Genomic DNA, 56,262 nt, shown 5'->3' with positions numbered 1-56,262 from the left:
TACCGCACCGTCATCCCGCGCAACGTCCGCGTCTCGGAGGCGCCGAGCCACGGCAAACCGGTTTTGCTCTATGATCTGAACTGCGCTGGCGCCCAGGCTTACGTTCATCTCGCTGGAGAGATTCTGCGCCGCGAAGAGGGCGAAGAGGCAACAACCGCGCTGGCGTCCTGAGAGATAGCATCCCAAGACGTGATGCTCCGACGAACGGCGCCCCAGGGATTGGCACGAAGACACAGGATTTAGGGAGAGCGCTATGAGCGACACCCCGCCGGGGCCTCCAAGTTCCGACAAACGCACGAATCTCGGCCGAGGCCTCGCGGCTTTGCTTGGAGAGGAAGGCGACGACTACGATAGCCTCGACCGGCATCGCTCCAGCAAACAAGTCCCGATCGAACGTCTCCACCCCAGCCGGGTGCAGCCTCGCACGCGCTTCGATGAAGAGCCGCTCGACTCCCTGACCGCTTCGATCCGGGAACAGGGAATCCTGCAGCCGATCCTGGTTCGCCGCCATCCCGACAGGCCCAGCGACTTCGAGATCGTCGCCGGCGAGCGCCGCTGGCGCGCCGCTCAGCGCGCGCAGCTCCATGAGGTTCCGGTCGTCATCCGCGAGCTGGATGATTCGACCGCCCTGGAACTGGCGATCGTCGAAAACGTCCAACGCCAAGACCTCAATCCCTTGGAAGAGGCCGAAGGCTACAAGCGCCTGATGGAGGAATTCGACCATAGCCAAGAGGATTTGGGGCGTCTGATCGGCAAGTCCCGGCCGCACATCGCCAATACGCTGCGCCTGCTTAATCTGCCGGACGAGGTCCGCGGTTACCTCGAGGACGGGCGCCTGTCAGCCGGTCACGGGCGGGCTCTCCTGGGCACCGCCGATCCCGGAAGCCTCGCCGCGAAAGTCGCCGAAAAAGGCCTGTCGGTGCGCGAAACCGAGCGTCTTGCGGGCGAGACCAAGGGCACAAGCAGCAAACCCCGCACGCCGACCGCTAGCAAGGTTCAGGAAAAAGACGCCGACACCCTGGCGTTGGAGCGGGATCTCTCCGCCATGTTGGGTCTCAAGGTGACGATCGATCTGCGCGGCGAAGGTGGCACCCTGGGGATCCACTACAAGACCCTCGAGCAACTCGACGACGTGCTTCACCGGCTCAGTCAATCGGACCCGTCCCCCGGCGGAGGCTAGAGGAGCCCAAGGATCGCTTCCGGCTTCGGTCTCGAGGTCTAACGCGGGAAGCAGCGGGTTTACTCAGCCAGAACGACCAAATCGAGCGGCTCCACGACTCCTTCCACAACCTCGGCAGCAAGATCCCTCACGGGCGTGACGCCGGCATAACCCTGAGCCTGCGCCCGGGCGAAAGCTTCCGTGGTGGCGAGAGCCCGGGTACCGCTGATCTTGTTATGCTTCTCGAGCTTGGCCGAAAGATTTACGGGGTCGCCGATTACGGTGATTTCCAATCGGCTCTCATCGCCGACAGCCCCGAAGAGGACCGTGCCCGTCGTTACGGCTCCGTTGACCCTGGGCGCCGGGCGACCCGCCGCCGCTCGCTCGGCTTGCCAAACCTCGGCTTCCGCCAACACATCCTGCAGCGCCCCGAGAGCATCTGCGGCATAGGTCGCGCTGGGTTCCGCAGCCCCGAAACTCGCCATGATCCCATCGCCCAGGAACTTGTCGATCGAGCCTCCATGCCGCTGCAGGATCGGGATGATGCGTGCCTGATAGTCTGACAGCAAGGCCATGACTCCCGCCGGCGCCTCTTGCTCGACCAGAGACGTGAACCCGCGCAGATCGAGAAAAACCACCGCCGCCTCGCGAAGCTGACCCTCGCCAGCCGAAATGGTTTTCTTCGCACCCTTGATGTGCTGGGCCACTTCGGGCGCGAAGAAGCGAGACAGCTCCTTGGCGGCGATTCCCTCGGCGACCGACCGCACCAACAGCTCGCGCCCGCGACCCAGTGCCACGGAGAGGATCAGCGTAACCATCAAGATCGAGATGATCTTGTCGAACTCTGCGCCCAACAAAATGGCGTTCGCCGTCATGTATTCCACATAGTCCCGGGTGATCATCATTTCGCCACCCTCGGACGCGACGACGATGACGATCATCCCGCCCCAGCCGACAGCCGCCATCACACCGGTGATCAGCACGAAGCGCGGATCGAAACGCAACGCACGAAGACCGATGAAAATGAAGACGTAGAGCAGGGTGGGAGCCTTCAGATAGAAGGAGGGGGGCTGATCGTACTGAAGGTGGAACGACCAGATCAGCAACATCAGAAGACCGATGTCGAAAAGCGCCGAGAAGGCCAGCGACCAGTCGGGCAAGCGCGCGCGGTAGGACCAGGCGATGCGGATCAAGGTCAGCGCCAGGTAAGTGCCGAGGATGTAGGGAACCGGGCGAAACGGCGCGTCGGGACCGCTGGTCGTCGGGGTCACAAGATACAGCAGGCCAAAAGTCACGACGATCGCCAGTTGGATCCAGCCGATCAGCCGCTCTGAACGATCCTCCTGCTGAGCTATGGCCTCACGCACCCTCGGCGGCAGAAGAAGTTCCTGAGCAGGCCGAAGCGACGGCATACCGAAGCGGCGCGAGGCCGGCTCCACCGCTACGCGCAAGCCGCCAGCATGACTTTCCCGAGTCACAGACATAGTGCCTCTCTCCTCGTCAGCGCTGGCATATGGGGCGTCTTATTATACACAGTCGACGCACAAGCACGTGACCGGCGCGCGAGGTCTTGAGAACGCCGGGCGTCAGCTAGAGCGAACTGCGGTCGGATACACTGGCAGAGAGGGACGGCCGTTCGCTATCCGGTCTGATCCGCGTGTCCGAATTTTTCCAACCACAGGCTCGACTCGAATGCGCCTGTCCGTAGCGGCAGACGTGCGGCGACGCTCTGCGCCAGGCGGCTCGTGAGGCGGGTCGAGGCCCAGTGGCTCGACCAGAGCGGACGGAAGGCCTTGAGCGCCAGAAGCGGCGCCCAGGCCTGCTGTTCGTTGTATCCACGCCACTCCCAGACGGCCGGATAGAAATCCGGCAGGAAGATATCGTGGACGTGCAGCAACATACCGTCCGGCAAGCGCGGCAGGATCTGGCCCAGAAACAAGTCCACGTCGGTGCCAGGCATCAGGATATGGCTGGAATCGATGGAAACGATGTCTCCGGCGGCCAGTTCGTCGAACAGCGACAGGTCTACCCGCTGCAAAGTCGTGCGGTGTAACGTGACCGGCAAGCCGGCCAGATCAGCCCGAGGCGCAGGATCGATGGCGTCGATCCGTGTGGCAAGGCCAGCGTCCGCGACCGCCCGCGCGAAGAAGCGCGTCGAGTGACCGGATCCGATCTCGACGATCCGCCGGGGCGTTCGATCGCGCACGAAGACATAGGCAACTCCGGCATCCAGCCGCGGGAACCAGTCCTGGTCCCAACGCGGGTTGGGGGGCTGTGCCTCCACGCCGATGGATTGCAGAGCGTCGCTGTAGCTGTCCAGCCGATCGAACAGCGTCAGAAAGTCCGATTTGGCGGCTTCGAAAATCGCCGCTACGGCTGCGTAGGGCGGGCGTTCAGACCGCCGAGGCAGTCGATCCGCATAGCGGTAGGGAATGAAAAAACCCTGCGTTGGTCCACCGCCGATCAAGGTCTGAAGACCCATCAGGCGCAAACGCTGTGCCGCGCGCTCGGCACCCCGCTTACTCACGGCGTCAGCACCATGCCCTCGCGCGCCACCACGGTTCCGGGGCGGGCAGCCTGCGCCTCCGCCATGATGCGATTCATGAAATCATCGTCGTGACTGGGGTCGTGATGAAAGATTGCGAGGCGCCCAGCCTCGGCCGACTCACAGAGACGGATCCCCTCTTGCCAGGTCGAATGGCCCCAGCCCTTGTACTTCGCCGCATATTCTTCGTCGGTATAGCTGCAGTCGTAGATGACCAGATCGGCGCCGCGGATGAGTTCGACGATATTCGAATCGCGCTGACCCGCCACATGCTCCGTGTCGGTCACGTAGCAGATGCTTCGGTCGCCGTAGTCGATCCTATAGCCGGTCGCACGGTTCGGATGGTTGAGCGGCGCCGTGCGCAGCTTGACACCGGGGTAGGGGGATAGAGTCTCCCCAGCTTCGAAATCCTGATAGGCGACGTCGGCACCGAAAATCGCCGGCGGCACGGGAAACAACGGCGCAGCCATGAACTTGCATAAGACCGTATGCAGGCTGGACTCCGGCTTGAGATGACCGGCCCAGAACCGGATCCGACTCTTGCCGCAGAAGGCCGGTGCGAAGAAGGGGATACCGGCAATGTGATCGTGGTGGGTATGGGTCAGGAAGATATCGATCTCACTGCCCTCGGAGGCCGCGCCGCCGTTCTGCATCAGATGCAAACCAAGCGGTCGAAGACCCGTGCCGCCGTCGAAAATCAAGACATGCGGACCACAGCGCACCTCCAGGCAGGAGGTATTGCCGCCATAGGTCTGGTATTCGGCACCCGGACAGGCGATGGACCCGCGCACACCCCAGAAGCGCACACTGAAATCGGCTCCGTTCGACGCGCCGTTTTCCGCTCGATCGGCAACTGCGACCACTGACTTACCCCATAGGTCAGTTTGCATACAGTAAACCTATGCGCTGCGCCTTAACCATCAAAGAAGAAAGCGGGAAATCTGGATCGGCCTTGTGATGTTCGTCACACTTACGGGAAATGCCGCGCCGCTGTCCGGCCGTTAGAAAAAGTTCACCGGGATTTATCCCGCCCACCGTTCACGGACATCGCAATGACCGACGCCACGCCGGCGGACCGCCGCACGACGGGATCCCTCGGCCGCGATGGCTGGATCGGGCTGCTGCCACTGCTGCTATCGGCCGGCATCCTTCTGGCCGGCAACGGACTTTTGGTAACGCTGGTGGCCGTGCGCGCCAATCTCGAGGGCTTCTCCCCGCAAACCGTGGGTCTGCTGGGCACGGTCTATTTCGCCGGCTTCATCGGCGCCTGCCTGATCACTCCGCGTTTGATTCTGCGCGCCGGGCATATTCGCGTCTTCGCCGCCCTGGCATCGCTCGGCGCCGTGGCGGCCCTCGTACTTGTCCTGGCGATCGACCCCCTGGTGTGGTTGGCCAGCCGGGCCCTGACCGGTTTCGCTTTCGCCGGCCTCGCCACCGTGGTGGAGTCCTGGCTCAACAGCCGGGCCGGCGCGAGCGAGCGCGGTCGCGTGCTCTCCGTCTATCGCATCGTCGATCTCAGCTGCGTCACCGGCGGGCAGTTTCTTCTTCCGGCCATCGGAGCCGAGACCTTCGCGATCTTCGCCGTCGTCGCGATCCTGTTCTGCCTCGCGCTCTTACCGATCAGTCTGTCCCGCCAGACCAGTCCAGCGCCGCCGACCAGTCCACGGCTCGATGTAGCGAGAATCTGGAAACTCTCCCCCGTGGCCTGTATCGGCTGCATCACCATCGGCTTGACCAACGGCGCCTTTCGCACGGTTGGACCGGTCTATGCCCAGGAAACGGCATTGGATCTGGAGCAGCTCGCGCTCTTCATGTCGCTGGCGATCGCCGGAGGCGCACTCAGTCAGTATCCGCTCGGCTGGCTGTCCGACCGCCTCGACCGACGCTGGGTCTTGATTCTGGCATCTGTCGGCGCCGCAGCGGCAGGGGTTTGGCTGACAGTCTCGGGAGGGATTTCCGCCAACGTGGTCCTGGCAGGCGGCTTCCTCTTCGGTGCCTTCGCCATTCCGCTTTATTCACTCTCGATCGCCCATGGGAACGATCACGCCGGCGATGCCGACCGGGTCGAGCTGTCAGCGACGCTGATCCTGATGTACGCCTTGGGCGCGACGGTCGGTCCGCTGGCAGCGTCTCAGATCATGGGCTGGTTCGGGGCGCCGGCCTTCTTCGCCTACACGTCCATCCTGCACGGCCTCTTCTTGATCTTCCTGCTCTATCGCATGACCCGGCGCGCTGCCGTGCCACGCACCCGCCGCGGCCGTTTCGTCGCTTTGCTGCGGACCTCGCCTGCCTTCTATCAGCTGGCTCGTCGAGTCAGCGGGAAAGAGAAGTAAAGTATTGTTTTATTTATTTAATTTGCGGTTTCTGGCGAGTTTAAAGCGATCCCGACCTGGAAAAGCGAGTCGCGGCAAGCTGCACAGCTTGCTCGAAGGCCGCCCGCGCCGCCAAAGGCTCGGCGGCATCTGGTTCCGGAACCGCAACGATGTGCCAGCCTTGCTCCGCCACAGCGGCGTCAAGCATGAGATTGTCGTGCATCTGATGACGTTCGATCGCGTAAGCATCGGGAGTCACCCGTGCAGTGTAGGGTCTCGTGTCGCTGCTATAGGCGAAGACGGGCTTGCCGGCTGAAACCAGCCAGCCAAGTTCGAAGACCGTGCCGGCGTCTGCGCTGGGTCCCCGGAAGGGTGTCAGATTCACGAAGGCCAGATCGCAGGCGGCCATGATCTGAAGATTGGCCCGGTAGATGGCCAAGCCCTGATCGTAGAGAGTCGGCTCATCCGGCCGGAGGCTGCCATCGAGAGGGAAATGCCCGTCAAAACCATAAGCACGGCATAGCGCAACTTTATCGGCACCGACTTCGGATGCGGTTGGCAGGAAAACGTCCGGGCCGGCGAGATAGGCGCGCATCCCCGTTCGCCGCAGTGGTCTACTGGTTCATCGAGTCGAAGAAGTCACTGTTGTTCTTGGTCTCTTTCAACTTCTTCACGAGGAAATCCATGGAGTCGGTCACGCCCATCGGCATGAGGATACGACGCAGGACCCACATCTTGCTGAGAATGCCCTTGTCGACCAGCAGCTCTTCCTTACGGGTCCCCGACTTTCCGATGTCGATCGCCGGGAAGGTACGCTTGTCCGCCAGTTTGCGATCCAGCACGATCTCGGAGTTGCCGGTGCCCTTGAACTCTTCGAAAATCACCTCGTCCATACGGCTGCCGGTGTCGATCAGTGCCGTTCCGATGATGGTGAGGCTGCCGCCTTCCTCGATGTTGCGCGCCGCGCCGAAGAAACGTTTGGGCCGCTGCAGCGCATTAGCATCGACACCACCGGTCAGGACCTTGCCGGAACTCGGCACCACCGTGTTGTAGGCCCGGGCCAAGCGGGTAATGGAGTCCAGCAGGATCACCACGTCCTTCTTGTGCTCGACCAGTCGCTTGGCCTTCTCGATCACCATCTCGGCGACCTGGACGTGACGCTGAGCTGGTTCGTCGAAGGTCGAGGAAACCACCTCGCCCTTGACCGACCGGTCCATGTCGGTCACTTCCTCCGGCCGCTCATCGATCAACAACACCAGCAGGTAGATTTCGGGGTGATTCTCGGCGATCGAGCGCGCCAGATTCTGGAGAATCACCGTCTTGCCGGTCCGCGGCGGCGCCACGATCAGGGCGCGTTGACCCTTGCCGATCGGCGCCGTCAGATCGATCACCCGCGCCGTCATGTCCGGCTTCGTGGGATCCTCGATCTCCAGCGTGATCTTCTGATCCGGATAGAGCGGCGTCAAGTTGTCGAAGTTGATCCGGTGTCGGGCCTTCTCCGGCGAGTCGAAGTTGATGGTGTTGACCTTAAGCAGAGCGAAATAGCGCTCGCCCTCCTTCGGGCTGCGGATCTCACCCTCCACCGTATCGCCGGTGCGCAGGCCGAACCGCCGCGCTTGGCTCGGGCTGACATAGATGTCGTCCGGGCCCGGCAAGTAGTTGGCCTCCGGCGACCGTAGAAACCCAAAACCGTCAGGCAGGAGCTCCAGCACGCCGGATCCGAAGATCGCGACCTCGTTCTCGGCCAACTGCTTCAGGATCGCGAACATCATGTCCTGCTTTCGCAAGGTCGACGCGTTCTCGATCTCCAACTCCTCGGCAAAAGCGAGCAGTTCTGCAGGAGACTTGTTCTTCAATTCTTGGAGATTCATGGCGGATTCACGATGGACTGAGGGATCGGGACTGTTTCGGCTGCGGCTGCCCGGAGACACGGGCTCGATTGTCTGCAATCAGATGACGGGGCCACAGGGCGAGGCCTTAGACGGTGGAGATGGCGCTCGGACCGTGGATCTGAACCGGTTTTGGGTGGGCGCCTCGGCGGCCGGTGCCTACCGGATGGCAGGCGGTGCCGAGCGAGATTCGCGGACGGGTCCCTTGGCGGGCCGCTGTTCTGCGCTACAAGGTGGGAAGGCGGCGCTTGACGGACAAGCCGCCTGCACCGGAAGTTTTATGACCGAGACTGCTGCTGGCGTCAAGCACGCCACGCCGCCCGAGCCGAATAACCCCAATGGGATATTTGCCACTATTGAGTGGTGCAATCGAAACGTAACCGGCCCCATCATAGGCATCTCAACGATGCACGCGGTTGCCCTGGATGCCCGCCACAGCCTTCGAGCGCTACGGTGGTTTTGCCGCCATCAGCAAGGTGGTCATGGCCTTTTACGACAAGGTCCTGGACTCCGAGGTGATCGGCGCGTTTTTCGATGAGGTCGATATGCGCCGGCTGATCGACCACCAAACCAAGTTCATCTCTCAGGCCCTCGGCGGACCGGTTTGCTACAGCGACCGTCAGTTGCGGCAGCTTCACGCCCATCTGGATATCGATCCCAACCACTTCGACGAGATGGCCCGTCTGTTGCGTGAGACGCTTCTGGATTTCGACTTTGCGCCAGACAACATCGGTCTGGTCATGGAGGGAATCGAACGGCGTCGCCCTTACGTGATCACTCGGCCATGACCGACGGTTCGGAGATACCGGCGGCCTCACTGCTCCTGGGTAAAGCGGCCGGAGCCGGCGACAGCGCCCCGGCATTCCTGGACTTCACCCTGTTCCGGCAAGTGCTGGTGGATTCCGTCGGGGTGGGGCTGGCGGTGCTGGATCGAAAAGACCTGCGCCTGGTGTTCCGCAACCGCCGCCTAGCCGAGTGGTTTCCGGATGCCGAGCCAGGGCAGATCCCGGAAGGCCTTCTGAGCCAGATCGATCGGGCAGGACTGGAGGCAGGGCTCGACGCCGGACGCAGCCACACCGTCGAGTTGGAGATCAAACCCAAGCGCCGCACGATCAACCTGGCGCTCACCTTCTCTTTGGCCACCGAGAACCCAGCGGCGATCTTCCTGGAAGCGCAGAACATCTCGAAGCTGCGTGAGCTGGAGTACATGATCGAGTCCTACGCACAGATGGTCGAGCGACAGAACCGCGACCTGCGCAAGGAGAAGGAGCGGGTGGAGAAGGTTCTGCTCAACATCATGCCGCGCAGCGTCTACGAAGAATGGAAGACCTTCGGCGTGACCACGCCGACTCGTTTCGAGGCGGCCAGTGTGCTGATGCTCGATTTCGTCGACTTCACCGAAATGTCGTTGAGCCACGACCCCACCGCTCTGATCGGTGAACTGAACGACATCTTCACCGCCTTCGACCGTATCGTCGACGAGTTCGGCGCGGAGCGTCTCAAGACAATCGGAGACGCCTATGTCGCGGTTTGCGGTCTGCCCGAACTCTCGCCCGACCATGCCCAGGCCTTGGCCAATGTCGCTTTGCGCTTCGTGCGCTTCATCGAGCGACGCAATGCCCAGCACAAACAGACCTGGCGCTGCCGCATAGGCATCCACACCGGCTCTGTCATCGGCTCCATCGTCGGCGTGCAGAAGTACGTCTACGACATCTTCGGGCCCGGCGTGAATCTCGCCGCCCGGCTCGAGGAGCTGGCCGAACCCATGCAGATCCTCATCACCGACAGTACCTGGAAACTGATCCGCACCGAGTTCCGCGCCCGCGACCTCGGCGAGATGGAAATCAAGGGTTTTGGATCGCAGCGCCTCTATGCCCTGGAGGCTGGCCCAGAGGTGGCGCTAAGAGGATCTGCCTGAGATATCGCTTTGGTTAGAAGGGCTTGGCGACGGCAAGGAGAACAATAGCGATCATCAGTATCGTCGGGACTTCGTTCATCCAACGATAGAAGGTGTGCGTCCGTGTATTGCGGTCTGCCTCGAAATCCTTGCGCCACTTCGCGTAGAGGCCGTGAATTAGGAACATCCCCAGCAGCAGGAGCAGCTTCGCGTGAACCCAGCCCTGCTCGAGAATTCCAGGTTGGCCGAGCAGGATCAAACCGAAGATCAACGCAGCGATCATTGCCGGTGTCCCGATCGCCTTCAACAAGCGGCGTTCCATCACCTTGAATGTCTCGCTGGTCTCCGATCCGGGCGCGACCTGCGCGTGGTAGACATAGAGCCGCGGCAGATAGAGCAGTGCCGCCATCCAGGCGATTACCGAGATCACGTGCAAAGCCGTAATCCAGGGCAGCAGAGCGAACATGAAATCCATCGCGGCGCGGGATCCTCTCGTTTCGGGGGAAGCAAAGGTCGGGCGGACAACCTGGATCTAGTCAATCAGATCCAGCCGTGCAATTCCCGCTCGACCACCTGCTTCAGATAGGCAATGTGCGCGTCCGAATCGTTGAGGCAGGAAAGGTAGGCGAAGCGCTCGCCGCCAGCTTCCTCGAAGGTCTCGCGTAAACCGATCCCCAGTTCCTCCAGAGTCTCCACGCAGTCGGAGGCGAAACCCGGCGAGAGCACCGCCAAGCGCTTCGCGCCGGAACTCGCAAGCTCGGCTACTTTCTCATCGGCGTAGGGTTGCAACCACTCCTTAGGGCCAAAGCGAGACTGGAACACCACCTGAAGGCGATCTTCCGGCCAACCGAGGCTCTCCCGAAGCAGTCTGGCCGTCTTCTGGCACTGGCAGTGGTAGGGGTCACCCTTCAGCAGATTCTCCTTCGGTAACCCGTGAAACGAGGTCAGGACCACGTCCGGGTCGAAGTCGAGGGCGGCCAACTGCTGACGGACCGATGCAGCCAGGAGGTCGATGTAGGCAGGGTCGTCGAAGTAGGCCGGTACAGTCCGCAGGGCGGGCATCCAACGCTTGGTCATGAGAGCGCGGAAAGCGGCATCGCAGGCGGTGCCGGTGGTGGCAGCCGAATACTGCGGATAGAGAGGAAACAGAAGCAGGCGATCGCAACCCCGGGCGATCAGGGACTCGATACGGCTCTCAGTCGAAGGGTGGCCGTACCGCATTCCCCATTCGACCAGGATCTCGCTATGCCTTTGGAAAGCCTCGGAAAGCTTTTCCGCCTGGACCCGGGTGAAACTGCGCAGCGGCGACTCGTTCAGCTCCCGGTTCCAGATTTTGGCGTAGTTCCGGCCCGACTTGCTCGGCCTCAGGGTGAGAATGATGCCTTGCAAAATAGGCTGCCAGAGCAGTGGCGAGAGTTCGATGATCCGGCGGTCGGAGAGAAACTCTCCCAAGTAGCGGCGCATGGACCAATAGTCCGTACCGTCGGGTGTGCCGAGATTGAGCAGTAAAACGCCGATCTTGCCGAAGGGTACTTTTGGGTGATCGGCTGGCTTCGGATCTACCGCAGAGACGACGCTTGGGATCTCGCTCGTTTTATTTGACGCGTCAGGCATCGTCTCTCTCGATCCTCAGCGGCGTTTTCTGGGGGACATGCTCATGCTTCACGCGTCGAAAAGCTTGGCAGACCAATTAGCTAGGTCTTGATCTTACGATGTCGAGCAGCTTTGCAACATGCTCGGGAGGCGTCTGCGGCACGATGCCGTGCCCGAGGTTGAACACGAAGGGGCCGCCGGACAAGCGATCCAGGATCGATTCGACCGAGCTTTCGAAGGTTTCACCGCCGGCGACCAGTAGAATTGGGTCCAAATTGCCTTGCAGCGTCACCTGAGACTGGAGATGGTCGGCCGCCCAGGCCAACGGCACGGTTGTATCGAGCGATACTGCGTCCGCTCCGGCTTCGGCGGCAACATCGGCGTAAAGCAGACCTGCACCGCGCGGAAAAAGAATCACCGGCACCTTGGGATGCTCCGACTTCACCCGTCGCACGATCTCCGCCATCGGAGCCAGGCACCATCGCCGGAACTGAGGCTCCGGCCAGACACCCGACCAGGAATCGAAGATTTGCAGCACCTCGGCGCCTGCCTGGACTTGCCGGATGAGGTATCTGCTGGTTGCGTCGACCAGTAAGTCGATCAGCGTCTGGAAACCCTCCGGATCGCCATAAGCCCAGGTCTTTGCCTTCTGAAAGTCTTTGGAACTGCCGCCCTCGATCATGTAGCTGGCGACGGTCCAAGGCGCTCCTGCGAAGCCAATCAGGGTCGTCTCATCGGGCAGAGCGGACGACAGGCGATCCACCGTCTCGTAGACGGGTTCCAGCTTGTCGTGTAGGGCCGTCGGCGACAGCCGGGTCAAGTCCCTGCTATCCGCAAGTGCCTCTAGCTTCGGCCCTTCCCCTTCCTGGAACCAGACCTTCTGACCCAGAGCGTGAGGCACCACCAAAATGTCCGAGAAAAGGATGGCCGCATCGAATCCGAAGCGTCGAATCGGCTGCAGGGTCACTTCCGTTGCGAGCTCCGGGGTAAAACAGAGATTGAGGAATCCTCCGGCGTCCTTGCGGGTTTCCCGATACTCGGGCAGGTAACGACCAGCCTGTCGCATGAGCCAGATCGGCGGCACCGGGAGTCGCTCACCCGCAAGTGCCCGGAGCAACAGCTTCCGGGGTTTCGCGCTTTCGGCATCGGTTCGACTGGACTGAGACACGGGGAGACATCCTCGGCGGTTCGACGAGACCCCCCTCCTATCCCACAAAGATATATTTCTTAAAAGGTATTGAGGAAGTTGTAGATCACTGTGGATCCTGGGGAGGCAAGTCTGTCCCGCTGTCCGTCCACATATCCCCCGCGTGGCTGCCGTGCCTGTCCATATGTCGATAAGCTTAGGGTGAGCCCGATAATCCCTAGGGTCGTCGGCCTTGGGGATTGGATGAATGATGGGGAGCTTTTCCTTGAGTCGAGTCTTGACTTGGAGTCTTCCCGGCTGACCGATGGCGGGAGAGGGGCTGCGGACAAGAGTCAGAGTTTTTTTCGTGAGCCTGGATAGAAATCGTGGAGACTGGCCGGAAGCTCGGGTTATCCCCGACTCAAGAGCATGTCCACAGGGGCCGATAAGGATCGAGAGCGACGTGAGCGACACAGCCGATCGCCTGTCAGGCAAGAGCGGAACTGCCGACGACGGCTCGACCAAGGCGGCTTCGGAAAAACCCGGTAACCTCCATCTGGTATCCGATGCCACCGGCGAGACCGTGAATTCGGTCGCTCGCGCCGTGCTCTCGCAGTTCCGAGATGTGGAGCCGATCGAACACGCCTGGACCTTGGTCCGTACGCGCGGACATATGGACAAGGTTATTGCAGGTATCGAAGCCTATCCCGGTCCCGTGCTTTACACTCTGATCAATGAGGGGCTGCGCAGTCGGCTGACGGATGCCTGCCGGCGGATCGGTGTTCCGGCCATATCCGTGCTGGATCCGGTGATGCATGCGTTGGTCTCCTACTTCGATGTTGCGACGGTCGGGCGGCCCGGCCTGCAGCATGAGATGGATGCGGAATACTTCAGCCGAATCGAAGCCATGAACTTCGCGATGGCCCATGACGACGGACAGCAGCTCTCCGGACTCAAGGACGCCGATGTCGTTCTGACCGGGGTATCGCGGACCTCGAAAACTCCGACCTGCATCTATCTCGCAAATCGCGGTCTCCGCGCTGCGAATGTGCCTTTGGTACCGGGCGTTCCGGCACCGGCCGAACTTCTGAGTCTCAAGGGACCGCTGGTGATCGGTTTGACGAAGGATCCAATGCGGTTGGTCCAGGTGCGGAAGAATCGCTTGCGCTTGCTGATTGACGGCGACGATGACGATGAGTCCACCTACGCCGATCTGGAGGCGGTCAAGCAGGAGGTAGCCGAGGCGCGGCGCCTCTGCAGCCGCATGAGCTGGCCGACATTGGATGTAACCCGCCGGTCGATCGAAGAAACGGCCGCCGCGGTCTTCACGCTCCTGTCGCGCCATCGCCGGCAAGTGGTGTCGTGAGTTTGGTGCAGTCGCAAGCTCCCAAGCTCGTTCTTGCCTCCGCAAGTGCCGTGCGTCGCCGGCTGCTCGAAGCTGCGGGATTGCAGGTCGAGACTCTGCCCGCGGCCGTGGACGAGGCAGAGGTGAAGCTTGCGCTCAAGGCTGAAAACGCCAGCGCCATTCAGGTTGCCGAGACCCTCGCGGAACTGAAAGCACGGCGCGTGAGCGAGCGTCTCGGGACTGCGGGTTCCTCGGGACCTTTCGTCATCGGCGCCGATCAGATGCTCGAGTGCGAGGGCCGGTGGTTCGATAAGCCTGCCGATCTCGATGCTGCGCGCGCACAGCTGCTGGCTCTCGCCGGTCGACATCACACCCTCGAGACCAGCGTGTGCGTGGTACGTGACGGTGGGCGCATCTGGCACCACAACGCCAGGGCGCGCTTGACTCTGCGTCCTTTGAGCGAAGCGTTTATCGACCGATACTTAGCTGCAGTGGGAGAGGCCGCCTTGACGTCGGTGGGTGCCTATCAGCTTGAAGGACCGGGCATCCAGCTGTTCCAGAAAGTCGACGGTGACTTTTTTACCATTCTCGGGTTGCCGTTGTTGCCCTTGCTGACTCTGCTACGCTCCAATGGGCTGATTCCCCAATGACTGGCGATCTGCTCTCGGCAGCGGTTCCTCAGGCTGGCGTGCTGGGCTGGCCGGTCCGTCACAGCCTTTCGCCACGGGTGCATGGGTATTGGCTGAAGCATTACGATCTCGCCGGATCTTACGAACATCTGCCCGTGCCGCCGGAAGTCTTCGAAGCTTACGTCCGGGCGCTTACGCTTCACGGCTACGTCGGTGCCAACGTGACCGTTCCGCACAAGGAAGCCGCCTTAGCGCTCTGCGATGATCTCGATACAGCCGCGCGGACGATCGGCGCCGTCAACACCCTGATCTTCCGTGATGGACGGATCGAAGGCCGGAACAGCGATGCCTTCGGCTTTCTGGAAAGTCTGCGTCGGGCGTTTCCCGCTTTGCGGACCTCATCGGGACCGGCTGTGGTGTTGGGCGCCGGGGGGGCTGCGCGCGCCGTGATCTACGCCTTGAAGACAGTCGGAGCGCCGGAGATCCGCGTTTTGAATCGCACTGTTTCGCGTGCGGAACGTTTGGCGGAAGAGCTGGGTCCCTCGGTGATTGCGGAACCCTTGGCGCCTGAGGCGCTGAGGGATGCCGTCTTGCTGGTCAATACCACCAGCCTCGGCATGACGGGGCAGTCCCGTCTGGATTTGGATCTGCTGTCGTTACCGCCAGCTTCGGCGGTGGTCGACATTGTCTATAAGCCTCTTCAGACAGACCTTTTGAGGAACGCTGCGGCTGCTGGTCATCCGACGATGAATGGTCTCGGCATGCTCCTGCACCAAGCCCGACCTGGTTTCGAAGCTTGGTTTGGGGTCAGTCCGGACGTGGATCAAGACTTGCGGGCTGCTGTTCTAGAGGGTCTCGAGTGATCAACCTGCGGCCAGGACGACCGAGAGAGGCCTTTGCCTCTTCTGCGACCTCATTTCCGCTGCAATAGAATTGATTTGGCCGAAGCCTCATCGGTTTTTTCAAAACGATGCGGGAGAGGTCGGTTCCCGACCGTCTTCCGCTTTAGCTCTGGAGAGCTAGGAACGCCCGGCCATCCCGCAAAGGCGGAGGCTTCGAACGGCGGCCGGGGTTGACCCCAGAGACGCCTTTCGCGATCGCGGATCAATCGGTTAGCTTATCGGCTTCATTTGTATCGAAAACGGAACGACTTGGCTCATGCCATTGCGTGTTGCGACTTGGAACGTCAACTCACTGCGTCAGCGGTTGGATCACCTGGCGCGTCTCGACCAGGCGCAACGCCCCGACGTGCTCTGCCTGCAGGAAACGAAGGTTGCGGACGGGTCCTTTCCCGAAAACGATATCAAGGCTTTAGGCTATGATGAGCTGCTGATCTGCGGTCAGAAATCCTACAATGGGGTGGCCATAGCATCCCGCCGTCCGGTCGAAGCCCAAGGCCGACAAATCTGGTGCGGCAAAGATGACAAGCGCCATCTCTGGGCACGGGTGTCGGGCGTTGATATCCATTGCTTCTACGTTCCGTCAGGCGGCACCATTCCGGATCCGGAACGAAATGACAAATTCGCCCACAAACTGGCCTTCCTCGGGGAGATGAAGCAGTGGGCTGCGGCTGAAGCGAAGGGCCGCCCGCTCCTGTTGCTTGGCGATCTCAACGTTGCGCCGCTCGAGAAAGATGTCTGGAATCATAAGAAGTTGCTTCGCAGTGTCGGCCATACGCCCGGCGAATCCGCTGCTATGAGCGGAGTGATCGAGGCTGGACATTTCATCGATATCGCACGTCATTTCGTTCCCGAAACGGAGCCGCTCTACACATGGTGGGGCTATCGCTTTCCGGCGGCTTTCGAGAAGGACTACGGCTGGCGGCTGGATCATGCCTGGGCGACGGAATCACTCGGTAAACGCCTAGAAAAACTGACTATTATTAAGGAAACCCGAACCTGGGAACGGCCCAGCGATCACGTCCCGGTAATCGTTGATATAGCGGAATGAATTTTATTGGCTCGGCGCGAGGTCAGACCTCGGCCCACATGCGCAGGAGATTCTGATGAATCTGCGCGAATTCCTCCGGATAAGGCGAATCCGGGTGATCGAGCACCAGCCGGCGGCGCAGATCCTCCAGATGCGTGATCATGGCGCGTTGGCGCGGTTCGCGTAGGAAGGACTGAATCCAGCCGACGGCGGCCCAGCGGGTCCCCTTGGATATCGGGTCCACCCTGTGAAGCATGTCCGACGGGTAGCACATGAAGCTGCCGGCCCGGCTCTTGATCCGTTGTTCGCCGAAGGGGCTCTGCAGCACGAAGTCTCCGCCCTCGTACTCCTCCGGATCCGTCAGGAAGACCGTAAAGGACAGATCGGCGCGCAGGGCCTGTGTTTGGCTGGGGCCCATCAGCGCCGCGTCCATGTGGTCCTTATAGGTCATGCCGACGTCGTAGCGGTTGAACATCAGCGTGACGTTGCGCGGCATGGCGAAACCGGTGAACTCCGGCCGCGCGAACATACGGTTCAGCACCGCCCGTGTGGCGACTTGAACCTCCTGGTTGTTCTTATCGGCCTGCAGATTGTTTTTCAGTGTTTTCTTGCCGGAGGTTGTGCCGGACTCGTAAGGCGCCCGGGTCAGCGTCTCGCGAACGCGCGCAACCTCTTGTTTGTTCAGAAGATCGTCGAGCTGCAGCATCATGATGATCGACAGTCTAGAACAGGATCTCACTTGGTGGAATCACCTTGGCGACGGCATCGGTCTCTTCCGCGCGCCGACATAGCTCGGCTGGCGCCGAGGAACGGCCCATGCTATCGCCAGAGGTATGACTCAGAGTTGGAATCCGACTCGACCCGACATCGCCGAAGCCCTGGCGTCGGTCCGCGAAACGATTGCGCTCGCGGCACGCGAATCCGGCCGCGGTCCCGAGGAGGTTGCACTGGTAGCTGTCGCCAAGACCTTCGGGCCGTCGGCGGTTGAGGCGGCCTATGCGGCTGGGCAGCGGGTCTTCGGCGAGAACCGGGTGCAGGAGGCGCAGTCCAAGTACCCCGATCTCAAGAAGCGGCATCCGGACCTGATGCTCCACCTGATCGGTCCCCTGCAAACCAACAAAGCGGGTGACGCCCTTGCGCTGTTCGACGTCATCGAGACGTTGGATCGGGAGAAGCTTGCCCGAGCTCTGGCCAAGGAGCGGGACAGGCAGGGCCGCTGTCCCCAACTCTACATTCAGGTCAATACCGGGGGCGAGGCCCAGAAGGCCGGGTGTAAGGCGGCAGACGCCGCCGCTCTGCTGCAGCTGTCGCGCGATGAGTTGAACCTCCCGGTTATCGGCTTGATGTGTATTCCTCCGTTGGACGAGCCTCCGGCGGTCCATTTCGGTCTGCTGAAACGTCTGGCTCAAGACCTGGATCTGGAAAATCTGTCCATGGGCATGAGCGGCGACTACGAAGCGGCCGTGATGCTCGGCGCGACCTCGGTCCGGGTCGGCAGTGCGATCTTCGGCCAGCGCCCGAAACCTGTATAAGGCGTAGTCGGTCTCAACATCTTGCGGTGGCCTTCAACGCGTCGAGCCCGCTCCGCAGTGGCGACACTCAGCAGTCCAGCGTAGGCTTACGTTCTGGATACAATCTGCAAAGGATTGCTGGATGACGCAGAACCTGACCACCGCCCCGCCGCTGCATCGGCTGACGGCTGAGGAAATCGCCACCTACCAGCGGGATGGAATCCTGTGTATCCGCCAGGTTTTCGACGCCGATTGGATCGAAGAATTGCGGGCCCTGGTTGCCCAGGACATGGCCAATCCGTCCGGTATGGTGAAGGATATCAACGCCAAGGGGGCCAGCGGTTTCTTCTTCGGCGATACCTTCGTTTGCCACCATATCGACGGCTTTCGCCGCGCGGTCTTCGATGGGCCGGGCGCCGCCTTAGCCGCTCAGGCGATGGAGGCTTCGAAAATCAATCTTCTGTTCGACCAGATCCTGGTGAAGGAGCCGAACACCTCCACCCCGACCCTATGGCACCACGATGCACCCTACTGGCCGGTGGCCGGCGATGGCATCTGCACCCTCTGGCTGGCGCTCGACCATGTGACGCAAGACAGCGGGGCGGTGGAGTACGTGAAGGGCTCGCACCGCTGGGGCCAGCGATTCAAGGCGGTCAGCTTCGATCCCGATCAGCAGTACGAGGAGGAACTGCCGCCGGTGCCGGACATCGATGGCAATCGAGATGACTACGATATCGTCAGCTTCGACTTGGCACCTGGAGATATCACCCTGCACCATGGCCTGACGCTGCATGGAGCTCCGCCCAACGGCCGACCGGATCAAAGTCGCCGTGCCTATATCCAGCGGTTTGCGGGTGACGATGCGAGCTACAACCCACGCCCGAACCTGCAGAAGATGCTGCGCGATCCCGGCCTTGAGGCCGGCGACCCGCTCGACTGCGATCTGTTCCCCGTTGTTTGGCGGCGTTGACCGCAACTCACCATCGGCCCAGGCTCATCCTATGCAAGGCCGTTGGGTGTGAAGAGCTTCATAGTTGCGGATCCCCCACGAAGGTAGCGTCGGTAACAGCACGTGATCGCGGAGGTCGTCCCCCCACCGAAGCGATTCCGTCTATCGACGAAACCCGGCGCCTCAAGCCCCCCTTGGTGCCGGGGGACCCTCGGCACCGGCTCCCTGCCCTGTATCGGCCGGTCCGAGGGTTCGGTTCGTCAGAGGCTTCAGCGACACTCCGCCCTCTGGGCCTCCCGGCGTCTCTAGAGCCTGTTGTGATCGTATGGACTCGCTTCGCGGTTCCGGCCGATCCCAAGAAACAGACTCTCACACTTCGAATCGAGACTGGATTCAACGGAATCGCCGGACCCGATACGTGGGTCCAATCGATCACTATCTGGTCTAGACGAAACCCGCACGCTGAGCTGCGCCAGGCGAATTTCCCCAAGACTCCGCGCTGCTAGCCAGCAGCGCCGCGGCGTGTCCCGCCTACGGGCCGGTCTTTCCGACTCCGTCTCGAAGCTGAGAATGCGAGTGACGACTTGGCCGGAGGCGACCGGCCTCCGGCCAAGTCGATCACGCTTTAGGAGCCAGCGCGGGATGGCCGTTCACGATCGAACATCGACCAACCGTCATCGCGCGGCAGGCTCTCGCAGGCCGTTAGGCCGAACAATAGAGCACCGGCCACAATAAGGGGCCCGGCCCAGGCACTGCGGACTCTTCGACTTTGAGGGGAGCGATCTTGCATGGCGATCTCCTTTTTTGGCACGGTTTTCAACCTGTGCGAGACGCCAAACCCTGCCCCTGCAAGACGGCCCAACACCCTTAGGATGTATTGGCGCGCGCAGCAAAGTTCAAAGCAAGCCTGGTAACAAAAAGGCGATTGAATTCTACTTTTGTGAGAATTTATGGCGCCGGTGCTTGCCGACTTGGGATCGGCGAAGCGCGCCGGTGGGGGATGGCAGAGACTCGAGCAGGGACGGTCGTCTTTGCTAAACCCGACGCGGCCCCTCGCTGACACGATCGGACAGCCTGCTCGGAAACTGGAACAGCCTCCCCTTGATCCCTTTGTTGCGGCGCGGCATCTAATCGCTTCGGAACAAGGGGAGTGTCGATGGCGGCGCAGGACGAAACGGCTGAGGGCACCAGGCCGGATGATGGCGTACGGCGCATACCGCCACGCCAGGGCGGCTGGCTGGGCTGGCTCCAGGGCCTGATCGAAAGCGCGACCACGCAGAAGGTGATCGCCGCTTTGATCGCGCTCAACGCGGTGACCCTTGGCCTGGAAACCAGCGAGCGGGTGATGGCGGCCGTCGGTGAAGTTCTCATCGTACTCGATCGCACCTTGCTGCTGATCTTCACGATCGAGATCCTGGCCAAGCTCCTCGTCTACCGCACCCGGATCCACAAGGATCCCTGGAATATCTTCGACATTCTCGTCATCGGCATTGCCTGGATGCCGGCGACCGGAAATCTCTCGGTGCTGCGGGCCCTGCGCATTCTGCGTGTGCTGCGCCTGATTTCGGCCGTGCCGTCGATGCGTCGGGTGGTTACGGCGCTTCTGCGGGCGATTCCGGGCATGGGCTCGATCGTGGCGTTGCTTGCGCTCGTCTACTACGTCTTCTCGGTGATGGCGACGAAGCTGTTCGGTGCAGCTTTCCCCGAATGGTTCGGCACCATCGGCGCTTCGGCCTACTCGCTGTTCCAGATCATGACGCTGGAATCCTGGTCGATGGGAATCGTCCGGCCGGTGATGGAGATCTTCCCCTACGCTTGGGCTTTCTTCGTACCTTTCATTCTGGTCACGAGCTTCACCGTCTTGAATCTTTTCATCGGTATCATCGTCGATGCCATGCAGAGTCAGCATCAGTCGGAAGCGGACGAAGCGGCAGCTGCCGAAGACCGGGCCCGGGCCGCCGACAGCGAGCGTATCTTCGAAGAACTCCGTGCCCTGCGCCGCGAGCTGGCCGAGCTCAAGCGAGACAAGGTCGAGTAGAGCAGGTCGCCATGACGCTGCTCGGATCCTGTTCTAGCCGACCACGACGACCCGGTCGCCGAGACGCGCCTGGGCCAGGACCTTCTCGAGATCCGGGCGGGCCAGCGCGACGCAGCCGGCGGTCGGCGGATAGTTCCGCTTGGCGCAATGCAGGAAGATCGCAGAGCCGGCAAAGGGCAGAATCGGTGAGCGATTGTAGCTCAAGACCACCAGAAGGTCGTAAAGCTCGTCCTTCCGCCAAAGCGTCTCGTGGGACGACGCAAAGGGTCGCTGCACCAGGCGATTGTATGCTGTATCGAGCGGTGCATCGCACCAGCCGTCGCTGATCGTGATGGGTTGTGCGGGTACCGCCGTTTCCGGGCGCAGTCCCCGGTCCGGTCGCCAGAACAGCCTTTCGAGCGGCCAGGCGCCGCGCGGAGTAGCCCCATCGCCTTCGCGCTTCGCCAGTGCGGAGATCGCACCACTTCGCCCGATAGCGCAGCGAAACCTCTCGGCACCCCAACGGGCCGTCCAGGGCGCATCGCGGTGATCTTGTTCGACGATTAGGTCCATGAGATCAGCCTGATAGCACGCCGCCGAAGCTCGATCCATTAGCCGCCGGTTGCTGCGCCAGCCTGTTCTTTGCTCAAGGCTTCATACTTGATCAGCGCCTGCATCATCCGATCGGCGAAGTCGGTGTCGCTTGTCGCGCTCGGCATCAACAAGGAGTTGCTCACGGTTGGCGCCTCGGCGGCACTGCCTGGCTGAGGTGTTGGCGCGATGGGCGAGGTCTTGGCAGCGGTCTCAGCCTCCGCCGCCGGTGCCGTGGCCGGTAAGGCCGCGGCGGGCGAAACGGGCGATGTCTGCGGACGCGGTCCGGCGAAGTCTCGGGCAGAGACCGGCATGAAGCTGGCCGGCGTGACTGCTGTCCGGCTGGAAAGCTGCTGAGTCGCGACCGCCGTTGCCTGCGGGTCCGTCGCGCGGTTTTGGGGCTCGGCGGCTGGGCGGGCCGTGGATCGCATGTCGGCAGCCAGTGCGTACAGTGCGGCTTGGCCTGTCAGCAAATCAGGGTCGATTGGCCCGTCGACACCCGTCGGGTCGTCCGCTTTTTGCGGCGAGCTTGCGACTGCTGCCGTGTTCACGCCCGCTTGCGCAGTTGCTTGTTCTTCGAAGGCAGCCGCCGGCTCCGCGGTTGTCTGCTGCGGTTCGGTCTCCGCGAGATCGCTGGCGGGTCGGTTTCCGAGCTCCTGTCCAGTTGCCACGGCCAGGGCCGTTTCAGCCATGTCGCGGCCGGTGGCGTCCTCGAAGATCTGATTGAAGGCTGCGCTGACCAGACCCAGAGGTCCGCCGTACAACCCTCCGCCAATAATGCGAGCGGTTCCGCCGATTTGGTCGCCAGTGAGTTCGCGGTAGATGTTTCCGACGACGGGAAGATGCTGCAGTGGGTTGAGAACGTCGAGCAGGTCGCCGAAGGAAAAGTCGGCCTCGTCGTTCCCGCCGCCGGCACGGCGCGTTTGCGCCGCGGCTTCCTGCAGGTGGCCGACCTTGGGGGCGATGAAGGGATCGTAGTCTGTGGCGCTCATGACACGCCCATAGAAGCAAATGCCGTGCCAGTCAGCAGGAGCAGGAAAGCGTTGAGTTTCGGGACCTGTCCTCGGCATCCTGCCCGGCAATTCCTGCCGATGGGCAGGTGGAGTCTACAGCAGGTGCCCGAATTTGGTGGCCTTGGTTGCGAGGTAGGCCTCATTGTGGCCGTTTGACGGGAAGCTGTGCTGTACCCGCTCCGTCACCGCGATTCCCCAGCGTGCGAGCTGCTCCAGTTTCTCGGGATTGTTGGTCATTAGCCGGACCTGCTGCACGCCCAGTTGACGCAGCATTTCCGCCGCCGGCAGATAGACCCGTTCGTCGGCATCGAAGCCGAGCTGCAGATTGGCCTCGTGCGTATCGGCACCGCGGTCCTGCAAGGTGTAGGCACGCAGTTTGTTGACCAGTCCGATGCCTCGGCCTTCCTGCGCCAGATAGAGCAGCACACCGGAGCCCGCCGCGGCGATCGTCTGGATCGCACCGCGGAGTTGATCGCCGCAGTCGCACCGCAGCGAACCGAGCAGATCTCCCGTAAAGCACTCCGAATGCAGGCGCACCAGAACCGGCTGGCTGGTGTCGAGCCGGCCGATGACGATGGCCAGATGTTCGATCCCCCCGTCTGCAGGACGAAAGGCCAGGATACGCGTATCTTCGGCATCGCTCAGCGGAACCGCCGCTTCGGCCACCTTCGTTAGGGAATGGGCGGCGGCGGTCCGATAGGCCTCGACCTCCTGTGCGGTGACGCTGAGGAAGCCTTTCTTCGCAGCCCAGGCTGCCGGCTCGTCGGTCACCGGAGCTGCCGCCACCAGAACGGCCGGCAGCAAGCGCGCGAGCTTGACCAGTTCGACGGCAGCGACTTCCAGCTCTTCGGCCGGCAACAATGCAGGCGGCGTGGGTGTCACCGGTCGCGCGATTGCCGTCGGATCGGCCAAGGCTGAGATTGTGCCGGCCGAAAGACCGGCGGCCGGCAAACGGACAGGCCCCTCGGCCTCCATTTCCGTCAGGCTCAAGGCCTGGGCCCTCGGGCCGGTCAATACCAAGGCGCGCGCGCCCTCACCGGAACGATCAAGCGCGCGCAGCCGCTCGTCGTTGGCGGCTTCGGCCGCCAAGACCAACAGAGCCGCTCCGTCGCTGCTATGCAGAAGCACCGGCCAACCGCGCCGCAACTCGGAGAGCGCGCGATCGACGTCTTCCAACGTGCCGGGGGCATAGCTTTGACTTGTCGCGTACAGGTCGCTCATGGCAATCGCTTCTGTGGAGGATCGCTAGCCGGGCGGAACGGTGCCGGCAACAACTTAAAGATAGGCTTCCTGCCGCCGCTGGCAAAGCTTATCCCATGACATGATTGGTGACATGCATGGGAGCGGGGGCCTTTCGGCAGCGCGGTCGAGACGGAATGGGAGGCATGAGAGCATGGGCGAGATCGTTTGGCGCCACTACGATCAGGAGCAGGTTAATCAGCAGTTGAACCTCCGTGCGCGTACGCCGGAGCATGCCGATCACTTCGCTCGCTGGGCCGAGGAAGGCCGCCGGGTGCGGGCCGAGTTTCCCGGCGCCAGGCTCGACCTGCAGTATGGATCGACCCCGCCTGAAGCCCTCGACTACTTTCCAGCCGCAACGCCGGACGCCCCTCTGATTGTCTTTATCCATGGTGGCTACTGGCAGTCGCTCGACAAGGCGGACTTCGATTCCTTTGCCTGGGCATGGCGCGAAGCCGGGTTCGCCTACGCCTCTCTGAACTACACTTTGGCGCCGGCTGCGCGGGTTCCGGAAATGGTCCAGCAGGTGCGCCGTGCACTGATCTATCTCTATGAGTCGTCGGAAGGCTTGGGCTTCGACCGCACACGGACTGTCGTGTCGGGCCATTCGGCCGGCGCGCATTTGGCGGTGATGGCCGGAATCACCGACTGGTCGGTGCACGGTCTGCCGACTGATTTTCCGAAGGCCGTGGTGTCGGTCTCGGGCCTCTATGAACTCGAGCTTCTCCTGCACAGTTATCAGCAGCCCGTGCTGCAGATCGATGCCGCTCAGGTGGCGGAGATTTCGCCGCAACGCCTGATCGGGAGCTTGCCGACCGGCTCCGCGCCTGCTCTTCTTTGTGCCGTCGGCTCGACGGAGCCGGAAGAGTTCCAGGAACAGCAGAAGCTGTTCCTGGACGCCTGGACCGCACGGGGCCTCTCCGGCGAAGGTTTGACGCTGGAGGGGGATCATCATTTCAACGTGGTCGAACGTTTGGGTCGGCCAGGCGACCCTCTTTTTGAACGGATGGCTGCTCTGGCCCTCGGATAATAAACGGCCCGAGGTGTCCAGCACGCGATTGTCGTTGCGATCCCAGCTAAAGCGATCCCGCTCTAGCTGGTTGCACAGTTCGTCTTGCGGATTTATTGAGAAGCTATGAGCAACGCCCAAGCGAAGAAGATCCTGCTGGTCGACGACGATGACGCGCTGCGCGACTCGCTGGCCGAACAGCTTCGGCTGCACGAGGAGTTCGTCACTGTCGAAGCTGCCAACGGCCAGGATGGTCTGGAAAAGGCGAAAGCCGAGTACTTCGACGCCATCTTGCTCGACGTCGGGCTACCCGACATGGACGGCCGCGAACTCTGCCGTCTGATGCGCCGGGCTGGGGTCAAGTCGCCGGTGATCATGCTGACGGCCATGGACTCGGACGCCGATACCATTCTCGGCCTGGATTCCGGCGCCAACGACTATGTCAGCAAGCCATTTCGCCTTGGCATTCTCCTAGCCCGCCTGCGCGCCCAACTGCGTCAGCACGAGCAGAGCGAAGATGCCGTCTTCACCATCGGTCCCTACTCCTTCCGCCCGGCCGCCAAGCTGTTGGTTCACGGCGAGAATCAGCAGAAGGTGCGCTTGACGGAAAAGGAGACGGCGATCCTGAAGTACCTCTTCCGGGCCGGCGATAAGACCGTAGGTCGCGATCAGCTGCTCGGCGAGGTCTGGGGCTACAACGCCGGCGTGACGACGCACACGCTCGAAACCCACGTCTACCGCCTGCGCCAGAAGATCGAGGCCGATCCCTCCAACGCGGAAATTCTGGTCACGGAGCCCGGCGGTTATCGCTTGGTGCCGTAAAGCAGACCGCGTCCGCTTCAGTCGGTCAGATCCTCGAAGAATTCCTTCACACGGGCGAAGAAGCCGTGGGACTCGGGATGATGGGTGTCGCCGCTGCCTTCGTGGGTCTCCTGGAATTGCTTGAGCAGCTCTCTCTGGTTCTTGGTGAGATTGCGCGGCACCTCGACGGAGACCTGAATGTAGAGATCGCCCGTCGCTTTTGAGCGCAGGACTGGCATACCCTTGCCGCGCAGTCGGAACTGGGTGCCGGACTGCGTCCCTTCGGGAACCGAGACCTTCGCGCGGGAGCCGTCGATCGCGGGCACTTCGATGGAGCCGCCAAGCGCGGCCGTGGTCATGGGAATCGGCACGCGGCAATAGAGGTTGGCTCCGTCGCGCTGGAAAAACCGATGCGGCGCGACCGAGAGGAAGATGTAGAGGTCTCCGGCCGGGCCACCGCGTCCGCCCGCTTCGCCCTCGCCGGCCAGACGGATGCGCGTACCCTCCTCGACGCCTGCGGGGATATTGACCTGTAGGGTTTTTTCCCGCTGAACCGCGCCGAGTCCGCCGCAAGCCCGACAGGGATCCTCGATGGTCTGGCCGCGGCCCTGGCAGGTCGGGCAGGTCCGCTCGATGGTGAAGAAGCCCTGCTGCGCGCGGATACGCCCGCGTCCCCCGCAGGACGGGCAGTTCGTGGGGCTCGTGCCCGGCTCGGCGCCGGAACCGTCGCAAGCATCGCAAGTGACCGAACTCGGGACGCGGATCGTCGCCTGCTTGCCGCTGTAGGCTTCCTCAAGATCGATTTCGAGATTGTAGCGCAAGTCGGCGCCATGGGCCGGTCCGCTGCGCCGCGCCGCGCCGGAGAACTCCCCGAACATCTCGTCGAAGATATCCGCGAAGCCGCCGAAGTCGAAGCCGCCACGTCCGCCGCCAGCCCCGGCTCCGCCGCCGCCCATGCCGCCCTCGAAGGCCGCATGGCCGAAACGGTCGTAGGCAGCCCGAGACTGCTCGTCCTTGAGTGCCGCGTAGGCCTCAGCCGCTTCCTTGAAGCGATGCTCGGCTTCGCTGTCACCCGGATTGCGGTCCGGGTGGTATTGCATTGCCAGCTTTCGGTAGGCCTTCTTGATGTCCTCGACGGAGGCCTTCCGACCAACCCCCAGCACTTCGTAATAGTCGCGCTTGGCCATGAATTGCCCGATGCCGTAACACTAGTCCGCCAATGGCGCCGCCCGGCTGTGCCGGCGGCGCATGGCGCTCCCCCAAACGTAAGGAGCGGCACCGCGAGATCAGGCAAGCCTGTCCTCCGGTGCCGCTTCTACGCGTGCCTCTAAGGCGCGCCTGCGTGGACTACGCCGACTTGCCCTTTTTGTCGTCGTCGACCTCTTCGAAGTCGGCATCGACGACGCTCTCGTCCTGGGCACCCGCGCTTTCGCCGCCCGGGCCGCTCTCGCTCCCGGCTTCGGACCCCGGACCCGCATCGCCGCCCGGACCCTGCTCGGTCTGGTACATGGCCTGACCGACCTTCATCGAAACCTGGCCGAGCTCGTCGGTCTTGGTTTTGATCGCCTCGACGTCTTCGCCGTCCTTGACGTCCTTCAGCGCGGTCACGGCGCTTTCAGTCTCCGCCTTCAGGTCGGCCGGGATCTTGTCGCCGCCCTCGGACAGAGTCTTCTCGACGGTATGGATCAAACTGTCAGCCGCGTTCCGCGCCTCGACCACTTCGCGCCGCTTCTGGTCGTCCGCGGCGTGGGACTCGGCGTCCTTGACCATGCGGTCGATCTCGTCGTCGGACAGGCCGCCCGAGGCCTGGATGCGAATGGTCTGCTCCTTGCCGGTGGCCTTGTCCTTGGCGCCGACATTCACGATGCCGTTGGCGTCGATGTCGAAGGTCACCTCGATCTGCGGCACGCCGCGCGGCGCCGTCGGAATACCGACCAGATCGAACTGGCCCAGCATCTTGTTGTCCGACGCCATCTCGCGCTCGCCCTGGAAGACGCGAATGGTCACGGCCGTCTGGTTGTCCTCTGCGGTCGAGAAGACCTGGGACTTCTTGGTCGGGATCGTGGTGTTGCGGTCGATCAGCTTCGTCATGACGCCGCCCAGGGTCTCGATGCCCAGCGACAGCGGGGTGACGTCGAGCAGCAGCACGTCCTTGACGTCGCCCTGCAGCACACCGGCCTGGATCGCAGCGCCCATGGCCACGACCTCGTCCGGGTTGACGCCGCGATGCGGCTCGCGCCCGAAGAACTCCTTCACGCGCTCGATCACTTTCGGCATGCGGGTCATGCCGCCGACCAGGATGACGTCGTCGATCTCACCGGCGGAGATGCCGGCATCCTTTAGCGCCGCTTTGCAGGGCTCGATCGTGCGCTGGATCAGCGCGTCGACCAGGGCCTCCAGCTTGGCGCGGCTCAGCTTGATGTTGAGGTGCTTCGGACCGGACTGATCGGCGGTGATGAAGGGCAGGTTGACTTCGGTCTGGGTGGCGCTCGACAGCTCGATCTTCGCCTTCTCGGCGGCCTCCTTGAGGCGCTGCAAGGCCAGCTTGTCCTGGCGCAGGTCGATGCCCTGCTCCTTCTTGAACTCGTCGGCCAGGTAATCGATCACCGTCTGGTCGAAGTCCTCACCGCCCAGGAAGGTGTCGCCGTTGGTCGATTTGACCTCGAAGACTCCGTCGCCGATCTCCAGGACCGAAACGTCGAAGGTACCGCCGCCGAGGTCGTAGACCGCGATCGTTCCGGTCGTCTTCTTGTCCAGCCCGTAGGCCAGCGCGGCCGCCGTCGGTTCGTTGATGATGCGCAGCACTTCGAGGCCGGCGATCTTGCCGGCGTCCTTGGTCGCCTGGCGCTGGGCGTCGTTGAAGTAGGCCGGAACGGTGATGACGGCCTTCTCGACCGTCTCGCCCAGGTAGGTCTCGGCCGACTCCTTCATCTTCTGCAGGATGAAGGCGGAAATCTGGCTGGGAGAATAGTTCTCGCCGCGTGCCTTGACCCAGGCGTCGCCGTTGTCCGCCTTGACGATCTCGTAGGACACCAGATCCATGTCCTTGCGGGTCGTCGGATCCTCGAAACGCCGGCCGATCAGGCGCTTGACAGCGAAGATGCTGTTCTCGGGGTTGGTCACCGCCTGGCGCTTGGCCGGCTGGCCGACCAGCCGCTCGCCGCTCTCGGTGAAGGCGACCATCGAGGGCGTGGTGCGCGCACCCTCCGCGTTCTCGAGCACCTTGGGCTCCTTGCCTTCCATGACGGCGACGCAGGAGTTGGTGGTGCCGAGGTCGATACCGATAACTTTTGCCATGTCTCGCTCTCCGTAAAACAGCAGACCTCATGCGGGCGGCCTTACAAAGCGCCGCCCTTTCGGGTCCCTCGAAGGTTTCGAAAGCATCGGGCCGTTCGCGAGGTTCGGTCAGAAACGAAGTTTCCGGCGCGCTGCGAAAGACCGTCGCGTTTCGGCGGATATATAAGCGGTCGCCGGTGGCCTGCAACCCGGTGCGCGCCGCCGCTTGCGCCCGAACGGCCGTCGCGCCACCTTTGCTGCAGGTAGAGAGTGAGGCAGGGAGCGGCGAAGATGCGGCTAGGCGACGGCGTTTACGTCATGATTCTGGGATTGATGGTGGCCAACGTCATGGTCGGTGCCGTGCTGGCGCTGGTCGGCGAGCAACTGCTTGGCAGCCCGGCTGTCTCGCTGTTCGGAACCTGGCTCGCGGCCGGGGGCGGCCTCGGCTATCTCTTTTTCCGTTGGCTCGGAAGCCGCGAGCAGAAGAAGCGCAGCGGGTAGGTGCTTGAGTCGCCGTGATCGTCTCCGCGAGTTATCGGACCGACATCCCGGCCTTTTATGCCGACTGGTTCCTTCGTCGGCTCGAGATGGGGCATGTGCAGGTCAAGAATCCTTACGGCGGCCCCGATACGCTGGTGCCCCTGCGAGGGCCGGAGTGCGACGGTTTCGTCTTCTGGACCCGCAATCTCGATCCCTTCTGGCCGGCGCTGGCCGAAGTGCGCGCGCGCGCACTGCCCTTCGTGGTGCAGTTCACTCTGACCGGTTATCCCAAGGCCTTGGAGCCGGCGGTGATTTCAGAGACACGGGGCCTCGACCAGCTTCGCAAGCTCGTCGACGACCATGGCGGCCGAACGGCGGTATGGCGCTACGATCCAGTCTTCGCCACGGATTTGACGCCACCGGCCTGGCACCGGGAGACCTTCGCGCGATTGGTCCGCGCGCTCGCCGGCAGCGTCGACGAAGTCGTCCTTTCCTTCGCGCAGATCTACGCCAAGACCAGGCGCAACACGGAGCGGGCGGCGGCTCGCCACGGCTTTGCCTGGCAGGACCCGCCGACCGAGGAAAAGCGAGTCCTCTTGGGTGACTTGGCTGAGATCGCGCGGTCGCGGGGTCTGACACCCAGCCTCTGCAGCCAGCCCGAGCTGCTTACCGACGGCGGCCTCTTCGGCGGGCCGCAGCCGGCGCGCTGCATCGATGCCGGGCGCCTCTCCGACGTGGCCCGTGCCTGGGGTCTGGACGGTGCTATCGCCGCACGCACCAAGGGAAACCGGCCCGGCTGCCTCTGCGCCGAATCGCGCGACATCGGCGCCTACGACACCTGCCCGCACGGCTGCACCTACTGCTATGCCGTCAGGGCCCCGGACAAGGCGAAGGCCTATCGCCGAAGGCACGATCCGCAGGTGGAGCGCCTGGGTGACTGATCGCTGTCGGGTTTAGCCGTCCACCAGGGACTTGAGCTGACGGTTGGCGACGGCGAGCATCGCGAAATCCGGGTTGCCGTTTGCGCGCAGTTCGCCGAGCAGCTGTTCGCTGCGCAGCACTTGAGGCCGTCGGCTCTCTACCCAGCGGTCGATCACCGAAGCGCCGTTGGCTTTCCCGAGTTGCTTAAGGCCGCCGTTGGCCTTGGCGGCATCGAGCACCGACTCGGCAGCTTGGAACTGGGAGGCGTCCAGGTCGTCGACGATTGCCGTGATCGCCAGCTTGTCCCAGGCCGTGTCGTTGGCGAGGTGGCCGCTGGCCCGTCTCAGCCAGTCGAAACCGAAGCGCGCGCCCACCGTGAAATAGACCTGCGCGGTCTCCTCGACCGCGAGGCCGGCGAGGTCCGCGAGACGCACGAGATCGCAGGCGGCATAGCGCAGATACAGGCCGGCGATGGTATCGGCCAGCGCCTTGGGCACGCGGCACTCGCGCAGGCGTTCCGCTTGGTGGGCCAACAGGTGGCGATCGCCTTCCGTCAGGAAGCTCTCCAGTGAACCGCCCAGCGCGGCGACCCCGGGCCGATACCGCGCAACGGCGCTGGCGATGTCCAACGGCTGATTCTCGACACGCAGCATCCAAACCGCAACGCGTTCGGCGAGCCGGCCGGTTTCGATCAACATGCTGGCCTGGATCTCCGCCGGAACCTTATTGTCCAGCGCCTCGATCTGGGCCCAGAGCCCGCTCAGATCGAAGACGTCGCGCGCGACCATGAACGCGCGCACGATCTCTGCCGCCGGATAGCCCGTCTTCTCTCGCACTTCATGGACGAAGCTGATGCCCATGCGGTTGACGGTCTCGTTGGTCGCAAGCGTCGCCGCGATCTCCCGGCGCAGTCGGTGGTCGCGGATGTCGTCGGCGTAGTCCTTGCGCAGAGGTGTCGGGAAGTAGCCCGAAACCTCGGCATCCAAGGCCGGATCGTCGGGTAGATCGGAGTCCAGCAACTCGTCGTAGAGTGCGATCTTCGCATAGGACAAGAGGATGGCGATCTCCGGGCGGGTCAGACCGCGGTTCGCCTTCATTCGCTCCTCGATGGTCTCGTCATCGGGCAGATGCTCCAGCGCCCGATTCAAGCGGCCGGCGCGCTCCAGGCTGCGCATGTAGCGTCCGAGCCGATCGAGCAGATGACCGCCAAGGTCCTGTGTGACGGAAATCGACTGCGTCTGCAGGTAGTTGTCGCGCAGCACGAGCTCGGCGACCTCGTCCGTCATCTTGGCCAACAGCTTGTCGCGCTGTTGGCGGGTCAGCTTGCCGTTCTGCTCCGCCGCGCCCAGCAGGATCTTGATGTTGACCTCGTGGTCCGAGCAGTCGACGCCGGCGGAGTTGTCGATGGAGTCGGTGTTCAGGCGCCCGCCCTTCAGGGCGTACTCGATCCGCGCCGGCTGGGTCATGCCCAGGTTGGCGCCTTCGCCGACCACGCGGCAGCGCAGCTCTTCGCCGTTGATGCGCAGGGCATCGTTGGTGCGGTCGCCGACCTCCAGATTGCTTTCGTCGCTGGCCTTGACGTAGGTGCCGATACCGCCGAACCAGAGCAGCTCGACGTCGCTGGTCAGGATCGCGCGGATCAGCTCGTTCGGTGTCACCTTGTCCTTGGCGAGCCCGAAGAGCGTCTGCATCTCCGGGCTGACGGTCACCGACTTGGCTTTGCGGTCGAACACGCCGCCGCCCTTGGAGATCTTGCGCTTATTGTAATCGTCCCAGGTGCTCCTCGGCAGCGCAAAGAGGCGCTTGCGCTCGGCGAAGGATTTGGCCGGGTCGGGGTCCGGATCGACGAAGACGTGGAGATGATTGAAGGCGGCGACCAGCTTGGTCTGTTTCGACAGGAGCATCCCGTTGCCGAAAACGTCGCCGGACATGTCGCCGACGCCGATCGCCGTGAAGGTCTCGCGCTGGATGTCCTTGCCGACTTCTCTGAAGTGCCGCTTGACCGACTCCCATGCACCTCGGGCCGTGATTCCCATGACCTTGTGGTCGTAGCCGGCCGAGCCGCCGGAGGCGAAGGCGTCGTCGAGCCAGAACCCGTAGTCCTGGCTGACGCCGTTGGCGTAGTCGGAGAAGGTCGCCGTGCCCTTGTCGGCCGCGACGACCAGATAGGGGTCGTCGCCGTCGTGGCGGACGACCTGTCTAGGCGGCACGATCTTGCCGGCCTGGGTATTGTCGGTGATGTCGAGCAGACCGCGAATGAAGGTCTTGTAGGCGGCCACGCCCTCCGCCATGAAGGCCTCTCGCCCCTCCGACGGAGGCGGCAAGCGCTTCGGCACGAAGCCGCCCTTCGAGCCGACTGGAACGATGACCGCGTTCTTGACCTGTTGTGCCTTGACCAGGCCCAGCACCTCGGTGCGGAAATCCTCGCGCCGGTCGGACCAGCGCAGGCCGCCGCGCGCGACGGGTCCAAAACGCAGATGCACGCCTTCGACCTGCGGCGCGTAGACGAAGATTTCCCGGTAGGGTTTCGGTTCGGGCAAGTCTTCAATGGCCCGGCTGTCGAGCTTGAAGGAGATGTAGGGCTTGATCCGCCCGGTATCGTCGGTCTGATAGTAGTTCGTGCGTAGGGTCGCGCTGACGGCGTTGAGGAAGCGCCGCAGAATGCGGTCTTCGTCCAGGTTCGCGACCGCTTCCAGTGCGGTCTCGATCGCCGCGACCAGCGTTTGCTCCGCCTTGGCCAGCTCGGCCGGCTTGCGCCCCTTTCTCCGTGCCGGGTCGAAGCGCGTCTCGAACAGCTCCGCCAGCTTGGCCGCGATCGCCGGGTTTCCGGCCAGCGTTTCCTCCATGTAGCTTTGGCTGAAGGTGATACCGGCTTGGCGCAGATACTTGGCGTAGGCGCGCAGGATACGGATCTCTTGCGCCGTCAGTCCGGCCGCCAGCACCAGACCGTTGAAGCGGTCGCCCTCCATCTTGTCGGTCCAGGTCAGTGCGAAAACCTCGTGGAAGGCATCGCGGACCTCCTCCAGATCGACGCTCTGTCCGGAACCCAGCCGCAGGGAGAAGTCGTGGATCCAGACGGCCATCCCGCCGCCGCCTTCCTTGGTGCCCTTGATGCGAATCTCGTAGGGGACCTCGGAGATCACGCGCAGGCCCATCTGTTCCAGCATGGGCAAGACATCCGACAGCGGAATCGGATGACCGGCGATGTAGAGTTTGAAATGCAGGACGTCGTCGGTCGCGCGATGCGGTCGGTAGAGGTCCAGAGCCAGACCCGCTTCGCCCAGGGTCGTCTCGACCTTGGCCAGGTCGGCGACCGCGTCCTTCGCCACATGCGCTTCCCGGTAGTTGGTCGGAAAGGCACGTTCGTAGCGCCGGAACAGAGCGAGCCCCTCCTGCTCGCCGTGGGCCGACACCAGCGCCGCTTCGAAGGTGTCGGTCCAGGATCGCGCCGCCTCGGCCAGCTGTCGTTCCAAGGCCGCGACCTCGACCTTCGGCACCTGCCCTCGAGTGGTCTTCACGATCACATGCAGGCGGGCCAGCAAGGCGTCGCCCAACTGCGTGGAAAAGGCCGCGATCCGCCCGGCGTAGGCCTCTGCGAGCAGCCCTTGTAGTTTGAGCCGCAAATTTGTGTCGAAGCGGTCGCGCGGCACGTAAACCATGCAGGAGACGAAACGCTCGAAGGGATCGCGCCGAACGAACAGGGCAGTCCGCTGGCGCTCCTGCAGATGCAAGACGCCGAGCGCTGTATCTTGCAGTTCTTCGGTATCGATCTGGAAGAGTTCGTCGCGCGGGTAGGTTTCCAGGATGTGCAGAAGGGCTTTGCCGTCGTGGCTTGCCGGCGAGAAGCCCGCCAGTTGCAGGACCTTGTCGACCTTGCGCTTGAGCTGCGGGATCTCGCGCGGGCTCTGGCTGTAGGCCGCGGAGGTGAAAAGGCCGATAAACAGCCGCTCGCCGCAGATTTTGTTCTTGTTGTCGAACAGCTTGACCGCAATGGCATCGATATGGGCGTCTCGGTGGACCGTTGAGCGCCTGTTGGCCTTGGTGATGCGCAGAAGTTCCGGCGTCTTCACCCAGTCCTGCACGTCCGGCGGCAGCTTGCCCAGGTCGCGCAGGCCGTCGAAGACAGAAAAGTCGACGTTGCGGAGCAGGCCGAGGCCGCTGTCGGGATCGATCTTGGCCAGGGCCCCCTGCCCGCTGCCTTGGAAGCGGTATTCGCGGTAGCCCAGGAAGGTGAAGTGATCGTCGTCCAGCCATTCGAGGAAGCCGATGGCCTCCTCCACCTCTTCTCTGGCCAAGCGTGGGGGGTTGCGATCCAGATCGCGAATCAGATCGCGGCAGCGTTGGCGGATCGACCGCCAGTCCTCGACCGCCAGGCGCACGTCGTTCAGCACGCCCTCCAGAACGGTGGTGATTTCCGCGTGGAGCGACATCGGCTGCTGCTCGATCATCAGCAGCATGCAGGATTCGGCAGCCCCGGCGATCTCCACGTCGCTGGTATCGCCCAACCGCACCAGCTTGCCGGTTTCGTCGCGCTCCATGGGCAGGATCGGATGGATGATCAGGCGTACCTCGATATCGCGCCGATTCATCGCGGCAGTGACGGAGTCCACCAGGAACGGCATATCGTCATTGACGATTTCGACGACCGTATGCGGACAGGACCAGCCGTGGGTCTCGACCGTCGGATTGTAGAGTCGAATCTCTGCGCGGCCGGGCTTGCGCGTCTGCGCGAAGGACCAGACCGACTGGGCGGCACCTGCCAGATTCTCGGGTGTTTGATCGCGCAGGTCGTCCGGCGGCACGTGGGCGAAGAAGAGCTGTAGGAAGCGCTCGGCTGCCGCACCGGCCTCGCCGGTTGTGCCCTGGCGGATCAGTTTCGCTGCCGAGTCGATCAAGTGGACCGTCGTGTCTTCCGCTTGACGTGCCATGGCCGGCTCCCTTCCCCGTCCGGTGTCGCTTCGCGGGCCCGCACCGCTGCTTGCCGCGGCCCGCTTTTCTGCTCGCTGGCCGAGTCTCTCAACTGCTGGAATCCGAGGTGACTCAGATGGCGGGACACTACCCCATCGCCATGTCGAGCGGGAGGGGCTGCCATATAATAAAGCTGACACGGTAAAAGGATCGTCTGCTTCGCGTGTGACTTTATCGCCGGTCCGTCTGCGGACCTTTCGGTTCAGCTGCGCAAGCGCCGGAACTCGGCCATGGCGACCGCCGCCGCGACGCCGGCGTTCAGACTGTCGAGGCCCGGTTGTCCGCCGGGGATCCGCACCAGGGCGTCACAGTATTTGCGGGTCTTGGGCCGCAGTCCCTCGCCCTCGGCGCCGATCACGAAGATCGACTTTTCCGCGAAGGTCGTCTGCGCCAGCGTCGCCGGCGCTTCCCCGTCCAAGCCGTATGCCCAGAAGCCCAGCGTCTTGAGGGCGGTCAGGGTTTGCGAGAGGTTGGTGACGCGGAAAATCTTGACGAATTCAGCGCCACCGACGGCATAGCGCACCACGGTGGGCGAGATATCGACCGAACGGTTGCGCAGGACGGCCACCGCCGGGATCTGGAAGAAGGCGGCCGTGCGCAGCATTGTCGCGAAGTTCTGCGGATTGGACACCTGGTCCAGCAGCAACAGGCAGTCGACCTCGGCCAGCAGGTCCAGATCGCGGTCGCCGTAGATCCGCCGTGGCTTGACGAAGGCGCAGATGCCCTGGTGCTTGTCGTCTTCCGTGAACTCCCCGATCCGCAGGAAGTCCGGCCAAGCCACGAATTCCGGTTTCAGGCCGAGCCGTTCCGCCGCCGCAATGAACTCCGTGTGATAGGCCTCCTTGCCTGCCAGCACCAGGCGCTGCACCTGCCGCGGGCGTTGCAGGAAGACCGCCCGCACGGAGTGCTTACCGAAAATCTTTTCCATGGAATTTCACTGTGGAACTTCACTGTCCGAGCTACCGCGTGCCAGCGAGCTTTGCTTCGCCGCGCGCGGAGACCCATCTGCCGCAGACGGGGCAACTTTGGCAAGTTGGGATCTTCCGGGCAAAATCGAAATCTGGAGCGGGCGATGAGATTCGAACTCACGACCCCAACCTTGGCAAGGTTGTGCTCTACCCCTGAGCTACGCCCGCGCTCCTGATCGAAACCGGCGAGCCTGGACCCAGCCGGTGAGGAGGGGGAGTTAGCGCTTTTGCCTGATCGATGCAAGAGTGGAGTCGTCGCCTCGAAGGTCTCTACCGGTCTCCGGCTTCGCTCTTGCCGGTCTTGATTGGATCATGGTGCCGTGCCCTTGCGGGGCGCGGTGGACCGCGACAGGGTTGGCGATCATGACGGACGGCAGGACGGAATCGGGAGTCGAGATGGGAGGCCGAACTGAGGCGGAGACCGAAACGGCGGTTCTGCTTGCCGACGGCAGCGTACCGCTGACACCGGAGGCCTTGATCGCCAAGCTGGAGGAGTTGGGCATTGCTCAACGAAGCGTGGAGCATCCGCCGCTCTTCACCGTGGAGCAGTCCAAGGCCCTGCGCGGTCAACTGCCGGGCGGGCACACCAAGAATCTCTTTCTGCGCAACAAGAAGGGCGCCATGTGGCTGGTCACTTCGCTGGAGGACCGGCCACTCGACCTGAAGAAGCTCGGTGAGCTGTTGGGCGGCGGCCGGCTGTCCTTCGGCAGTGCCGAACGCCTGATGCGCCATCTCGGCGTCTTACCGGGCGCCGTCACGCCACTGGCCGTGATCAACGACCATGAGGCTGCCGTCACTCTGGTGCTCGATGCCGGTCTTTTGGAGCAGGAGCCGGTGAACGTTCATCCGCTGACCAACGAGCAAACGACGGCGATGGCTGCCGCCGACCTGATTCGCTTCGCCGAGTCCACTGGCCACCCGCCGCGGATCGTCGACTTGGTCCAAGCCGAGCGGGACCCAGGGTAGAACCGGCGCACCCTTGCTCTCTTGCGCTCTATTGGCCACATAAACGGCGCCTTTCGGGGCTGGCGGGGCAGCCAGCGCCCTCCACCGACACCCATCGACGAAGCAGCAGGCGGACAACTCATGTTCCCGACTTTCGGCAAGGGGCCGCAGACCCCCGAGACTCAGACCTCTACGACCCAGACCACCGCGGCCGATAGCGATTTGATCAAGGACGCGGACATGCAGTCCTTCGCACGAGACGTGCTGGACGCCTCCATGACGATGCCGATTCTTGTGGACTTCTGGGCCGACTGGTGCGGGCCCTGCAAGCAGCTCACACCTGCGCTGGAGGCCGCGGTTCGCGACGCCAAGGGCGCGATCAAACTGGTCAAGATCAACGTCGATCAGAATCAGGGACTGGCGCAACAGTTGCGCATTGCCTCGCTGCCCACCGTCTATGCTTTCTTCCAGGGCCAGCCCATCGACGGCTTCCAAGGTGCCTTGCCCGGCAGCCAGCTCAAGCAGTTCATCGATGGCGTGATCCAGACCGCCGGCGGAACCCAGGCCGCCGGAGGCGGTGAAGGCGAGGCGGTTGCTCAAGCGATGGAACAGGCCAAGCAGCTGGTTACCGAGGGCCAGAGCGAACAGGCCGCCGCCATCTACGGCCAAGTGCTGCAGCACGATCCGGAAAACCTGGACGCCCTGGGCGAATACCTGCGCTTGCTGATCGATCTCGGGCGGGCCGAGGAGGCCAAGATGGCCTTCGATCAGCTGGAGGACGAAACCAAGGCCACTCCGCAGTTGCAGCCGGTGAAGACGGCCCTGGAACTGAGCGGCGAGGGACCCGGCGCCGGCGCCATTCCCGAGCTGATGGAACGGATCGCGCAGGACTCTGCCGACCATCAGGCTCGTTTCGACCTGGCCTTGGCCCTCTATGCCGCCAACAAAAAGGAAGCCGCCGCCGAGGCGCTGCTGGACATCGTGCGTCGTCAGCGTAATTGGAACGACGAGGCAGCCCGCAAACAGCTCTTGAAATACTTCGAGGCCTGGGGCCCTGCCGACCCGCTCACTGTGGAGATGCGTCGACGTTTGTCGTCCCTTTTGTTTGCATGAAGCGTAACTCTTTCGATCCAGATTTTGAAAATCTGCCTGAAATCCTCCCGATCTTCCCGCTCTCGGGCGTCTTGCTGCTACCCGGCGGCCGGCTTCCGCTCAATGTCTTCGAGCCACGCTATCTCGCGATGGCGCGCGACGCGATTGCCAGCGACCGGCTGATCGGCATGGTTCAGCCGGTCGAAGACCCAGAAGGTGGTGCCGAGTCGCCACCCCCGCACAAGGCGGCTGCATCGGTTTATGAGGTCGGCTGCGCCGGGCGAATCACGGCCTTCAGCGAAACCGATGATGGGCGCCTGCTCATCACCTTATCCGGCCTGGCCCGGTTTCGCGTCGTCGAGGAGCTTGAGCTGAAGGAGGGATATCGCCGGGTGCGGGCTGACTGGTCGCGCTGGCGCGAGGACTTGCAGGCGGCCGAGATCAACACCGGCGGTATCGACCGGCCTCGTTTGATGCAGGCTCTGCGCGGCTACTTCGCCAATACCGGGCTTTCGGGCGACTGGGACGCCATCGAGGAAACGCCGGATGAGCGGTTGATCACCTCGCTGGCAATGATCTGCCCTTTCGAACCCAGCGAGAAGCAGGCCCTACTGGAAGCCACGGATCTTTCGGAGCGGGCGCGGACCATGACGACGATCATGGAGATGAGCACGCTGTCGGCTGGCGAAACCGGTTCCGGCGACTTGCGCCACTAGGTTAGAACGCCGACATATGAGTCGAATTGGCGCGTCCAACCGGACGATGCTCTATCGTCTCGTTTCGTGAAGCTGGCGCATAAGAGAGACCGAGTAAGATGGCCGAGAAACCCGAAGCGACCCAGGGCGAGCCCGCGACGCCGCAGAGCGTGGATCCGAAACTGCTCGAGATCCTGGTCTGTCCGCTCACCAAGACGCCCCTGGAGTATGATCGCGAAGCTCAGGAGCTGATCAGCCGTCAAGCCGGGCTCGCATATCCGATCCGCGACGGCATCCCCATTATGTTGCCCGACGAGGCCCGCAGCCTCGACGAGGCCTGATCCCGTAAGAAGACAGCCATGCCCGAACCCGTGACCTTGCCGCCGAAAAGCGGTTTCGACGTTCAGCATCATCCGCTGGAGATTCGCTACTCCAAGGAAGCCAAGACGCTGGAGGTCGAGTTCGACGACGGCGTCACCTTCGCTTTGTCGGCCGAATTGCTGCGTGTGGAAAGTCCGTCCGCCGAGGTGCAGGGGCACGGGCCGGGTCAGAAGCAGATCGTCGCGGGCCGCCGGCACGTGGGGATCATGGCGATCGAGCCCGTGGGCAGCTACGCCGTGCGGCTGAAGTTCGACGATCTGCATGACACCGGGATCTATTCCTGGGATTACCTCTATCGCCTTGGCGAGGAGCAGGACCAGCTTTGGTCCGACTATCTGGAGAACATCCAGGCACGCGGTCTGTCGCGAGAGCCCGCCCGGCGCTAGCCGGCGGGACGCATTGCCAGGCGATAGGCGCTGGTGGCGAGATCCATCAGGTCGAAGACGCGTGCGACGTAGTGGTCGCGGACGGTGAAGCTCTCCCCCTCGCCTTGCAGCAGCTCACTCTCCAGAGACGCTACCAGTTTGTTGAGGCGACGCTGATGCAGGCCGAGGTGCGCCTGCACGGGGTCCGCGATGACGCCGGCGAAGGCGGCAACCAGCGCGCCCAAGGCGAGTACGCCGCCAGTCGCCGCGGCCGTTGCCGCCACCGGCGCACTGATCGGGAAGGCTCCGTACCAGAGCCCCCCCAGGCCGGCACCTAACGGGAAGCTGACAATCGCCAGCTTTTGGGCCAGGGCCTGAGCCAGCATCGGACCGAGCGTGAGCGCTCCGGGCGTCCACTGCTTGAAAGCTAGGGCTCCGACGCCGGCGGAGATCAAGGCGTTGGTGATGTCCACCGCTGCTGTGCGGCTGCCGGTATAGTGCGCCATGGCATCTGTCAGCCAGGCGCGGAAAGCCGGGTCGTCGGCACGCCGGCCGACCGGGCGCAGCAAGCTATGCAGAACGGCGTCGATCGCCGGATCCGCGAGGATGGCTTCGGCCAAAGCGTCACGCTCCGACCGCCGGGCGGTCTGCGACTCTAGGTCTTGGACATAGGGCAGCTCGAGGAAGTCGGCGAAGACGCGCCACTCCACCTCGCGCGCCACATCGGTCGTCAGGAACAGTTGGCGCCGAGTCAGCCAAGCGGCGGTCTGTTGCCGGCCGAGGCCACGAGCGCCGGCGGCCGCCGCGCGGGTGGCGACATAGGGGAGCGCCAACATGATGTTGGCGGGGCTGCGCCACAGATCCGGGCCGAAAGCCCGGCGATGCAGCCGCATCGCGCCCCGCCAGCCGTAGGTTTCGGCCACGAAGCCCGGGATGCGCGCGCGGCGCTCGTCGCAGTAGCGCGCGATACCGGTCGTCACGGCTTGGCGCACGGCACTTTGGTCGAGCGGAAGCTGAGGGCGAGGCGCTTCGGCGAGAGAGGTGATATCTGATTCGGGCATCGCAGTTGGTGTTCTGGACGACTTTCCATTGCAGCGAGATGAGTTCCCCTTGCAGATAATTGCATAAGTGCTGGCTTGCCAGTGATCATCGCTGGCATTCAATCGGCTGTTGCGGTTACACAGAGCGTCCCCAGAACACAGCCTCTAGTAGGCTGAGACAGCAAAGACTGCACCAGAAAGATGAAGTCGGCAGATCCGCCCATCAGGATTCCGATGCTGCTGCTGATCGGGCTGGTCTCGTTCGGCCCGCTTTCGACGGATCTCTATCTGCCGTCGCTGCCGATGATCGGCGAGCGCTTCGCTGCCGATCCCGGTCAGGTGCAGCTGACCCTCTCCGTCTTTCTCGCGGGTTTCGCGATTTCGATGCTGGGCTACGGCCCGCTGTCCGATCGCTTCGGCCGTCGCCCGATTCTGATCGGCGCTTTGGCGATCTATACGGTCGCCTCGATCGCCTGCATGTTGGCGACGACGATCGAGGCGCTGATCGTGGCGCGCTTCTTCCAAGCGCTCGGAGGCTGTGCCGGACCTGTGCTCGGCCGGACTATCGTGCGCGACGTATATGGGGCGGATCGCTCTGCCAAGGTGCTTTCGACGCTCGCCATGGCCATGGCGCTGGCGCCCGCGATCGGGCCGATCCTCGGCGGTTTCCTGACCGAAGCCTACGGCTGGACCGCTAACTTCGCCCTCTTGTCGTTCTTCGGGGGCGTTATGCTGCTCGCCGTCTTTCTGCAGCTCCGCGAAACCAACCTTCATCAAGACCGGAACGCGCTGCGGCCGCTCCAGTTTCTGGCGAACTATCGAAGCCTCCTTCGGCACCGAACCTACGTAGGCTATATCGGGGTCGTGGCCTGCGGTTATGCCTCGATCTTTTCTTTCATCTCGGGATCGTCCTACACCCTGATCGAAGGCCTCGGATTGACCCCCGTGCAGTTTGGATTGTGTTTCTCCGCCGTGGTCCTGGGCTTCATGACAGGCAGCTTCCTGGCGAGCCGGCTTCATGGCCGGATGGAAACCGATCGGCAAATCCGGTTAGGCACGCACGTCATGCTCGGTGGCGGCTTGCTGGCCGCCGGTTTGGCCTGGGCCGGGGTGCACTCGATCGCAAGCGTGACCGCCCCCATGGCGATGGTGCTGGTCGGGTGCGGCTTGACGCTCCCGAACTCCATGGCGCGCGGCATCGGGCCCTTTCCGCGCATGGCGGGCGCGGCTTCGGCTCTAATGGGCTTCGTGCAGATGACAGGCGCGGCTCTCGTCGGTCTCTTTGTCGGAGCGTTTCAGGATGGCAGTCCTCATGCCATGGCAACGGCCATCGCCCTCTGCGGACTCGGTGCGGCGATCTCCTACAACCGGCTGATCCATCCCAGCGCCGAACCGGCCCCCGCAGGCTAACCTCTTCGACCCGCTTTAGCTGTCGCCGCCGGGCGGGGGAAGCCGCTCCAGCGCCCCCTCGCTCCCGCCGCCCAGGCTGCGTTCACCCGACGCCTGCCCGGTCAGGCGTTCCAGAAGGTTCTCCAGAACGCCGGGACTGCGGCTCGGTTGTGGCGCTGCGGGTGCTGCTGAGGGTGCCGCGGCAATGACACCGGTTCCCGGCAGCGGGCGTACCGGCTCCCCCTGCAAGGCCTCCGTCACCACGGCTCGCCAGAGGCGCGCCGGAGCACCGCCACCGGTCACGTGCTGCATCGCGGCACCGTCGTCGTTGCCGAGCCAGACACCGACAACCAGCTCCGCAGTATAGCCGACGAACCAGGCATCGCGGAACGATTGGCTGGTCCCGCTCTTGCCGCCGGCCGGCCGGCCGGGATCGGCGCCACGGCCGGTGCCCTCCAACATGACGCTCCGCAGCATGGCGGTCATTTCCGTCAGATCCGACGGGGCCACGATCCGTGCCGCCGCGCCGACGTCTCGTCGGTAGAGCACCTGGCCTTCGGGTGTTGTGACCTCGAGCACGGCATGCGGCCATACGGCTTGGCCGCCGTTGGCGAACACGGCATAAGCGCCGGTCAGCTCCAGCAGTGTCACTTCCGAGGTTCCCAGTGACAACGATGGCGTCGCCAGCAGGTCGCCGGCAATGCCGAGACGATGCGCGGTTTCGGCCACGCGTTCCGGACCCACCTCCAGCGTCAGGCGTGCCGCCGCCGTATTCAGAGATTTGGAGAAAGCCTCGCGAAGGGTCACTTCGCCGCGGTATTGCCGGTCATAGTTTTGCGGTTGCCACGGACCTTGTCGTGTCTCCACCGTGAGCGGTCCGTCGAACACGGTGGTCAGCGCACCACGACCCGCCTCGACCGCCGCCAGATAGACGAAGGGCTTGAAGGCCGAGCCAGGTTGGCGGCGCGCCTGAGTGGCGCGGTTGAAGGGACTGTCAGCATGGCTGCGCCCGCCGACGAGTGCACGTACGGCACCGTCCGGGCTCATCACCGCAACCGCACCCTGCCCGATCTTCGCGGTCGATCCTTCCGCTTCCAGCAGACGTTCCAACGCGGCTTCGGTCACATCCTGTACATCCGGATCGAGAGTCGTACGTACGACGATGTCGCGGTCGAGCCGGCCGAGCCAGCCTTCCGCGCGGTCCAGGGCCCAATCTGCGAAGTAGCGGGCGCGCCGGACCGGTGGCCGCCCGCGGCTCTTCGCGTCGTGAGCCTCGTCGGCCTCCTCCACCGTGATGAAATCCGCCGCGACCATGGCCGCCAGCACGGTCTTGGCGCGCCGATCGGCCAGTTCCGCGTCGTTCGCCGGGTTGTAGCGGCTGGGTGCCTTCAGCAAACCGGCGATGATCGCGGCTTCGTAGAGGTTGACCTCGGTCGCCGGCTTGCCGAAGAAGCGCTGGGCGGCTGCGTCGACGCCATAGGCTCCGGCGCCGAGGTAGACGCGGTTGAGATAGAGCGAGAGGATCTGATCCTTGCTGAGCTTGCGCTCCAGCCAGAAGGCGAGCAGCAACTCCTGCACCTTGCGTTCGATGGTGCGGTCTGGCGTGAGAAAAAGGTTCTTGGCAAGCTGCTGGCTGATCGTCGAGCCGCCCTGCACCACGGCGCCTCGCCGGATGTTGACCAGGATGGCACGTGCCAGGCCGATGAGATCCAGCCCGGGGTGACTGTAGAAGCGCCGATCTTCGATCGCGAGTACGGCCTGGGGTAGGTGCGGCGGCAGGTCCGAAACGGACAAGGCATCTCCGTAGAGATCGCCGAAACGCCCAATCTCGCTGCCATCGGCGGCCAGCAGACGAACCGTCGGTTGCCGCGTCATCTCGGCGATCTTGGACACGCTGGGAAGATCCCAAGCATACCAGGCAACGAGTCCGCCGAGCGCGAGAACCGCCCAGAGGGAGAGGGTCGTGCCCCAAATCAGGACGCGTCTCAGCGGCGAGCGGCCAGCCGTCTTCTTCGCGGAAGATCGTTTGGACTTGCTGGGCGTACGCGTACGCTTTCCGCCGGCTTTCGCTGTCTTTTTGCCACGCGCCATGCTGAGTCTGTCTTTCGAACCGCAACGCCTAAGGTCTGCCCGGTCTATCCGATGGCTGGAGTCGCCGGCAAGTGAGCGCAGACCTTCCTGCCGGATTGCGCCGGAAGTGGGGCGTGGTCGGTCGAGACGAAGCGGATTCGATCAAGCGCTGGATCCGGACGCCGGCTGACTGCCGCCGAGGCGCCGAAGAAGGCCGAACGAACGTCTCGCTGGCCGAACGGCCGATCTTGCCGGCTTCTTCTAGAGACCGCCGTGGAAGGTGCGGTTGATCACGTCGTCCTGCTGCGCGCGGGTCAGCTTGATGAAATTGACGGCGTAGCCGGAGACCCGAATGGTTAGCTGCGGGTACTTCTCCGGATGCTCCATAGCTTCCAGCAGGGTCTCGCGGTTGAGGACATTGACATTGATATGGTGGCCGCCGCGCTCGACGTAGTCGTCGATCAGCGCGATCAGGTTTTCCTCGCGCTCCCCGGGAGACTTGCCGAGCGCACCGGGGGCGACCGAGAAGGTGTAGCTGATTCCGTCCTGCGCATCGTCATAGGGCAGCTTGGCGACCGAGGCGGCGGCGGCCAGGGCGCCCTTCCTGTCGCGGCCGTGCATGGGGTTGGCCCCGGGGGCAAAAGGTGCGCCCTTCTTGCGGCCGTCCGGCGTGTTGCCGGTGGCGGTGCCGTAGACCACGTTGGACGTGATGGTCAGAACCGAGCAGGTGGGCTCGGCATTGCGGTAGGTCGGCTGTTGGCGCAGAAGGCCCATGAAGTTCCGCAGCATCTCGACGGCGAGCTCGTCCACCCTGTCGTCGTTGTTGCCGAACGCGGGGTAGTCGCCCTCGATCTCGAAGTCGACGATCAGACCGCTCTGCGGGTCGCGCTTGGGCCGCACGGTTGCATGCTTAATCGCCGAGAGACTGTCGGCCACCACCGAGAGCCCGGCGATCCCATAGGCCATGGTGCGGAAGACGTCGCGGTCGTGCAGCGCCATCTCCAGCCGCTCGTAGGCGTAGCGGTCGTGCATCATGTGGATGGTGTTCATCGCTTCGGCATAGACCCGGGCGAGCCAGCCCAGCATCGCTTCAAGTCGGGTCCTGACCTCCGCGTAGTCCAGAACGGCACCCGGATAGACGCTGCCGGCTGGGCCGACTTGCTCTCCGGTCACCTCGTCGCGTCCGCCGTTGAGAGCATAGAGCAGGGCCTTGGCCAGATTGGCGCGGGCGCCGAAGAACTGCATCTGCTGCCCGAGCCGCATGGCCGAGACGCAACAGGCGATGCCATAGTCATCGCCCCAGGCGGCCCGCATCGTCTCGTCGTTCTCGTACTGGATCGAAGAGGTCGCGATCGAAGTCGCGACGCAGAAGCGTTTGAAGGGCTCCGGCAGGTCCGGCGACCAGAGGACTGTTAGGTTCGGCTCCGGCGCGGGGCCGAGATTGTGCAGGCTCTGCAGGAAGCGACAGGTGGTCTTCGTGACCAACGGCCGGCCGTCCTCGCTCAGTCCACCGAGGCACTCGGTGACCCAGGTCGGGTCGCCGGCGAAAAGCGCGTTGTACTCCGGCGGACGCAGGAAGCGGACCAGCCGCAGCTTGATCGTCAAATCGTCGATCAACTCCTGGGCTTGCGCTTCGTCGATCAGGCCGGCGGCCAGATCGCGCTCGAAGTAGACGTCCAGGAAACTGGAGACGCGGCCGAACGACATGGCGGCGCCGTTCTGTTCCTTCACCGCGGCAAGATAGGCGAAGTAGAGCCATTGGACCGCTTCGCGGGCGCTGGTCGCCGGCCGCGAGATATCGTAGCCGTAGCGCTGCGCCATCTCGACCAGTTCTTCCAGAGCGCGGGTCTGCTCGGCCAACTCCTCGCGCAGGCGTAGGGTTTCTTCGGATGCGCCGGCCTGTGCCAGTGCGGCCTTCTCGCGATGCTTCTCCTCGATCAGGCGGGCGACGCCGTAGAGCGGTACCCGCCGGTAGTCGCCGATGATACGGCCGCGACCGTAGGCGTCCGGCAGACCGGTGATGATACCATTGCTCCGACAGGCGAGGATCTCGTCGGTATAGGCGTCGAAGACCGCCGTGTTGTGGTCCTTGCGATAGCGCTGGAAGACCTCGCGGATTGCCGGGTCCAACTCGAAACCATAGGCCTCGAGCGCTTTCTCGACGAGGCGCAGGCCGCCGGCCGGAAGGATTGCGCGCTTCAACGGAGCATCGGTTTGCAGGCCGACGACCAACTCCGCGTCACGGTCGATATAGCCCGGTGCATGGGCCAGGATCGACGACCCGATATCGGCGGATACGGCGAGGACGCCGGCTTCGCGCTCGGCGGCGAGAAGGTCGGCCACTCGTTCCCAGAGCGCCTCCGTGCGTGCGGTGGGTCCGGCGAGGAAATCGATTTCACCGTCGTATGGCCGCAGGTTGCACTGGATGAAATCGCGCAAATCGATCTGGCGCTGCCATCGGCCCGGCTGGAAACCCGCCCAGGGGCCCGCCTTCGGGCTGTCCGCCAAACCTGCCGCGATCTGGTTCCTGCGATCCGCCTCGGCAAGGCCGCCGGGCTGCATCGGAACATCATACATACGGTTCGCTCCTTTGCTGCTCACCGCTTTCCGCGGTCGCGGCATCCGTTGCTATGGCCTGCCGCGAGCATGATCCTTGGAGGTTGCAGGGATACCGGTTTTCTCGCATTGAGGTGCCTCAAGTCCGACTGGGGGACTGGAGCGGAGGGCCCGCGGTTCCTAAATGTGGGAGGAAAGTTTTCTGCGATAGGAAAGGCGTCGACGATGGAAAAAGCGATCTTCGCGGCCGGCTGTTTCTGGGGAATCGAGGCGGCCTTTCGCCGCCTGCCAGGCGTCACGGAGGCGATCAGCGGCTATACTGGCGGTATCACCGAAAGCCCCAGCTACGAGCAGGTCTGCGGCGGACAGACCGGTCACGCCGAGGCGGTCGAAGTGACCTACGATCCGGCGAAGATCGGCTACGGAGAGCTGGTCGACATCTTCTTCGAGCTGCACGACCCGACCCAGATCAACCGCCAGGGTCCGGATATCGGCACTCAGTATCGTTCGGGACTCTTTCCCTTGAACGATGACCAGGCCGAGATCGCGCGCGCGAAAAAGCAGGCCTTGATCGAGCGTGGCCGAGATGTGGCGACGGAAATCACGCCGGGCGGGCCCTTCTGGCCGGCCGAAGATTATCATCAGCGCTACTTCGAAAAGCGGGGCCTGGCGCAGCACGGCTAGAGCGCGTTCGAAGACCGGCCGCAAGCGTCGTTGTCGCGCGGTCGCGATATCGGCTTGGCCATAGGGTTCAAAGGGATAACGGGATGTTCGACGCAAACAAGGTGCTCGGCAGTCTGCTGGGCGGCCAGGAGGGCAAGGCGGCCGCGAAAGGCGCCTTCGGAGGCAGCTTGGCGGGCGGTCTGGCCGGCACGGTGCTCGGCAACGTACTGACCGGCAAGGGTGGCAAGAAGCTCGGCAAGCGTGCGGTGCAGATGGGCGGCCTGGCTGTGGTCGGTGGCGTCGCCTATGCCGCCTGGAAGCACTACAACAACCGGGATGCCTCCGGCCGCCCGCAACAGGCAAACGCCGAGGATGCGTTGACCCCGCCGCCGGCCGACAGCGGCTATCTGCCGCCGACCGCCTACACCCGAAGCGGAACCATGGCTCAGCCGGTGCCGAAGTTGCCGGCGCCGGATCCGCAACAGAACGATCTTTCGCTGTTGCTGCTGCGGGCGATGATTTCCGCCGCAAAGGCCGATGGACAGATCGATTCGGACGAGCAGCGCCGCATTTTCGAGCGCCTGGGCGACGCCGGTTTGGATGCGGAGGAGCGCGCCTTCCTGTTCGACGAACTGGGCAAGCCGCTGGATCTCGAGGCGCTGGTTCGGGGCGTCGACCGCCCGGAAGTCGCTGCCGAGGTCTATGCGGCCTCGGTGCTGGCGATCGAGGTCGACAGCCCGGCCGAGCGCGGCTATCTGCAGATGCTGTCAGGTCGTCTGGGTCTGGAGGATGGTTTGGCCAAGCAGATCGAGGCCGAAGTGGCGGCGGTCAAGGCGGCCGGCTAGAACCGTTTCGAGGCTGTTCGCGCGATCCGTCGCGTCGATGCTGCGATGTCCGGAGGTGCCGAGAGTGGCAGAAGAAACCAAAAATTCTCGGTGTCTTAGAGGGATTTGTACATATAGGTCGTGGCGTCGTAGCGCTCTTCTTCCGGCGCGCGGGCAAAGCCGGGGATGACCCCTGCGGTCAGATATCCCAAGCCCCGATAAAGCGGCTCCGCATTGTCGCCCGTTCTGGTATCCAGGGTGACCAAGGCCTTGCCGAGACGCCGCGCCTCGGACTCGAGAGCGACCATGAGCCGTTTCGCGATCCCGCGGTTCCGGAAATCCGGATGTACGAGCAGTTTCGACACCTCGCAGCGGTGCGCCTGGTTCGGCGGCATCTCGAGATCCAATTGAACTGTGCCGGCAACCTTGTCGCCGAGCCGCGCGACCAAAAGAGTGCGCGTTCCACGTTTCACTGACGGCAAGACTCTCTCGCGCCAGAAGGTCCGGCTGTCGTCGAGAGAGTAGGGAAGAACGAAGTTGACGCTGGCACCGGCAGCGACCGATGCCTGGAGAATTTCCGCCAGGTCGTCGAGATTTGCGACCAGCGCCTCGGCATCGAGTCGTTTGATTTCGATTTCCATCATGCCGCCGTCAAATCAGGACCAGGATGTACCTGGCGAACGTTTGTTTGCCTGTACGAAACTCCGTCGATCCGAAGAGCTGATACCTAAGGCAGTCTCCAGCAGTCAGATTGTGGCGCTGCCCTTCGACCGAGACCTCCAGATCGCCCTCCAGCAGAACGAGATGATGCTCCAGCCCCGGAACGGGTGGTAGATCGTAGGCAAGACAGGTGTCGGCTTTCAGTTCGCACTCGAGGACTTCCGCCGCCAGTCCGCTGCCTGGCGGAGAGACTGCGCGCCGCACGAACCCGGTCTTCTCGTCACACCAAGCCATCTGCTTATCCCTCCGGACGACCGGACTGAAGCTTTCCTCGACCATCGACAGCAGCCGTGACGGCGTAAGTCGATAGGTCGTACAGAGCTTGCCCAGAATGTCTGCCGTTGGACTGACCTCGGCGTTTTCGAGGCGAGAGAGCGTTGCGCGGCTGACTCCGCTTTGCTCCGCGAGGCGATCGAGAGACCAGCCGCGATCTTGACGGAGACGTCTGAGACGATCGGCCAACCTCGTGGTCAGTGTGGTGGTCAACAGGGATATTCCGAAAATGAGAGAAAATCTCGAATATGAGAATTCGCAAGATATCTCGGTTAAGTCAATCGGAAAGTGCACACCGCGGGCGCCTCGCGATCAGTCCAGTCACCCGTGGGGCACACGATCAGCGATTCCCAGGCTGACCCTTGTCGACTGGAGCGTGATCGCCTTCGCCGCCAGACAACCCGGATTAGACAGAAGCTGCGCCATAAGAAGACGAGCTGCACCAGCAACAGTCGAAATAGCTGTCAGGCCGGCGCTGCTATGAGATCCTTAACCGACTTAGTAATAGACTTTCTCATCGTGTGATGGAGGGACCGAATGAAGACTTGTCTGGTTGTCGACGACTCCAAGGTGGTGCGGATGGTCGCCCGCCGGATCCTGGAGGGATTCGATTTTCAAGTCGAAGAAGCCGCGGATGGCCAGCAGGCGCTCGACTACTGCAAAGCCCAGTTCCCGGACGCCGTTCTGCTCGACTGGAACATGCCGGTGATGAACGGCCTCGAGTTCCTAGTGGCGCTGCGCGCGCTGCCTGGCGGAGGCGAACCGGCGGTCGTGTTCTGCACGACCGAGAACGACATGACGCACATCGCCAAGGGGATCGAGGCGGGCGCCAACGAATACATCATGAAACCCTTCGATGCCGACATCATCGAATCAAAGTTCGCGCAGGTCGGGCTGCTCTAATGCGCCGCCACCACTTGATCGAGGAAGCCAAGGCGGAGCTCGATGTCGCCTATGACGCGGTCAAGCAGGCTGAAACGGACCTGATGCGTCTGGAGTTCGACTACAACGAGCGCGTCAAAGAGGCTAACGGCTGTGCGGACCCTGCTTTTCTCGCGTCTCTGACGCAGGAAAAGGAACAGCAGCAGCAGTCCCTCGACTTGGAGGCGCTGTACGCCTTGCAGCAGACGGCGACGCAGCGCTTCGCCCTCGTCAGTGCCTCCTTCGGGATCGTTGGGTCGATCAAGGACCCGCATATGACGGTCGATCTGATCGTCCGCCTTCTATTTCAAGAAGACGAACTGCGGCGCAACCGCGTCGCCATTGAGCGAAACCTGCGGTCCTTCCACAAGAGCCTTCGAGCCTACATGTTGGAAGATAGCAGTTCGGAGAACGATGCAGCGATCCGCGAAAGCTGGGCGGCCATCGAGGGCATCCTGCGTGACCTCGGACGCGAGATCTGACGCTACCAGACAGATCGAGCAGGTAGTCTCCGGCGCCTAAATCCGAGGCAGTTTCAGCCGAACAGGCCGAAGATCAGCATGAAGAGCGTCGCCAGAAAGCCGACGAACCAGATTGCCGAGCGCCAGGGACTGAGTCCGAGGGCATAGGCGGGCACATAGGCCAGCCGTGCGATCAGGTAGGCGAGGGCGCAGCCTTCCGTAAGAGCCTCGCCGGATCTGTTGCCGAGCTCCAGGACCGTTACCGCGACGGCGAAGAGCAGCAGGCTCTCGGTCATGTTGCTCAGGGCGCGCTGGAGCCGCCCGGTCACGCCGTCGATGCGCCGCGGCTCGTCCCGGGGTCCCATGAGCCAGCGCGGATCGAGTTTCAGGTTCGCGGCTACGGAAAGACAAAGCAGTTGCCCGGCCCACAGCAAGCCGGCCAGCGCGAGGATCTGGAGTTCCAGGGTCATGCGCCTAAACGTCCAGGTTCGAAACCTCCAAGGCATTTTCCTGGATAAACTCGCGGCGTGGCTCGACCACATCGCCCATCAGCGTATCGAACAGGCCGTCCGCCGCCTCCGCCTGGGCGACGCGCACCTTCAGCAGGGTCCGGGCTTCGCGGTCCAAGGTGGTCTGCCAGAGCTGATCCGGGTTCATCTCGCCGAGTCCCTTGTACCGGGCGACGGAGACGCCTTTGCGACCCCAGCGCATGACCGTGTCGGCCAGATCGCTCGGACCGTGCACCAGGGCTTCCTCACCATCCGAAGAGACCAGTGTCCCGGCCTTGGTATAGGTTTCCTGGAGGTCCGCCGCCATGCTGTCGAGCCGGCGCGCTTCCGCCGACCTCAGCATGGTGGCGTCGATCTGACGGTGCTGAGTAACGCCACGCAGGACGCGTGAGAAAACCAGGCCGCCGTCTTCGCCGACGCCGCCTGTCCAGTCCGGATCCCAATCCTGGCCTGCATGCAGGGCGTTGAGCCGCCGTGCGAGATAGGCGGCAACCTCGGCGGCCTGTTCCGGTTCGGAGAGAATCTGGGCGTTGAGGGCGCCGGCGATCGCGGCCTGCTCGACCATCTCCAGTGCACCGGCCTTGCGTGCCAAGGGGGCCATCAGATGGCGAGCGTCCACGGCCTTGCGCACGAGCGCCTGCAAATCCGCTGTGCTGCGCTGGCTGCCGCTGTGATCGGTGAAGAGCACGCCTTCGGTGCCTTCGGTGATCAGGAAGTCCTCCAGGTCGTGATCGCCCTTCAGGTAGCGTTCGGAGGACTTGCGCTTGACCTTGTAGAGCGGCGGCTGGGCGATATAGAGGTTGCCGGCCTCGATCAGTGGGCGCATCTGCCGGAAGAAGAAGGTCAGCAGCAGGGTCCGGATATGGCTGCCGTCGACGTCGGCATCGGTCATGATGACGATCTTGTGGTAGCGCAGCTTGCCGAGGTCGAACTCGTCGGGGCCGATTCCGGTGCCGAGTGCCGTAATCAGCGTGCCGATTTCCTGGCTCGACAGCATCTTGTCGAAGCGCGCGCGCTCGACGTTGAGGATCTTGCCGCGCAGGGGCAGGATCGCCTGGAAGCGCCGGTCGCGGCCCTGCTTGGCCGAACCGCCGGCCGAATCGCCCTCGACGATGAAGAGCTCCGACAAGGCCGGGTCGCGCTCCTGACAGTCCGCCAGTTTGCCGGGCAGCGAGGCCACGTCGAGCGCCGACTTGCGACGTGTCAGTTCGCGGGCCTTGCGGGCCGCCTCGCGGGCAGCGGCGGCCTCGACCACCTTGGACACGATCCGCCGCGCTTCGGCGGGATGTTCCTCGAAGTACTGCTCCAGCTTCTCGCTGATGACGGTCTCGACCACCGGGCGGACCTCGCTGGAAACCAGCTTATCCTTGGTCTGGCTTGAGAACTTGGGGTCCGGCACCTTGACCGAGAGAACGCAGGTCAGGCCTTCCCGGCAATCTTCGCCGGCCAGGGATACCTTCTCCTTCTTCGCCAGGCCGGTGCCGGTGGCATAGGCGTTCACCTGTCGGGTCAGAGCTGCGCGGAAGCCGGCCAGGTGGGTGCCGCCATCGCGCTGGGGGATGTTGTTGGTGAAGCAGAGCGTGGCCTCGTGGAAGGCGTCGGTCCACTGCAATGCCGCTTCCACCACGATCCCGTCGCGCTCGGCGGCGATCACCACCGGCGGATCGATCAACGGCGTCTTGGCTCTGTCGAGATAGCGCACGAAGGCCTCGACACCGCCCTCGTAATGCAGGTTCACGACCTTGGGTTCCGGATGGCGTGCATCGGTCAGGCGGATGTACACGCCGGAGTTCAGAAAGGCCAGCTCGCGCAAGCGATGCTCGAGGGTCGCCTGGTCGAACTCGACCATGGTGAAGGTCTTGGTGCTCGGCAGGAAGGTGACCTCGGTGCCCGATCTCTCGGGCGCCGGTCCGACACGCTCCAGCGGCGCTTCGGCTTCGCCGTGGCAAAAGCGGATCAAATGCTCGCTTCCGTTGCGCCAGATCCTCAGCTCCAGCCATTCGCTCAGCGCATTGACCACCGAAACGCCCACGCCATGAAGACCGCCGGAGACCTTGTAGGAGTTCTGGTCGAACTTTCCGCCGGCGTGCAGGCGGGTCATGATCACCTCGGCGGCCGAAACCCCTTCCTCCTTGTGAATCTCGGTCGGGATGCCGCGCCCGTTGTCACGCACCATGACGCTGCCGTCGCCGTTCAACTGCACCTCGACGAGGTCGCAGTGGCCGGCCAGGGCCTCGTCGATCGCATTGTCCACGGCCTCGTAGACCATGTGGTGCAGACCGGTACCGTCGTCGGTGTCGCCGATGTACATGCCAGGGCGCTTGCGGACCGCTTCCAGGCCGCGCAGCACCTTGATGGATTCGGCGCCGTAGGCGGCGGGATCGCCTCCGTTCTGGTCCGGCGTGGGGGTCTCGTCAGCCATACTTTCTAGTCCTTACGGGAACGAAACGAACTGTTGGACGGCGTTTAACGCCTTAAAACTGTTTAACTCTTGTCTGTTCAGGCGGTTTCACCTGAACGCCTGTCGATCCGGAAGCGCCAGTCCATCGTGAAGTGTAACCTGCTGCGCATGCGGCAGCAGGCCTTCGAAAGGTTCCGGCTCGCTGCCGGTGATCCAGGCCTGCAAGCCCAGTTCCAGCAACCGCTCGAACAGCGCGGAGCGGTGGGCTGCGTCCAGATGGGCGGCCACCTCGTCCAGCAGCAGCAGCGGGCCGCACCCTGCGGCCAGGCGCACCAGCCGGGCATGGGCCAGCACCACGGAGATCAGCAGCGCCTTCTGCTCGCCGCTGGAGCAGTGGGCGGCCGGCATGCCGCTGCGGCCGTGTGCGACCGCCAGATCGGTGCGATGGGCGCCGACCCTCGCGCCGCCCGTCTCGGCATCCTGGGTGCGGTCCGCGGCAAGGCGGGCCGCCAAGCGCTCCTCCACCTCCACGGCGGCCAGGTCGTCGAGCCAGGCTTCTGCGTCGCCCGCCAGGCCGAGGTCGGCGCGTGGAAACGGACCGTCCGCCTCGGAAAGCGCACTTGCCAGCCGTGCCACGGTCTCGCGGCGGGCGGCTGCGATCGCTACCGCCTTCTCTGCCAAGGTTGCTTCCAGCGCCGTCAACCAGGCCGGATCGCGCAGGCCGTCCTTCAAGATGCGCGAACGCTCGCGCAGCGCCGTTTCGTAAGCCGCGATGCGACCGGAATGCGCCGGATCGAAGCCATAGACCAGCCGGTCCAGGAAGCGCCGGCGCGCGCTGGGCCCCTCCTCGAACAAGCGATCCATCTGGGGGGTCAGCCAGACGCAGCGCACCACTTCGCCAAGGGCCTGCTGGCTGGTAACGAAGGCGCCGTCCAGTTTGACGGTTCTGCGTTCGCGCCCGCCTTGGAGTCGTCCACCGTCGCCACCCTGAACCGGCTTGACCCTGGGATCGCGTCCGGTGCCGACATCGCGCGGGCCCTCGGGCGTTTGGACCGTTGCGGCCACGGCCCAGCCTGTCGATCCGGAATGCGGACCGAAGTTGCTGGCGCCCCGGCGATCCAGATCGGCCAAACGCGCCGCGCGCAGACCGCGGCCGGGACTCAAGAGCGAGACGGCCTCCAGAAGATTGGTTTTTCCCGCGCCGTTCGGTCCCGTGAGCAGCAGCGGACCCGGCTCCAGCGCCAATTCGATGTCGCGGAAGTTGCGGAAGCCGCTGAGGCTGAGGCGGGACAGCCAGAGTGTGCGGCTGGGGCCTGCGGTAGCATCGACTGGCAGCGTGGCGGTCACGTCCTCTCGCATGCAGGTGGCCGTGTGGAGCGCCAGGGAGGGCGCCGCACCCAAGCTCACACCCGCATCGGCATCAAGACATACAGTGCGGTACTGTCGGCGGCGTCGCGCACGATCGTCGGCGATGCCGCGTCGGAGAGCTGAAAAACGGCTCCATCGCCTTCGATCTGACCTGCGATATCCAGGAGATAGCGCGAGTTGAAGCCGATTTCGAGGGGCGGACCGCCATAGGAGATCGCCACGTCTTCCTCGGCGCTGCCGTTCTCGGGGCTGGTGACCGAAAGAGTGACGGTTCCGTCAGACAGAGCCAGTTTCACCGCACGGCTCTTTTCCGTGGAGATGGTCGAAACGCGGTCGACCGCCTGGCTGAAGCTGCGGCAGTCCACCTCCATGGTCTTGTCGGTATTCGAGGGAATCACGCGCTCGTAGTCCGGGAAGGTTCCGTCGATCAGCTTGCTGGTCAAGACCGTCGCGTCGAAGGCGAAGCAGATCTTGGTCTCCGACAAGGACACCTTGACCGGCTCATCGCTTTCCTCGATCAGCTTGTAGACCTCGCCAACCGTTTTGCGCGGCACGATCACGCCGGGCATGCCCGTGGCACCGCTCGGGAGCGGCATCTCGACCCGCGCCAGGCGGTGGCCGTCGGTGGCCACGGCGCGCAGCACCTCGACCGCCTCGGTCTCGGCGGCGTGAAGATAGATGCCGTTGAGGTAGTAACGCGTCTCCTCGGTGGAGATGGCGAAGCGCGAACGCTCGATCAGCGTCTTCAGTTCCGCGGCTTGCAGTTCGAAGGCGCGCGGCAGGTCCGACGGCCCGCTGGTGGGAAAGTCCTCGCGCGGGAGGGTCGCCAGTGTGAAGTGCGAACGGCCGGATCGCAGGGTCATTTGCCCGGATTCGCCCGTGGTGGTCAGTTCCACTTCGGCGCCTTCCGGCAATTTGCGGATGATATCGTAGAGCGTATGGGCAGGTGCCGTGGTCGCACCGGGCTTCCCCACGGAACAGGCCACCTCTTCGACGATGGTCAGGTCCATATCCGTGGCGGTCAGGCTCAGGCGACCTTCATTGGCGTCGAGCAGAACGTTGGAGAGAATCGGAATGGTGTTGCGCCGCTCGACGACACTCTGGACGTGGGCGAGCGACCGCTGCAGGGCCGCACGTTCGATGGTCAGCTTCATGGCTCGCGTGAAACCTTAGAAAGGCAAATAGATGATTGAAGTGTCGGGAGAAATCGGCATCCGGCCGGGTCCGCACCGAACCCCTCCCGGGCTTGCCGCCCCGCCCCGTCCGACAGCCTGAGACTCGAAAAGCCTCGGCCCCCTCTCGAACGGGGCGTCACTATAGCACAAACGTCCGAATCGGTAAGGACTTTCCCCGGTTCCGGCGCGGTGGCCCGCGGCTGGGACAGAGGGCGCTATTCGCCGGGCTGAGGTAGCGTCCGCAAGC

At 63.5% G+C, this 56,262-nt stretch carries 52 protein-coding genes, 1 tRNA gene and 1 pseudogene (2 of these 54 cut by a window edge); 26 read left to right on the top strand and 28 right to left on the bottom strand.

What is annotated here, in order from left to right; genetic code table 11:
• Both DBZ32_RS11930 and DBZ32_RS11925 read left to right on the top strand, forming a co-directional pair.
• Positions 1-171: the final stretch of a ParA family protein gene (locus DBZ32_RS11930; protein WP_235830160.1), read on the top strand. The gene continues 672 nt to the left of window position 1, outside the view; only the last 171 of its 843 coding nucleotides appear in the window; its start codon lies beyond the left edge, outside the window; its stop codon occupies positions 169-171.
• An 82-nt stretch (positions 172-253) separates the two neighbouring features.
• Entirely contained in the window at positions 254-1,180 is a 927-nt protein-coding gene (locus DBZ32_RS11925) for a ParB/RepB/Spo0J family partition protein (protein WP_119167366.1), read from the top strand.
• Between the two features lie 59 nt (positions 1,181-1,239).
• Here DBZ32_RS11925 and DBZ32_RS11920 read toward each other — a convergent pair whose 3' ends face one another.
• The 3 genes from DBZ32_RS11920 to DBZ32_RS11910 all read right to left on the bottom strand — a co-directional run bounded on the left by DBZ32_RS11920 (position 1,240) and on the right by DBZ32_RS11910 (position 4,510).
• Positions 1,240-2,643, bottom strand: coding sequence for an adenylate/guanylate cyclase domain-containing protein (locus DBZ32_RS11920; protein ID WP_208539201.1), 1,404 nt, complete (start codon positions 2,641-2,643; stop codon positions 1,240-1,242).
• Between the two features lie 155 nt (positions 2,644-2,798).
• A complete protein-coding gene (locus DBZ32_RS11915) occupies positions 2,799-3,686 on the bottom strand; it encodes a class I SAM-dependent methyltransferase (protein WP_235830159.1) in 888 nt (295 codons plus the stop codon).
• Entirely contained in the window at positions 3,683-4,510 is an 828-nt protein-coding gene (locus tag DBZ32_RS11910) for an MBL fold metallo-hydrolase (RefSeq protein ID WP_235830158.1), read from the bottom strand. The genes DBZ32_RS11915 and DBZ32_RS11910 overlap by 4 nt, the downstream gene beginning before the upstream one ends.
• A gap of 246 nt (positions 4,511-4,756) precedes the next feature.
• Here DBZ32_RS11910 and DBZ32_RS11905 point away from each other — a divergent pair, with 246 nt between their 5' ends.
• The gene (locus tag DBZ32_RS11905) at positions 4,757-6,037 is read left to right on the top strand and encodes an MFS transporter (RefSeq protein WP_119167364.1); all 1,281 of its coding nucleotides are present in this window, start codon (positions 4,757-4,759) and stop codon (positions 6,035-6,037) included.
• A gap of 40 nt (positions 6,038-6,077) precedes the next feature.
• On the opposite strand, the gene DBZ32_RS11900 is transcribed toward DBZ32_RS11905, so the two are convergent.
• Both DBZ32_RS11900 and rho read right to left on the bottom strand, forming a co-directional pair.
• Entirely contained in the window at positions 6,078-6,611 is a 534-nt protein-coding gene (locus tag DBZ32_RS11900) for a nucleoside 2-deoxyribosyltransferase (protein WP_119167363.1), read from the bottom strand.
• Between the two features lie 19 nt (positions 6,612-6,630).
• On the bottom strand, positions 6,631-7,887 hold the full coding sequence (gene rho, locus DBZ32_RS11895) for a transcription termination factor Rho (RefSeq protein ID WP_119167362.1): 1,257 nt from the start codon (positions 7,885-7,887) through the stop codon (positions 6,631-6,633).
• Between the two features lie 443 nt (positions 7,888-8,330).
• Between rho and DBZ32_RS11890 the strand changes: the two genes are divergently transcribed.
• Together DBZ32_RS11890 and DBZ32_RS11885 are read left to right on the top strand one after the other, a co-directional pair.
• Positions 8,331-8,693 (top strand): group I truncated hemoglobin, encoded by a 363-nt coding sequence (locus tag DBZ32_RS11890; protein ID WP_119167361.1) that lies wholly within the window; start codon positions 8,331-8,333, stop codon positions 8,691-8,693.
• Entirely contained in the window at positions 8,690-9,823 is a 1,134-nt protein-coding gene (locus tag DBZ32_RS11885; RefSeq protein ID WP_119167360.1) for an adenylate/guanylate cyclase domain-containing protein, read from the top strand. Before DBZ32_RS11890 ends, DBZ32_RS11885 begins: the two co-directional genes overlap by 4 nt.
• A gap of 13 nt (positions 9,824-9,836) precedes the next feature.
• On the opposite strand, the gene hemJ is transcribed toward DBZ32_RS11885, so the two are convergent.
• From hemJ to hemE, 3 genes are all read right to left on the bottom strand, one after another.
• Positions 9,837-10,277 carry a protoporphyrinogen oxidase HemJ gene (gene hemJ, locus DBZ32_RS11880; protein ID WP_119167359.1) on the bottom strand — a complete coding sequence of 147 codons (441 nt, stop codon included), beginning with the start codon at positions 10,275-10,277 and terminating at the stop codon, positions 9,837-9,839.
• 65 nt (positions 10,278-10,342) lie between these two features.
• Positions 10,343-11,416 (bottom strand): ferrochelatase, encoded by a 1,074-nt coding sequence (gene hemH, locus DBZ32_RS11875; RefSeq protein ID WP_119167358.1) that lies wholly within the window; start codon positions 11,414-11,416, stop codon positions 10,343-10,345.
• 76 nt (positions 11,417-11,492) lie between these two features.
• Positions 11,493-12,563, bottom strand: coding sequence for a uroporphyrinogen decarboxylase (hemE, locus tag DBZ32_RS11870; protein WP_235830157.1), 1,071 nt, complete (start codon positions 12,561-12,563; stop codon positions 11,493-11,495).
• Between the two features lie 514 nt (positions 12,564-13,077).
• Here hemE and DBZ32_RS11865 point away from each other — a divergent pair.
• The 4 genes from DBZ32_RS11865 to xth all read left to right on the top strand — a co-directional run bounded on the left by DBZ32_RS11865 (position 13,078) and on the right by xth (position 16,445).
• Positions 13,078-13,887: a pyruvate, water dikinase regulatory protein gene (locus tag DBZ32_RS11865; RefSeq protein WP_456236567.1), complete on the top strand. Its 810-nt coding sequence runs from the start codon at positions 13,078-13,080 to the stop codon at positions 13,885-13,887.
• Between the two features lie 5 nt (positions 13,888-13,892).
• Positions 13,893-14,516 carry a Maf family protein gene (locus tag DBZ32_RS11860; RefSeq protein ID WP_119167775.1) on the top strand — a complete coding sequence of 208 codons (624 nt, stop codon included), beginning with the start codon at positions 13,893-13,895 and terminating at the stop codon, positions 14,514-14,516.
• A gap of 8 nt (positions 14,517-14,524) precedes the next feature.
• A complete protein-coding gene (locus DBZ32_RS11855; protein WP_456236566.1) occupies positions 14,525-15,358 on the top strand; it encodes a shikimate dehydrogenase in 834 nt (277 codons plus the stop codon).
• Between the two features lie 295 nt (positions 15,359-15,653).
• On the top strand, positions 15,654-16,445 hold the full coding sequence (gene xth / locus DBZ32_RS11850) for an exodeoxyribonuclease III (protein WP_235830155.1): 792 nt from the start codon (positions 15,654-15,656) through the stop codon (positions 16,443-16,445).
• Positions 16,446-16,467: 22 nt separating this feature from the next.
• Here xth and DBZ32_RS11845 read toward each other — a convergent pair whose 3' ends face one another.
• Entirely contained in the window at positions 16,468-17,163 is a 696-nt protein-coding gene (locus DBZ32_RS11845; RefSeq protein WP_162906733.1) for a Fe2+-dependent dioxygenase, read from the bottom strand.
• A gap of 94 nt (positions 17,164-17,257) precedes the next feature.
• On the opposite strand from DBZ32_RS11845, the gene DBZ32_RS11840 reads away from it, so the two are divergent.
• The 3 genes from DBZ32_RS11840 (at position 17,258) to DBZ32_RS11830 (ending at position 20,922) form a co-directional block, all read left to right on the top strand.
• Complete coding sequence (locus DBZ32_RS11840; RefSeq protein WP_119167354.1) at positions 17,258-17,956, top strand: YggS family pyridoxal phosphate-dependent enzyme; 699 nt, start codon at positions 17,258-17,260, stop codon at positions 17,954-17,956.
• A gap of 121 nt (positions 17,957-18,077) precedes the next feature.
• Positions 18,078-18,905 carry a phytanoyl-CoA dioxygenase family protein gene (locus tag DBZ32_RS11835; protein WP_119167353.1) on the top strand — a complete coding sequence of 276 codons (828 nt, stop codon included), beginning with the start codon at positions 18,078-18,080 and terminating at the stop codon, positions 18,903-18,905.
• A gap of 1,135 nt (positions 18,906-20,040) precedes the next feature.
• Positions 20,041-20,922 (top strand): ion transporter, encoded by an 882-nt coding sequence (locus DBZ32_RS11830; RefSeq protein ID WP_119167352.1) that lies wholly within the window; start codon positions 20,041-20,043, stop codon positions 20,920-20,922.
• A gap of 33 nt (positions 20,923-20,955) precedes the next feature.
• Here the strand turns inward: DBZ32_RS11830 and DBZ32_RS11825 are convergent, their stop codons facing one another.
• The 3 genes from DBZ32_RS11825 to ribA all read right to left on the bottom strand — a co-directional run bounded on the left by DBZ32_RS11825 (position 20,956) and on the right by ribA (position 23,726).
• Positions 20,956-21,474, bottom strand: coding sequence for a L,D-transpeptidase family protein (locus DBZ32_RS11825; RefSeq protein ID WP_119167773.1), 519 nt, complete (start codon positions 21,472-21,474; stop codon positions 20,956-20,958).
• A 38-nt stretch (positions 21,475-21,512) separates the two neighbouring features.
• Complete coding sequence (locus DBZ32_RS11820; RefSeq protein WP_119167351.1) at positions 21,513-22,484, bottom strand: hypothetical protein; 972 nt, start codon at positions 22,482-22,484, stop codon at positions 21,513-21,515.
• 114 nt (positions 22,485-22,598) lie between these two features.
• On the bottom strand, positions 22,599-23,726 hold the full coding sequence (gene ribA / locus DBZ32_RS11815) for a GTP cyclohydrolase II (protein WP_119167350.1): 1,128 nt from the start codon (positions 23,724-23,726) through the stop codon (positions 22,599-22,601).
• A 172-nt stretch (positions 23,727-23,898) separates the two neighbouring features.
• Here ribA and DBZ32_RS11810 point away from each other — a divergent pair, with 172 nt between their 5' ends.
• Positions 23,899-24,774, top strand: coding sequence for an alpha/beta hydrolase (locus DBZ32_RS11810; RefSeq protein ID WP_162906732.1), 876 nt, complete (start codon positions 23,899-23,901; stop codon positions 24,772-24,774).
• Between the two features lie 105 nt (positions 24,775-24,879).
• Positions 24,880-25,575, top strand: coding sequence for a response regulator transcription factor (locus tag DBZ32_RS11805; protein ID WP_119167348.1), 696 nt, complete (start codon positions 24,880-24,882; stop codon positions 25,573-25,575).
• A gap of 17 nt (positions 25,576-25,592) precedes the next feature.
• On the opposite strand, the gene dnaJ is transcribed toward DBZ32_RS11805, so the two are convergent.
• Both dnaJ and dnaK read right to left on the bottom strand, forming a co-directional pair.
• Positions 25,593-26,741 (bottom strand): molecular chaperone DnaJ, encoded by a 1,149-nt coding sequence (gene dnaJ, locus DBZ32_RS11800; RefSeq protein ID WP_119167347.1) that lies wholly within the window; start codon positions 26,739-26,741, stop codon positions 25,593-25,595.
• 160 nt (positions 26,742-26,901) lie between these two features.
• Positions 26,902-28,851 (bottom strand): molecular chaperone DnaK, encoded by a 1,950-nt coding sequence (gene dnaK / locus DBZ32_RS11795; RefSeq protein ID WP_119167346.1) that lies wholly within the window; start codon positions 28,849-28,851, stop codon positions 26,902-26,904.
• A 270-nt stretch (positions 28,852-29,121) separates the two neighbouring features.
• On the opposite strand from dnaK, the gene DBZ32_RS11790 reads away from it, so the two are divergent.
• Positions 29,122-29,331: a hypothetical protein gene (locus DBZ32_RS11790; protein ID WP_119167345.1), complete on the top strand. Its 210-nt coding sequence runs from the start codon at positions 29,122-29,124 to the stop codon at positions 29,329-29,331.
• A 14-nt stretch (positions 29,332-29,345) separates the two neighbouring features.
• Positions 29,346-30,251, top strand: coding sequence for a DUF1848 domain-containing protein (locus tag DBZ32_RS11785; RefSeq protein WP_119167344.1), 906 nt, complete (start codon positions 29,346-29,348; stop codon positions 30,249-30,251).
• A 12-nt stretch (positions 30,252-30,263) separates the two neighbouring features.
• On the opposite strand, the gene DBZ32_RS11780 is transcribed toward DBZ32_RS11785, so the two are convergent.
• The 3 genes from DBZ32_RS11780 to DBZ32_RS11770 all read right to left on the bottom strand — a co-directional run bounded on the left by DBZ32_RS11780 (position 30,264) and on the right by DBZ32_RS11770 (position 36,335).
• On the bottom strand, positions 30,264-35,159 hold the full coding sequence (locus tag DBZ32_RS11780) for an NAD-glutamate dehydrogenase (RefSeq protein WP_119167343.1): 4,896 nt from the start codon (positions 35,157-35,159) through the stop codon (positions 30,264-30,266).
• 242 nt (positions 35,160-35,401) lie between these two features.
• On the bottom strand, positions 35,402-36,127 hold the full coding sequence (locus tag DBZ32_RS11775) for a TrmH family RNA methyltransferase (RefSeq protein WP_119167342.1): 726 nt from the start codon (positions 36,125-36,127) through the stop codon (positions 35,402-35,404).
• 133 nt (positions 36,128-36,260) lie between these two features.
• A tRNA-Gly gene (locus DBZ32_RS11770) sits at positions 36,261-36,335 on the bottom strand.
• Between the two features lie 228 nt (positions 36,336-36,563).
• Here DBZ32_RS11770 and DBZ32_RS11765 point away from each other — a divergent pair.
• From DBZ32_RS11765 to DBZ32_RS11745, 5 genes are all read left to right on the top strand, one after another.
• A complete protein-coding gene (locus DBZ32_RS11765) occupies positions 36,564-37,133 on the top strand; it encodes a prolyl-tRNA synthetase associated domain-containing protein (RefSeq protein ID WP_119167341.1) in 570 nt (189 codons plus the stop codon).
• Positions 37,134-37,253: 120 nt separating this feature from the next.
• Entirely contained in the window at positions 37,254-38,225 is a 972-nt protein-coding gene (locus DBZ32_RS11760; protein ID WP_119167340.1) for a thioredoxin family protein, read from the top strand.
• Positions 38,222-38,920 carry an LON peptidase substrate-binding domain-containing protein gene (locus DBZ32_RS11755; RefSeq protein WP_119167339.1) on the top strand — a complete coding sequence of 233 codons (699 nt, stop codon included), beginning with the start codon at positions 38,222-38,224 and terminating at the stop codon, positions 38,918-38,920. The genes DBZ32_RS11760 and DBZ32_RS11755 overlap by 4 nt, the downstream gene beginning before the upstream one ends.
• Before the next feature lie 98 nt (positions 38,921-39,018).
• Positions 39,019-39,240, top strand: coding sequence for a Trm112 family protein (locus DBZ32_RS11750; protein WP_119167338.1), 222 nt, complete (start codon positions 39,019-39,021; stop codon positions 39,238-39,240).
• An 18-nt stretch (positions 39,241-39,258) separates the two neighbouring features.
• Entirely contained in the window at positions 39,259-39,666 is a 408-nt protein-coding gene (locus tag DBZ32_RS11745) for a gamma-butyrobetaine hydroxylase-like domain-containing protein (protein WP_119167337.1), read from the top strand.
• On the opposite strand, the gene DBZ32_RS11740 is transcribed toward DBZ32_RS11745, so the two are convergent.
• Positions 39,663-40,706: a DUF6635 family protein gene (locus tag DBZ32_RS11740; RefSeq protein ID WP_119167336.1), complete on the bottom strand. Its 1,044-nt coding sequence runs from the start codon at positions 40,704-40,706 to the stop codon at positions 39,663-39,665. The two genes, DBZ32_RS11745 and DBZ32_RS11740, sit on opposite strands and share 4 nt — an antisense overlap.
• A gap of 180 nt (positions 40,707-40,886) precedes the next feature.
• Between DBZ32_RS11740 and DBZ32_RS11735 the strand changes: the two genes are divergently transcribed.
• Positions 40,887-42,095, top strand: a complete 1,209-nt coding sequence (locus DBZ32_RS11735) for a multidrug effflux MFS transporter (RefSeq protein ID WP_119167335.1) — start codon at positions 40,887-40,889, stop codon at positions 42,093-42,095.
• 15 nt (positions 42,096-42,110) lie between these two features.
• Here the strand turns inward: DBZ32_RS11735 and DBZ32_RS11730 are convergent, their stop codons facing one another.
• Both DBZ32_RS11730 and pflB read right to left on the bottom strand, forming a co-directional pair.
• On the bottom strand, positions 42,111-44,165 hold the full coding sequence (locus DBZ32_RS11730; RefSeq protein ID WP_119167334.1) for a transglycosylase domain-containing protein: 2,055 nt from the start codon (positions 44,163-44,165) through the stop codon (positions 42,111-42,113).
• Between the two features lie 240 nt (positions 44,166-44,405).
• Entirely contained in the window at positions 44,406-46,721 is a 2,316-nt protein-coding gene (gene pflB / locus DBZ32_RS11725; RefSeq protein ID WP_235830154.1) for a formate C-acetyltransferase, read from the bottom strand.
• A 204-nt stretch (positions 46,722-46,925) separates the two neighbouring features.
• On the opposite strand from pflB, the gene msrA reads away from it, so the two are divergent.
• Positions 46,926-47,384, top strand: a complete 459-nt coding sequence (gene msrA / locus DBZ32_RS11720; protein ID WP_119167333.1) for a peptide-methionine (S)-S-oxide reductase MsrA — start codon at positions 46,926-46,928, stop codon at positions 47,382-47,384.
• An 83-nt stretch (positions 47,385-47,467) separates the two neighbouring features.
• A complete protein-coding gene (locus DBZ32_RS11715; RefSeq protein ID WP_119167332.1) occupies positions 47,468-48,208 on the top strand; it encodes a tellurite resistance TerB family protein in 741 nt (246 codons plus the stop codon).
• A 95-nt stretch (positions 48,209-48,303) separates the two neighbouring features.
• On the opposite strand, the gene DBZ32_RS11710 is transcribed toward DBZ32_RS11715, so the two are convergent.
• The 3 genes and pseudogenes from DBZ32_RS11710 to DBZ32_RS22730 form a co-directional block, all read right to left on the bottom strand.
• The gene (locus tag DBZ32_RS11710) at positions 48,304-48,831 is read right to left on the bottom strand and encodes a GNAT family N-acetyltransferase (protein ID WP_208539200.1); all 528 of its coding nucleotides are present in this window, start codon (positions 48,829-48,831) and stop codon (positions 48,304-48,306) included.
• Between the two features lie 7 nt (positions 48,832-48,838).
• Complete coding sequence (locus DBZ32_RS22735; RefSeq protein ID WP_328587492.1) at positions 48,839-49,141, bottom strand: cupin domain-containing protein; 303 nt, start codon at positions 49,139-49,141, stop codon at positions 48,839-48,841.
• Between the two features lie 48 nt (positions 49,142-49,189).
• A pseudogene (locus tag DBZ32_RS22730) lies at positions 49,190-49,474 on the bottom strand (helix-turn-helix domain-containing protein); the annotation flags it as partial.
• 243 nt (positions 49,475-49,717) lie between these two features.
• Between DBZ32_RS22730 and DBZ32_RS11700 the strand changes: the two are divergent.
• Complete coding sequence (locus DBZ32_RS11700) at positions 49,718-50,083, top strand: response regulator (protein WP_119167330.1); 366 nt, start codon at positions 49,718-49,720, stop codon at positions 50,081-50,083.
• Complete coding sequence (locus DBZ32_RS11695; protein WP_119167329.1) at positions 50,083-50,583, top strand: hypothetical protein; 501 nt, start codon at positions 50,083-50,085, stop codon at positions 50,581-50,583. The genes DBZ32_RS11700 and DBZ32_RS11695 overlap by 1 nt, the downstream gene beginning before the upstream one ends.
• 53 nt (positions 50,584-50,636) lie before the next feature.
• Here the strand turns inward: DBZ32_RS11695 and DBZ32_RS11690 are convergent, their stop codons facing one another.
• From DBZ32_RS11690 to DBZ32_RS11670, 5 genes are all read right to left on the bottom strand, one after another.
• Entirely contained in the window at positions 50,637-51,032 is a 396-nt protein-coding gene (locus tag DBZ32_RS11690; RefSeq protein WP_119167328.1) for an MAPEG family protein, read from the bottom strand.
• Positions 51,033-51,036: 4 nt separating this feature from the next.
• Positions 51,037-53,493 carry a DNA topoisomerase (ATP-hydrolyzing) subunit B gene (gyrB, locus tag DBZ32_RS11685; protein WP_119167327.1) on the bottom strand — a complete coding sequence of 819 codons (2,457 nt, stop codon included), beginning with the start codon at positions 53,491-53,493 and terminating at the stop codon, positions 51,037-51,039.
• Positions 53,494-53,580: 87 nt separating this feature from the next.
• Positions 53,581-54,879, bottom strand: coding sequence for a DNA replication/repair protein RecF (recF, locus tag DBZ32_RS11680; protein ID WP_235830153.1), 1,299 nt, complete (start codon positions 54,877-54,879; stop codon positions 53,581-53,583).
• Positions 54,876-55,994, bottom strand: coding sequence for a DNA polymerase III subunit beta (gene dnaN, locus DBZ32_RS11675; protein WP_119167326.1), 1,119 nt, complete (start codon positions 55,992-55,994; stop codon positions 54,876-54,878). Before dnaN ends, recF begins: the two co-directional genes overlap by 4 nt.
• Positions 55,995-56,230: 236 nt before the next feature.
• Positions 56,231-56,262 carry the end of a cation transporter gene (locus tag DBZ32_RS11670; RefSeq protein WP_119167325.1) on the bottom strand. It continues 604 nt past the right edge of the window, so only the last 32 of its 636 coding nucleotides appear in the window; the start codon falls outside the window, past its right edge; its stop codon occupies positions 56,231-56,233.

The organism is Algihabitans albus (genome assembly GCF_003572205.1).
GTDB classification, from domain to species: domain Bacteria; phylum Pseudomonadota; class Alphaproteobacteria; order Kiloniellales; family DSM-21159; genus Algihabitans; species Algihabitans albus.
This window is presented reverse-complemented; position numbering and strand designations above follow the sequence as displayed.

Coding starts and splice junctions, on each gene's coding strand:
- DBZ32_RS11925 (WP_119167366.1), top strand. CDS start 254: ATGAGCGACACCCCGCCGGGGCCTCCAAGTTCCGACAAACGCACGAAT.
- DBZ32_RS11920 (WP_208539201.1), bottom strand. CDS start 2,643: ATGTCTGTGACTCGGGAAAGTCATGCTGGCGGCTTGCGCGTAGCGGTG.
- DBZ32_RS11905 (WP_119167364.1), top strand. CDS start 4,757: ATGACCGACGCCACGCCGGCGGACCGCCGCACGACGGGATCCCTCGGC.
- DBZ32_RS11900 (WP_119167363.1), bottom strand. CDS start 6,611: ATGCGCGCCTATCTCGCCGGCCCGGACGTTTTCCTGCCAACCGCATCC.
- rho (WP_119167362.1), bottom strand. CDS start 7,887: ATGAATCTCCAAGAATTGAAGAACAAGTCTCCTGCAGAACTGCTCGCT.
- DBZ32_RS11890 (WP_119167361.1), top strand. CDS start 8,331: ATGCCCGCCACAGCCTTCGAGCGCTACGGTGGTTTTGCCGCCATCAGC.
- DBZ32_RS11885 (WP_119167360.1), top strand. CDS start 8,690: ATGACCGACGGTTCGGAGATACCGGCGGCCTCACTGCTCCTGGGTAAA.
- hemJ (WP_119167359.1), bottom strand. CDS start 10,277: ATGGATTTCATGTTCGCTCTGCTGCCCTGGATTACGGCTTTGCACGTG.
- hemH (WP_119167358.1), bottom strand. CDS start 11,416: ATGCCTGACGCGTCAAATAAAACGAGCGAGATCCCAAGCGTCGTCTCT.
- xth (WP_235830155.1), top strand. CDS start 15,654: ATGCCATTGCGTGTTGCGACTTGGAACGTCAACTCACTGCGTCAGCGG.
- DBZ32_RS11840 (WP_119167354.1), top strand. CDS start 17,258: ATGACTCAGAGTTGGAATCCGACTCGACCCGACATCGCCGAAGCCCTG.
- DBZ32_RS11835 (WP_119167353.1), top strand. CDS start 18,078: ATGACGCAGAACCTGACCACCGCCCCGCCGCTGCATCGGCTGACGGCT.
- DBZ32_RS11830 (WP_119167352.1), top strand. CDS start 20,041: ATGGCGGCGCAGGACGAAACGGCTGAGGGCACCAGGCCGGATGATGGC.
- DBZ32_RS11825 (WP_119167773.1), bottom strand. CDS start 21,474: ATGGACCTAATCGTCGAACAAGATCACCGCGATGCGCCCTGGACGGCC.
- DBZ32_RS11820 (WP_119167351.1), bottom strand. CDS start 22,484: ATGAGCGCCACAGACTACGATCCCTTCATCGCCCCCAAGGTCGGCCAC.
- ribA (WP_119167350.1), bottom strand. CDS start 23,726: ATGAGCGACCTGTACGCGACAAGTCAAAGCTATGCCCCCGGCACGTTG.
- DBZ32_RS11810 (WP_162906732.1), top strand. CDS start 23,899: ATGGGCGAGATCGTTTGGCGCCACTACGATCAGGAGCAGGTTAATCAG.
- DBZ32_RS11805 (WP_119167348.1), top strand. CDS start 24,880: ATGAGCAACGCCCAAGCGAAGAAGATCCTGCTGGTCGACGACGATGAC.
- dnaJ (WP_119167347.1), bottom strand. CDS start 26,741: ATGGCCAAGCGCGACTATTACGAAGTGCTGGGGGTTGGTCGGAAGGCC.
- dnaK (WP_119167346.1), bottom strand. CDS start 28,851: ATGGCAAAAGTTATCGGTATCGACCTCGGCACCACCAACTCCTGCGTC.
- DBZ32_RS11790 (WP_119167345.1), top strand. CDS start 29,122: ATGCGGCTAGGCGACGGCGTTTACGTCATGATTCTGGGATTGATGGTG.
- DBZ32_RS11780 (WP_119167343.1), bottom strand. CDS start 35,159: ATGGCACGTCAAGCGGAAGACACGACGGTCCACTTGATCGACTCGGCA.
- DBZ32_RS11775 (WP_119167342.1), bottom strand. CDS start 36,127: ATGGAAAAGATTTTCGGTAAGCACTCCGTGCGGGCGGTCTTCCTGCAA.
- DBZ32_RS11765 (WP_119167341.1), top strand. CDS start 36,564: ATGGGAGGCCGAACTGAGGCGGAGACCGAAACGGCGGTTCTGCTTGCC.
- DBZ32_RS11760 (WP_119167340.1), top strand. CDS start 37,254: ATGTTCCCGACTTTCGGCAAGGGGCCGCAGACCCCCGAGACTCAGACC.
- DBZ32_RS11755 (WP_119167339.1), top strand. CDS start 38,222: ATGAAGCGTAACTCTTTCGATCCAGATTTTGAAAATCTGCCTGAAATC.
- DBZ32_RS11750 (WP_119167338.1), top strand. CDS start 39,019: ATGGCCGAGAAACCCGAAGCGACCCAGGGCGAGCCCGCGACGCCGCAG.
- DBZ32_RS11745 (WP_119167337.1), top strand. CDS start 39,259: ATGCCCGAACCCGTGACCTTGCCGCCGAAAAGCGGTTTCGACGTTCAG.
- DBZ32_RS11740 (WP_119167336.1), bottom strand. CDS start 40,706: ATGCCCGAATCAGATATCACCTCTCTCGCCGAAGCGCCTCGCCCTCAG.
- DBZ32_RS11735 (WP_119167335.1), top strand. CDS start 40,887: ATGAAGTCGGCAGATCCGCCCATCAGGATTCCGATGCTGCTGCTGATC.
- DBZ32_RS11730 (WP_119167334.1), bottom strand. CDS start 44,165: ATGGCGCGTGGCAAAAAGACAGCGAAAGCCGGCGGAAAGCGTACGCGT.
- pflB (WP_235830154.1), bottom strand. CDS start 46,721: ATGTATGATGTTCCGATGCAGCCCGGCGGCCTTGCCGAGGCGGATCGC.
- msrA (WP_119167333.1), top strand. CDS start 46,926: ATGGAAAAAGCGATCTTCGCGGCCGGCTGTTTCTGGGGAATCGAGGCG.
- DBZ32_RS11715 (WP_119167332.1), top strand. CDS start 47,468: ATGTTCGACGCAAACAAGGTGCTCGGCAGTCTGCTGGGCGGCCAGGAG.
- DBZ32_RS11710 (WP_208539200.1), bottom strand. CDS start 48,831: ATGATGGAAATCGAAATCAAACGACTCGATGCCGAGGCGCTGGTCGCA.
- DBZ32_RS22735 (WP_328587492.1), bottom strand. CDS start 49,141: ATGGCTTGGTGTGACGAGAAGACCGGGTTCGTGCGGCGCGCAGTCTCT.
- DBZ32_RS11700 (WP_119167330.1), top strand. CDS start 49,718: ATGAAGACTTGTCTGGTTGTCGACGACTCCAAGGTGGTGCGGATGGTC.
- DBZ32_RS11695 (WP_119167329.1), top strand. CDS start 50,083: ATGCGCCGCCACCACTTGATCGAGGAAGCCAAGGCGGAGCTCGATGTC.
- DBZ32_RS11690 (WP_119167328.1), bottom strand. CDS start 51,032: ATGACCCTGGAACTCCAGATCCTCGCGCTGGCCGGCTTGCTGTGGGCC.
- gyrB (WP_119167327.1), bottom strand. CDS start 53,493: ATGGCTGACGAGACCCCCACGCCGGACCAGAACGGAGGCGATCCCGCC.
- dnaN (WP_119167326.1), bottom strand. CDS start 55,994: ATGAAGCTGACCATCGAACGTGCGGCCCTGCAGCGGTCGCTCGCCCAC.